We start from the raw sequence: 56,485 nt of genomic DNA, 5'->3' as shown, positions 1-56,485 counted from the left end.
ATTTTGATACAAAAGGCGCTTTAATAGCGCCTTTTGTTGTTTTAAGCACTCACTATTCTATTATCACAACCTTTAGCATGTGTTTCTAAAACGATTAACATAAAAAATGTTAAATTGCGTTTTTATAATGAGCAAAATTTAAAAGCTACAGTTTTTATTTAGCTTTGAATTGATTAACTTAAAATACTTCCAACCAAATGAAATCGCTTTCCATCAAAGATATAGCTGTAAAAGCAAACGTATCCATTACAACAGTTTCCTTCATTATTAACGGTAAAGCAAAGGAGAAATCGATAAGTGAAGCAGTAATCGAGAAAGTAGAAAAAATTATCGAAGAAAGCGGTTATAAGCCTAATCAGATAGCACGAAGTTTACGAACAGGTAATTCCAATATCATTGGTTTAATCATTGAGGATATCTCCAACTCTTTTTTTTCGAGAATAGCGAGGTTAATCGAAGATAAGGCTTACAAAAAAGGATATAAAATTATTTATTCCAGCACCGAAAATAGCGTAGATAAAGCGAAAGAATTAATCAATATGTTTAAATCGCGTAAGGTTGATGCTTACATTATTTCGCCGATTAAGGGAATAGAAGAAGATATCAAGATGCTTTTAGATGATGGTAACCCGGTTATTTTCTTTGACAGGAATTTGCCCGATATCAATACCAGTTACGTTGGGGCCGATCATTTTAATGCTTCCTACCAATCTATACAAAGTTTCATCGGCCAGGGCAAAAAAAATATCGCATTGGTTACCACCGATATTAATGTAGAACAGATTGTAGAACGTTATGATGGTTATAAAAAAGCACTGGAAGATAACGGGATCAAATACGACGAAAATCTGGTTTTAAAGATCCATTTTAACCAGAAAGAAAGTGAAACCATTGATCAGATTGAAACACTTCTACAAACTAAAAAAATCGATGCCGTTTTATTTGCAACAAACTATTTGGCGATAAGTGGTTTAAAAGTATTAAAAAAGATCAATAAGAAAATAGGAGATGATTTCGCCATTATCGCTTATGATGACCACGAAGCTTTCGAACTGCATACACCGGGTATTTCGACAGTTCAACAGCCATTGGAAGAAATTGCGGAAAATGTAATCAAAATCATTCTTAAACAATTGTCATCTAAAGCAAATCCCGAAAATCAACAGGTCATTATTCCTGCGAAACTCATCATTAGAGATTAATTATATTGTAACTTAAATGTTACAATAGGCTATTTTAATATGATTTTAATTTCTCTAATATTGGATTAGTAAAACGTTTTACTTTAATGCGGCTTTAGCGAACAAAAAACCACTTTAAACTAGAATTATCTTCTCCATTTACATTCGATTTTGAGAATGAAATATTTGGTGGATAAATCAAGTAAAACGATTTATTCAGTACAAAGAACCAAATATTAATTTATGAGAAACCTTTCCTTACTTGCACTATGTCTTTTTTTTAATTTAACAATTAAAGCACAAGACAAAGCACCAGCTTATCCATTAATTACACACGATGCTTATTTTAGTATTTGGTCTTTCGGAGATGGCCTTAATCAATCGGTTACCAAACACTGGACAGGGAAAGAACAGTCATTATTAGGCGTAATAAAAGTAGATGATCAATTTTATCGCTTTTTAGGTGAGGAAACCAAGACTTATAAAACCATACTTCCAGCTGCCGATGATTTAAAATATCAGGCAAATTATACTTTCGACAAGCCCGAAAAAGATTGGGAAAGCAGTAATTATAACGATGCATCGTGGAAAAAAGGTGATGCTCCATTTGGTGATGACCGTGCCGACAAAACAAAATGGAATTCTGATGACCTCTATTTTAGAAGAACTTTTGATGTGGCAGATGTATCAGCAACTAAAAAATATCTTAAACTCAATCACGACGACAATGTTCTGGTTTATTTAAACGGGAAATTGATTTACCGGAAAAATGGCTGGGTTTCTGATTATAGCTATTTACCCATCGAAGATGGCATATTGCAAAAAGGTAAAAATGTATTGGCCATCCATTGCAAAAATACGGCTGGGGGCAGACATTTGGATGCCGGAATTGTTGAAGAAGATGCACAGAATGTAAAAATAGCTTCTGCCACCCAAACCAATGTAAACATCGAAGCTACCACTACAAAATATACTTTTACAGCAGGGAATGTAGAATTGCAGGTAAGCTTTACTTCGCCTTTGTTGCTTAATGATATTAAATTAACTGCCAGACCGATCAGTTATATCAACTATGCAGTAAAATCAACTGATGGCAAATCGCATAAAGTTGACGTGTTCTTTGGGGCCTCATCAAATATTGCCGTAAATACGCCAAATCAATCGGTTTCTGCTTGGAAAACTTCAAAAAATAACCTTTCTATCCTAAAAACGGGTACTGTAGAGCAATCTATATTAAAAAAACGCGGTGATGATGTACGCATCGATTGGGGTTATTTATATGTGGCCGTTCCTGCTCAATTTAAAGCAACACAGTTTATAAGTTCACAGCATGAGAGTCTGAAAAGTTTTATGACGGCAAAATACCCTACCGAGGCACAGGTTTCAAACTCAAAAAGCTTAAATCTGAGTAGCGTGATCCCTTTTGGTTCGGTTTCTTCTGCTGCAGTTGAGAAATATATCATGATCGGTTACGACGATTTAAAATCGGTAGAATATTTTGGCGAAAAATTATCACCGGTTTGGAGACAATCTGGTTCGCAGCAATTCGAAGATCAATTGGCCGAAGCAAACACGCAATATCCTTCTTTAAAAAGTAAATGTGCAACTTTTGATGCTAAACTCTATAGTGATGCAGAAAAAGCAGGTGGCAAAGAATATGCAGCGATGTGTAAACTGGCCTACAGGCAGGCAATTGCCGCACATAAAATCGTATATGCACCTAATGGAGATATTCTGTTCTTATCCAAAGAAAACTTTAGTAACGGATCAATCAATACGGTTGATGTAACATACCCTTCAGCACCACAATTTTTAGTGTACAACCCAGAGTTACTCAAAGGAATGCTGAATGGTATTTTCTATTATTCGGAAAGCGGAAAATGGAAAAAACCTTTTGCTGCACATGATTTAGGAACCTATCCTTTGGCGAACGGACAAACCTATGGCGAGGATATGCCTGTAGAAGAAGCGGGTAACATGATCATCTTAACCGCTGCCATTACCAAAGCAGAAGGCAATGCAAAATATGCCGAAAAACATTGGGAAGTGATGTCTGTTTGGGCAAATTACCTGTTAAGAGAAGGTTTCGATCCAGCCAATCAATTGTGTACGGATGATTTTGCAGGTCATTTAGCACGTAATGCAAATTTATCGGTAAAAGCAATTGTAGCCTTGGGTGGTTATGCGCAAATGGCTCAGCTATTGGGTAAAACCGACCTGGCCACAAAATACAGAACCGCTGCTTTACAGATGGCGCAGAACTGGATGAAACTTGCCGATGACGGCGACCACTACGCATTAACTTTTAACGATAAAAATACCTGGAGCCAGAAATATAATCTGGTTTGGGATAAACTTTTAAAACTTGATCTTTTCCCCAAAGAGGTATACAAAAAAGAGATCGATTTCTATTTAACTAAACAAAAGGATTTCGGTTTACCATTAGATAGCCGTAAAACTTATACTAAATCAGATTGGATTATGTGGACTGCCACTTTAGCTGATAATGAAGCTGATTTTCAAAAGTTTATCCAACCGATTTATCGTTACGCTACTGAAACGGAAAGCAAGGTTCCTATAAGTGATTGGCACGAAACTACCAATGGTAAAATGGTAGGTTTCCAGGCCCGAAGTGTTGTTGGCGGTTACTTTATCAAAATGCTGGCCTATAAATGGAATATTAAATAATTCCTTTAAAGTAGAATCCTAAAGCATAAATAAGCCAGAATATATGATCTCCCTTAAATCCTGTACATTAATTTCGTTATCAATTGTTGCTTTTTCTTTGCACAACGATGTTTTTGCACAGGTAAAACCTAAAGAAAAAACTTCTTTTCAGGTTTCAGCACCCTGGAGTGCTGATTATGATGTAAGATCAGATATTGCAATGGTGTATGGCATAAACGATGGCAAGGTGAGTTTCGAAGAACGTGTGAAAGGCTATCGGGATAAAGGCTACGAAGTTCAGTTTATGACCGGTATTGCCTGGGGGCAGTACAAAGATTATTTCCTGGGGGAGTGGGACGGAAAAAACCATTTAGATGAAGGCCAGGTGATGCAAAATGGCGAAACCATCTGGCATGGTAATAATGTTCCTTATACTGTTCCATCGGCAAGTTACCTGGCTTATATGAAAACCCATGTAAAGCGGGCAATTGATGCAGGAGTAAGCGCAATTTACCTGGAAGAACCTGAATTTTGGGCAAGAGCTGGTTACAGTGAAGCTTTCAAAAAGGAATGGCAAAAATTTTATGGTTCTCCCTGGATGCCGCAACACGAATCGCCGGAAGCAACCTATCTGTCTTCAAAGTTAAAATATCAGCTTTATTTTAATGCCTTAAAAGAGGTTTTTAGCTATGTTAAAAGTTATAGCTTAAGTAAGGGCAAACGCGTTAAATGTTATGTGCCTACCCATTCGTTGCTCAATTATTCTTCCTGGCATATTGTGAGTCCGGAGGCCAGTTTGGCCAATCTTGATGGCATGGATGGATATATCGCTCAGGTATGGACAGGTACCTCGCGCGAACCGGTTTTCTACAATGGAAAAAGTAAAGAGCGGGTATTCGAAAATGCTTTTCTCGAATATGGATCGATGGTTTCGATGACAGCCCCAACGGGAAGAAAAATATTCTTTCTAACCGATCCGATAGAAGATAGGGCTAGATCATGGGATGATTATAAGGTAAACTATCAGGCCACATTTACTGCAGAGCTATTGTACCCTATGGTTGATAATTATGAGGTAATGCCCTGGCCAAACCGAATATATAAAGGCAAGTTTGTGGTAGAGGGGATGAAAGAAAAACAGCCGATTTCGCCCGATTATGCTACACAAATGCAGGTAATGGTGAATTCGCTTAACCAGATGCCACTGTCTAAAAATAAATTGAACGGTAGTCAGGGGATTGGGGTTTTGTTATCAAACTCTTTAATGTTCCAGAATTTTCCAACACATCAGGGCTACAGCGATCCTTATCTTTCCAATACCTATGGTTTAGCCATTCCATTATTGAAACATGGTATTCCGGTAGAAACCGTGCACATCGAAAATCTAGCCAATAAGAATACCTTGAAAGACATCAAGGTTTTAATCATGAGTTATTCGAACATGAAACCTTTATTGCCGGAATATCATGAGCTGCTCACAAAATGGGTTAAAAGCGGGGGAGTGCTTTTATATTTCGGAAGAGATAATGATCCCTTTCAGAACATTAAAGAGTGGTGGAATACAAAGGGAAATACATTTAAGGCTCCATCTGAACATCTTTTTGGCCTGTTGGGCATAAACCCAACAACGGCCGATTCGGCCTATAATGTGGGTAGCGGTAGAGTTTATATGGTGAGAAAGGATCCGAAAGAATTGATTATGAAAGCCAATGGCGATGCAGATTTTATCTCAACGCTTAAAACGGCTTACGAAGCCGATGCAAAAGCTGGGGAGCTGATTATCAAAAACAATTTTGTGTTAAACCGCGGAGCCTTCGTTATTGCCGCGGTGGTTGATGAAAGTCCGAGCAAAGAACCACTAACGCTCTTCGGAAGTTATATCGATCTTTTCAATCCCGAATTACCAATTTTAAATCAGAAAATAATTGAGCCAAAAACACAGGCTTATCTTTTCGATCTCAATAAAGTTGAGAATAAAAATAAACCACAGGTTTTAGCCGCAGCATCAAGAGTAACGAACGAGCTTATTGATAAAAATAGTTACAGCTTTATTGCCAGAAGCCCGGCCAATACCTATAACATCATGCGGATCTTATTGCCCGCAAAACCAGTAACAATTACTGCAAAAACCAGTGGTAAGGATTTATTGCTCACCAAAAATGAGTGGGATAATCGAACAAGAACATTGCTTTTGGGATTCGAAAATTATAGTGAAGGTGTAGCCGTAAACATCAGCTTAAAATAATAAACACACACAAACACAAAATGAAACTTAAATTAATCACATCAATTTTATTTTGCATTGCCGCCAAAGGGTTATTGGCGCAGCAGAAGGATTGGGTCCACTATGTTAACACCCTACAGGGAACCAATTCCAAACATGAACTTACAAGGGGGAATACTTACCCAACAATCGCATTGCCTTTCGGTATGCACACCTGGACACCTCAAACAGGTAGAAATGGTGATGGTTGGAAATATCAATATTTTAAAGATAAAATCAGAGGCTTTCAGCAGGCACATCAATGCAGTTCGTGGACAAGAGATTACGCGGTATTTTCTTTAATGCCTATGGTCGATGAACTGATTGTAGATGAAAATCAGCGTGAAGCAAAATTTAGCCATAAAGATGAGATTGCCAAGCCAAACTATTACAAAGTAACCTTCGAAAACGAAATTACCACAGAAATTTCGCCATCAGAACGCGGTGCTCACCTACGTTTCAGTTATCCAAAAGGTAAAAGAAGCTTTTTGGTTTTAGATGGCTATACCAGATTAAGCGGTATTCAGATCTTTCCTAAAGAAAACAAAATAACTGGCTGGGTAAACAATGGAGAAGGCTTTAAAAGAGGTTGGAAAAGTTATTTCGTAGTCCGGTTCGATCAACCGATCAAAGCTTACGGCACCTGGGAGAACAAACGCAATACGGTAAATAAAGATTCGATAGCCGCCGAAGGATTGGGAAAAGGTGCGTTTGTACAGTTCGAATCAGGATCGAAAGTCCAGGTTAAAACGGCTTCCTCTTACATCAGTTTAAAACAGGCCGAATTGAATTTAAACAGTGAATTGGGCAATGATAAAACATTAGAAGATACAAAAGCCAATGCCGCTGCGGTATGGAATAAATCGTTGGGTAAGGTAGAAGTGGAAGGTGATTCTAAAGCCGATATGGAAACTTTCTATTCGTGCTTTTTCAGGGCAAGTTTGTTCTCCAGAAAGTTTTACGAAATTAACGAAGCTGGAAAACCCTACTATTTTAGTCCTTATGATGGTAAGGTACATGATGGATACATGTTTACCGATACTGGTTTTTGGGATACTTTCCGCGCGCAGTTTCCATTAAATACATTGGTACAGCCCGAAATGCACGGCCGTTATATGCAGGCTATGCTCGATGCTTACGAACAATGTGGCTGGTTGCCTTCCTGGTCATTCCCGAGCGAAGCCGGAAGTATGATTGGTAACCATGCCATTTCATTATTGGCAGATGCCTGGGCAAAAGGAATCAAAACCTTCGATCCAAAAAAAGCCCTGGATGCGTATTACCATGAAGCAATGAACAAAGGACCATGGGGCCCGGCAAATGGTAGAGATGGGGTAACTGAGTATAACCAACTGGGCTATGTTCCATATCCAAAATATAGAGAAGCTACGGCTAAAACTTTAGAATATGCCTACGATGATTATTGCGCTTACCAATTGGCCAAAATGATCGGTGATAAACATTATATGGAGGTTTTCGAAAAACCGATGTACAATTATAAAAATGTTTACGATCCCGGAACGCGGTTTATGAGGGGTAAAAATGCGGAAGGCAAATGGTCGCCAAATTTCGACCCAACCGAGTGGGGCGGACCGTTTACCGAAGGTAATGCCTGGCACTGGCAATGGTCGGTTTTTCAGGATACCAAAGGCCTGATTAACCTGATGGGCGGAAATAACAATTTTATTGCCAAGCTTGATTCTGTTTTTACCGAGCCCAATAAAGTGAATGTAGGTTCGTATGGTGGGATGATCCACGAAATGACCGAAATGGTAATGGCCAATATGGGACAATATGCACACGGAAACCAACCCATACAGCACATGGTATATTTGTATAATTATGCCAACCAGCCATGGAAAGCGCAGTTTCATGCCCGTGAGGTGATGCATAAGTTATATGATGCCACTGAAAATGGTTATCCAGGTGATGAAGATCAGGGACAAACTTCTTCCTGGTATGTATTGAGTGCACTGGGCTTTTACAGCGTTACACCAGGTACCGGAGAGTATGTTATAGGTAGCCCGATGTTTAAAAAAACCACTATTAATTTAGAAAACGGTAAAAAATTCGTGATTGAGGCACCAGCAAATGATCAGAACCACGTTTATATTAAATCGGCTACGTTAAACGGTAAAAATTTCACTAAAAACTTTATAAACCATAGTGATTTGCTAAATGGTGGTGTATTAAAATTGGAGATGAATGTTAAACCTTCGTTAAATAGGGGAGTGTTAGCGGATGATAAACCATTTTCGCTCAGTAAATAGATATTGAATCGCTACTTTTGGCGAATTAATTCAAATGAACAAAGAAATAGATAACAGAAATATAGATATAGAATGGAAAAGCCTGTTGCATTAGGTGTAGATATTGGCGGCTCGCACATTACAGCCGCATTGGTGGATTTAGAAACAAGAACTTTGGTGAAGGATTCTATCAAGCGTAGCCCTGTGAACTCACAGGAGAATAAAGAAGTGATTTTATCAGCCTGGTGCGATATTATCAATAAAGCTTTTCAAAACATTAAAAATGGTTCGAGAAATGTTGGCATTGCCATGCCAGGCCCTTTTAATTATGATGCCGGAATTTCTTTGATTAAAGACCAGGATAAGTTTAAATCACTATATCAGGTGAATGTTAAAGAGGAGTTATCTAAACGTTTGGATATCCCTACGGAGAATATTCATTTTATAAATGATGCCGCTGGGTTTTTACAGGGAGAAGTTTTTGCGGGGGCTGCAAAAGGAAACACAAATGTATTGGGTTTAACTTTAGGAACAGGGCTTGGTTCTTCCCTTTGCTTAAATTATAAAGCTTTTGATGCTGACCTCTGGAACTCAGAATTTTTAGATGGAATTGCAGAAGATTACTTATCTACGCGCTGGTTCGTAAAACGTTTTAAGCAATTGAGCGGTAACGAAGTAGCTGGGGTTAAAGAACTGGTCGAAATTGTAGAAAGCAATCATTTTGCCACCATGGTTTTTATGGAGTTCGGCTATAACCTGGCCCAATTTCTAATCCCGATTATTAAAAAACATAAAATTGATACCGTGATTGTTGGGGGCAATATTGCACAATCGTTCAGTGCATTCGCTCCCGAACTCATTGCAACGCTTAAAGGCAATGGAATTGATACTGATATTAAAATTTCAGAATTAAAAGAACACGCTGCATTAATTGGTGCAGCCAGCTGCTGCGATTTAAGCTTAATCTAGCTATTTTCACAGTTGTTTAACAGTGTCTTATCATTTTCATTTAATAACTTAACTACAGAATTAAAATTTTTGCATTCTAATTCTGTAGTTAATTGTGTTTTTTTCTCCTTTTTTAAGGGATACTGTATTTTAATGGAATATTTTTATTCCTCTTTCTTTTGGTTGCCTCATTAAACAGACTTTTTAGGGATTTCTTGAATAAAAAAAATAAATAATTTTTGATTTATTAATAATATGCTTATTATTGTTTAATAAAACGTTTTAGTCTTCAGTTAATTAGACATTTTAGTTTAGTGTACTACAGGAGAAGTGTTGATCACCAGATCAGGGCTTTTTTTTAAAAAATAAAACTAAAACGTTTTAGTCTTGCTTAGAACTAACTATCTATTCATAAACAAATAAAATAAGAATCTCAATGAAGTAAAATTTACGTTTTAACAAATCCTCTTCCGTTTTAGACGGAAACTAAACCAAACTAAAACAACAATTTATGTACCTAAAAACTACTAAGCATACTTTAGCTAGTCTATTTTTATTCAAAATATCTTTTTTAAGAGATACTAAAGAGGCTAGTGTTGTTGTATCGCCCTGTCCAAAATAACATGGATATATTCAGTCTCCGATTTCAATTACAAAAACTATAGCGGATAAAAGCAGCAGCAGAAGAATTTTACAAATATGGATAGCAATCAGGAAACATTTCCTGGTACATATATTTTTCAGCTTCTTATGTCTGTTCTTTTAGTGTAGCAATTCCGATAGGCTTCGGCATCATAGATGGAGTTATTTTTTAAAAGAAATAATATTTATCGGATAAGTATTATGGTGTTTAACATATGTTAAAATACCATAATTTCATGATCAGGAATCAATCTCTTTAATGATTTACTAAAACGTTTTAGTGTATTATGATGAATGAGATCTGACCGCATAACAGTTAAACACTACTAACAATAATTATATGATTTAAATTTTAACTAAACTTTATGAATGTTTTAAAACTAACTAAACAAGTTTTTATCCTTTTTTTGTTTTCTGCTGTGTTAACCACTGGTTGTAAAAAAGATGCAAGGGTATACGACCTTTTACCTCCGGACCCTGAAATAGAGACGGATGTAACCTATCTGGGAACAATATCGGTTAACATTGAAAACTCTGGTGGTAAAAATGCTGCTGAAGGATCCACTAAGCTGGTGGATGGAGATCTTGGATCTAAATTTCTAATTAATCCTTACTCGAACACGCTTTATATGCAATTAACTTTCTCGAAAGCGCAAAGGATAGCTGCATACAAACTAACTTCTGGTAATGACGCATCGGGACGTGATCCGAAAAACTGGAAAGTCCAAGCATCAAATGATGGAACAACGTGGGTGGACCTTGACACCAGAACAGGTGAAGCATTTGCATCCCGAGGTTTAACCAAACGCTACGATTTTACCAATACTAAAGATTATAAAATTTATAGGCTTAGCGTTACAGCTAATAACGGCGACTCCTTATTTCAACTCGGTGAGTGGTCGGTAATCAGAGTACCATTGTAGATCCATTAAACTATACGTCAATTTACCCACTATCACCTTATTTAACGGAACAAGGTGCATTAATAACCCAAACTATGTTAAGAAATAAACCAATTAATATATCCGCCTTTTCAGGCATAAAGCTTTTTTGTTTAGGCTTGCTAATGGCATTAGGCATATATGCTAAAGCTCAGGAAGCAAGTATTCAGATCACCGGAACAATCAAAGATGAACTAAACATAACCGTTCCAGGTGTAAGTGTTACCAACTTAAGATCAAAAAAAGCAGTTGTTACTTCTCCTAGCGGGAAATTTGCCATAGAAGCAAGCCGTGGAGATACCATTGTTGCCCGTTTTGTGGGGTACAAAGATTATGTTACGGTAATTAAAACCATTATCGATTTAAACATTACCCTGCAGGCAGCCGAAAATAGTTTAAATGAGGTTGCCATTGTAGGTTACGGCCAGCAGAAAAAAATTAGTGTGGTAGGTGCCCAGTCTACCGTTAAAATGGAGGATTTAAAACTTCCCGTAGCTAATTTAAGTGCTTCTTTAGCCGGTCGGATAAGCGGTTTGGTAGGTGTTCAGCGCTCAGGCTTGCCTGGTGCAGATGGTGCCGACCTTTGGATTCGGGGTATATCCACTTTTAATGGCTCAGGCAATAACGCCGGTCCACTGGTTGTTGTTGATGGAGTTCAGGGCAGGGATATCAATAGTTTCGATCCTGAAGATATTTCTTCATTTACCATTTTAAAAGATGCGGCAGCAACTGCAGTATATGGTGTTGCAGGAGCAAATGGTGTAATCGTTATTCAAACTAAAAAAGGAATACCTGGAAAGCCGAATTTGATGTTTAACTATAACCAGGGGATTACTTCTTTTACCAAACGCCCTGAATTGGCAGATGGTGTAATGTACATGCTCTTGAGGAATGAAGCCAGATTAGCCAGTGGATTAGATAAAGATTATACCAATAACTATATCAATTCTACCATTTTAGGTGAAGATCCTAATTTGTATCCAAATGTAAACTGGATGGATGCGTTGTTTGCCAATACTGCAAGTAACAGAAGGGCTAATTTTAGTGCACGCGGTGGCTCCGAAAATGCTACATATTACATCTCAGGTGCATATTATGACGAGGAAAGTTTGTTGAGAACCGATGCTTTACAAAGCTACGATGCCAGTACAAAGTTTAAGCGATACAATTTCACGTCTAATGTATCGATGAACTGGACCACAACCACCAAATTCGAATTGGGAATTCAAGGTTATATTTCTAATACGAATTATCCAGGTGTAAGCCCGAATGATGCTTTTTCTAACGTGATGCAAACCAATCCGGTACTATATCCAACCATGTACCCTGGTAATTTTGTTCCTTCTGTAAACTCGCAGGGCGCACAGCCAAACCCATATGCACAGGTTACACAAACGGGTTACCAGAATATTTTTGGTAATCAGGTGATGTCTAACGCAAGAATCAATCAGGATTTGAAGTTTTTTTTACCGGGTTTATCAGCAAACGTATTGTACTCCTTTGACGTTTTTAATACCAACACGATCAAACGTACAAGGAATAGAAGTGGTTATCTGATTAACCGTGGAACACCTTATAATGATGACGGAACCATCAACCTGAACCTGATTTCTGAAGGATCGGATAATTTAAATTATGATAAATCCAATGATGGTAACAGGCAGTTTTATTTTGAAGGGTCGCTTAATTATGATCGTGATATAAGTGAAAAAAGCCATTTAACAGCCTTATTACTTTATAATCAAAGAGAACAGATCTACCCATTTGCAGATAACTTAACCAACTCATTACCTTATCGCAACCAGGGTATAGCAGGTAGGGCAACCTATTCATATGCAGATAAGTATTTCGGAGAGGTGAATTTTGGTTACAACGGATCAGAAAATTTTGCTCCCGGAAAGAAATATGGATTTTTTCCTTCCTTTGGTGTGGGATGGGTTGTATCGAATGAGCAATTTTTTGAGCCTGTTAAAGATGTTATCAACTTCTTCAAATTGCGCTATTCAAACGGATTAGTAGGCGATGGCGGTAACGCCGGCAGACGTTTTGGTTATTTAACCCTGGTTAACACGAGCGGCGACAATAGCTATACTTTCGGAAATGGTTCGAACAACCAGGGTTACGACGGTACATTTATCAGCAGCTATGGTACAGATGTTCAGTGGGCCGAATCGCATAAACAAGATTTGGGAATAGAATTCCAGGCTTTCAAATCCAAATTGAATTTAACTGTTGACTTATTCAACGAGAAAAGATCAGGGGTATTCTTGCAAAGAGAATCATTACCATCTATTGTTGGTTTAAGCAGCAACCCTTACGGTAACTTAGGTATAATAGAAAATAAAGGTATTGATGCTACTTTAGAGTTTAATCCAACGCGTTTGTCAGATAATATTTCATTGTCAATGCGTGGAACTTTTACCTACAATAGAGACAAAGTTCTCGAAAATGATCAGCCAACCCAGCCTTATGCTTATATGGAGCGCAGGGGTGTTAATTACTTGTCGAGATTTGGATATATTGCAGATGGTCTTTTTGCAAATCAAGATGAAATCAATAATAGCCCAAGTCAGGCTGCACTTGGTTCAGTACGCCCTGGTGATATTAAATACCGCGATTTGAATGGCGATAATAAAATTGATGCAAATGATGTAACGCGTATCGGTAATGGCGATGTACCTACCACAACTTATGGTTTTGGTTTCAATTTAACTTATAAAAACTTCTACATCGGTGCCTTTTTTCAAGGTGTTTCGGGAGCAGACAGGTTGCTAAATGGTGATGGAATTATTCCTTTTAACAATAGCACAGGTGCTGAGCGCAGTAACTTATTTGCAATTGCTGAAGATCGCTGGACAGTTGATAACCCAAATCCTGATGCTTTCTATCCTCGTTTAGCATACGGAAATACGGCAAATAAAAACAATTCTGTTGCATCTACTTTTTGGGTTAAGGATATTAGTTTCATCCGCTTAAAAACGGTAGATCTTGGTTATAATCTTCCTAAAGGAACACTTAAAAGTATAGGAATGAAAAATGCCCGGATTTACCTGCAAGGGGTAAACCTTTGGTACTGGAGTCCTTTTAAATTGTGGGATCCTGAACTAAATACTTCTAATGGTACTGCTTACCCGAACATAAGAACTGCAACCATAGGTTTACAGGCGAATTTCTAAGCAAAAACTAATGATAAAAAACAAGGAAATAAATAGAAATCCAATAATGAAAAAAACTATATATATCATGATGAGCTTGTTGTTATTAACAATGGGTTCATGTAAAAAATATTTGGATCAGGTTCCTGATGATGTGATCACTGTTGATGATATTTTTAAATCGAGAGCAAATACAGAACGCTTTTTAGCTAATATTTATCACTCACTGCCAAATGAGCTTGCTCAAAGGTATACAAGTACGGATAATTCCGGTACCTGGACAGCCTCGTCTGACGAAGCCAAATACAACTGGGATTTTAATTACAGTAACAATATGAATAAGAGTACATGGAGCAATACAGATGGGGCTGTAGCTGATCTATGGAATGGCTATTATGTGGCCATCCGGAATGCTACCTATTTCATCAAGAATATTGATTCGGCTAATCCGGTAGAAGTTCCGGCCGCTGTAAGATCTACTTACAAAGCTGAAGCAAAAGCACTTCGGGCATTATACTATTTCTATCTAATTAGAATGTACGGACCAGTGCCGATTCTGGGAGATGACCTTCTTGATATTAATGCGCCAATAGCTGATCTTCGCTTACCTAGAACACCAGTTGATCAGGGAATCGATTTCGTGGTAAGTGAATTGGATGCCGCTTATGCTGATTTGCCGTATACGCCAAATCTTGATCAGTATGGAAGAATTACCAAGGGTGTTTGTAAAGCTTACAAGGTAGAAGCTTTGATGTTAAAAGCTAGTCCCCTTTTTAATGGCAATATAAGTTATGCCGGTTTAACAAATGCTGATGGGACTAAATTATTCAGTCAAACCAACGATGTAGCGAAATGGGCTACAGCAGCTGCGGCAGCAAAAGCATTTATTGATGAATTTGTACCTACTTACTATGCTTTATATAAGGAAACTGATGCCGATCCATTTATTGCTGCTTACAAATCATGTAAAAATGTAATGCTTCAAGACTGGAACAAAGAATGGATTTTTGCCCGTTCTAACAGTGGCAATTATCTTCAGTACGACCGTACTCCAAAACACATTGGTGCTGCATCATCAGCGAGCGGTATACAAGGAGGCGGGGCTATTGGTGCTACTCAAAAAATTGTAGATGCTTATTTTATGGCAAATGGTCGTTCTATTGATGATGCTCAAAGCGGATATAACGCATCAGGATTTTCTAGTTTCAAAGCGCCTTTTGATATCGCAGAAAGAAGTACCTATAATCAGTGGACAAATAGAGAGCCTCGCTTTTATGTTGGCATTACCTATACCAACAGTTATTGGTTAAATCAGGTTTCGGGATCGGCTGCTTTAATAACAGATTTCACTTTAAACGGAAATTCAGGAAGATCTCAAAGTACTTCAGATGTATCTCCAACAGGTTATGGTATTCGTAAAAATGTTGCTGCTAATGGCAACGGAAGAGGGGCATTAATGCTTCGTTTGGCAAACATCTATTTGGATTATGCTGAAGCATTAAACGAATCTCAGCCAGGAAATGTGGCTATCCTAACCTATCTTAACCTAATCCGTGAGCGTGCTGGTGTACCTCAGTATGGTGCTGGTGCTAATGCTTTGCCTGTTCCTGCATCACAATTAGAAATGCAGACTGCAATACGTAAAGAACGCCAGATAGAATTGGCTTTTGAAAATGTGCGTTATTTCGATACGCGTCGTTGGAAAATTGCCGAAACTACTGATGCTGGTGCCGTTTACGGTTTGGATATGACTAAATCTGGTACAGAATTTTATAACAAAACACTTATTGAAACACGTGTTTTTAATAAGGTACGTGATTATCTTTATCCGATTCCTAACGCTGAAGTACTTAAAAACAACAACATGGTTCAGAACCTTGGTTGGTAATTTATTAACCACTCTCCTGTCGATTACCTTTGCGCATGTTTTTTTTAAAACATGCGCAATTGTTTTAAACTTATATACTTCCTATGAACAGAATTTTTAAGCTAAGTTTTTTAGGGCTTTTAAGCGGAGTTGTACTCTGTTGCGCCAAAAAAACGGAAACAGTTGATACTGGTAAAATTACCAAAAGCGATCCTGAACCGGTTAATGCCCCTCCATTACAATGGAAAGAGCACTGGTTCGAACACATACAAAATTTAAACCGCGTATATTATGACACGAGTGTTGTTGTTTATTATGATGATGCGGTAATTAACACAATAAACTGGCCCAAAACATATATGGCCAAAGCCTGGAATTATACCAAGAAAACTTACGGTAAATTTGGTTCCGATTCCCGTCTTTATGTCATTTATCATTCGTGTAAATATGGAGGTGGCCATCCCTCAACCTATATGGATGCAAGTCATGATTACAGAAATGTTACAGATTGCGGTTCTAATGATGCAAACGCATGGGTGTCAGGTACAGGAAACGATATCGACCTCTCTACACATGAAATCGGTCATATCGTAGAGGGTGCTGCAAAAGGTGTGCACAACTCTCCGGCATTTGGTATCTGGCACGACAGTAAGTGGATGGAAATATATCAGTATGATGTATATCTTGGCTTGGGCCGTAATGATGATGCTACTCGTTGGTACGATAAAATGATGGCTACTACAGATAATTTTCCAAAGGCAAATACCCAATGGTTTAAAAACTGGTTTTATCCAATCTATAATAACTATGGTAAAACTAAGGCCTTAAATGGTTTTTTTACTTTGTTGTCAAAAAACTTCCCTCAAAAAACATGGAGCAACGGTGTTACTTATTATCCCGAATATACCAGAGGAATGAATTTTGGAGAATTTATTCATTTTTGGAGTGGTGCCGCTGGTGCAAATCTAGAATCACTTGCATTAAGTGCCTTCGGTAGTAAGGATGAACAAGGTAACGATTGGGCTCCTCAGCTGATACAGGCAAAAAAGGATTTTCCAAATATTACCTACTAAATATTAATTTTACAGAAAGATTCAGATCACATGCTGGATCTTTATTTTTTTAATTACACACAAAAAAACATGATTAAGAAGTTTTTAATAATCGCGACCGTCACACTTTTAGGTTTGCATGCCTCTGCCCAAAACAGGGAGAGAGAATACAAAATTACCATCAACGATAAAGACAGCGCAACAAATGCCATTGTAGATGCTAAACTAAGAGCCGCTTTTTTTGAGGTTTATCCTGGGTTTGCCCAGGCTGATGGATACCGTACAAAAAGAAATGTGATATTGGATTTTGTAACGGATGAAACACCAACAATCAAAGCTAAAGCTGGAGAAATACAGGTAAACCGTGAATGGGTTAAAAATAAATCGCAAAAGAAAATCCAAAAAGAATTATTCAATGCACTTTCGAAAAACTGGGTTTCTTACAGCAAGGAAAAACACAAAGGTTATGAGCTTACCTTTATCAGCAAAGACCCGAATTTAGATCCAGCTGTAAGAAAAAATCTGATTGCCACTTATTTCGAAATTTACCCAACACTGGTAAAAACATTTAATGATAAATCAACACACGATGTATTGTTTGTGGTTGATACCGCTTATAAAGCAGTAGCCGAAGCCAGTGGAAACAGAATTCTTTTTAGTGCCGGTTATATGAAAGCACATCCAACTGATATTGATGTGGTGACGCACGAAACCATGCACATTGTTCAGGGTTATGGCTACAGCGCTGGTCCGGTGTGGCTAACCGAAGGTATTGCCGATTATGTTCGGTATAAATATGGGGTAGACAATGTGGGCTCGAAATGGAGCTTGCCTGCCTATAATGAAAAACAGAGTTATACCAATAGCTACAGGATTACGGCCCGCTTTTTTGCCTGGTTAGAGCAGAATGTAAAACCTGGTTTAATCGCTGCATTAGATCAACAACTAAGGGCACACGAGTATACCGAACAATCGTGGACTGCCTTAACCGGAAAAACATTAGATCAGCTTTGGGCCGATTATGGTAAGGAACCGTTAAAAGTAACCTTAAAATACAGCAGTAAAAAATAACTTCAGGAAATCAAGTTTAGGAGCTATTTTACAGAGAAGTCAAGTTTGCTTGGGCATATGCCTGTAAAACTTGACTTCTCTTTAGCATAACATATCCACGCATGTTTGTAAAAATAATCATCACTAAAGTAAAATTTTTGGGCATTTACTAAAACGTTTTACATATTATATTTATTTTGCACAACTAAACACGCTAACCAAAATAATAATAACACAGATAAATGAAAAAAATATCTATTCTTTCGATTTTTGTAATGCTTGTTTCCGCATTTTCATTGCAGTTAAAAGCACAGGAAATTACCAAAAAGAACGGTTACACCTTATCGTTCGAAAGTAATTTCAAGGAACTGGATCCACAATTGAAAAAACGTTTGATTAAAACTTTTTTCGAGGTTTATCCAAAACTGGCAAAAGAATACAATCCATCTACCATTAAAGTGGTCAAATTTTTTGTTGATACTGCTTATAATGGCGTTGCTGCAACTGCTGATGGAAAAGTAACTTTCAGTTCGATGTGGATGATTAAACATCCTGAAGATATTGATGTAGTTACCCACGAAGTAATGCACATTGTGCAGGATTATGGTCGGAGCGTTGGTCCGGGCTGGTTAACAGAAGGTATTGCAGATTATGCCCGCTATAAATTTGGCGTAGACAATGAAGGTGCTAAATGGTCGCTACCAGCACTAAAACCAGATCACAGTTATCAAAACAGCTATCGCATTACGGCTGCATTTTTTGCCTGGATGGAAAAAAATGTAAAACCGGGTACCATTAAAGCCGTTGATGCTTCTTTAAGAGACCATACCTACACCAAAAATATCTGGGAAAAATTAACGGGTAAAGATTTGGATGCACTTTGGGCAGATTACGTAAAAAATTCGCAAGTTTAGAAAACAATTACAAGCACATAAAAAAACACAAACACAACAAATGAAAAAACTATTCATCGCTTTATTGAGTGTTGCGGCGTCAACCAGCTTCGCGCAAACAATAGGCAAAATCACAGATCCTGTAGATTGGATAAACCCTTTAATGGGAACAGCCTCCAAACCAGATCTGTCAAATGGAAATACCTACCCGGCAATCGGATTGCCTTGGGGAATGAACATGTGGTCGCCACAAACCGGTAAAAACGGCGATGGATGGGCTTATGTTTACGATGCAGATAAAATCCGTGGTTTTAAACAAACTCACCAGCCATCACCATGGATGAACGATTACGGCGCTTTTTCTATTATGCCCGTTACCGGCAAATTAAAATTTACAGATGAAGACCGCGCAAGCTGGTTCAGCCATAAAGCAGAAGTTTCTAAACCTTATTATTATAGCGTTTATCTGGCAGATGCGAATGTAACTACCGAAATTACCCCAACAGAAAGAGCAGCTCAATTCAGGTTTACCTTCCCTAAAACAGATAGTTCTTATGTAGTGGTAGATGCTCAAAATAGAGGATCTTATATTAAAATCATTCCGGCAGAAAGAAAAATTATCGGTTATACAACCAAATATGCCCGTGGTCCGCTACCTAAAAACTTTAGAAACTATTTTGTAATCTATTTCAATAAGGATTTTAAACTAGCAAAAACCTGGGACGATAAAAAACTTAATGATAAAGATTTAGAATTAACGGTAGATCATGCTGGTGCAGTGATTGGTTTCGCTACACAAAAAGGCGAGCAAGTTATTGCAAAAGTGGCTTCTTCGTTTATCAGTTTTGAGCAGGCAGATTTAAATCTAAAAAGAGAGTTGGCAAACGATGGTTTCGATGCAACAAAAGCAAAAGGCAGAGCAACCTGGAACAAAACATTAAGTAAAATTGCGGTAGAAGGTGGTACCATCGATCAAACCCGTACTTTTTACTCTGCAATGTACCGCACTTTGTTCTTCCCAAACAAATTATATGAAATTGATGCACAAAACCAGATTGTTCACTGGAGCCCATATAACGGACAGGTGCTACCTGGTTATATGTTTGCCGGCACAGGTTTCTGGGATACTTTCAGGGCATTATATCCTTTCTTAAACCTGGTTTACCCATCGATCAACAAGGAAATGCAACAAGGCCTGATCAACGATTACAAAGAAGGTGGCTGGTTGCCTGAGTGGAGCAGCCCGGGTTATGCCAACATTATGGTGGGTAACAACTCTGCTTCAGTAGTTTCTGATGCCTATATTAAAGGTATGCGTGGTTACGACATCGAAACATTATGGCAAGCGGTAAAACATGGCGCTAACAACGAAGGCCCGATGGAAGCCGTTGGCCGCGATGGTGTTAAATATTACAACGATTTGGGTTATGTACCTTTTGATGTGAAAAAGAACGAAAATGCCGCTAAAACCTTAGAGTATTCTTATGATGACTTCACCATTTATCAATTGGGAAGAGCTTTAGGTAAACCGGCATCGGAAATCGATATTTACAAGAAAAGAGCCATGAACTACAAAAATCTTTTCGATCCGGCTTCTGGTTTAATGCGTGGTAAAAATCAGGATGGAACTTTCCAAAGCCCATTCAGTCCTTTTAAATGGGGCGGTGCATTTACCGAAGGTAACAGCTGGCACTATACCTGGTCGGTTTTCCAGGATGTTGATGGTTTAGCCAAATTAATGGGCGGCCATAGTAAATTTGTAACCAAATTGGATTCGGTTTTCTCTATGCCGCCAGTATTCGATGAGAGTGCTTATGGTGGTGTAATTCACGAAATCCGCGAAATGCAGATTGCAAATATGGGTCAATATGCACACGGTAATCAACCTATCCAACACATGATTTATTTGTACAACTATGGTGGTGCTCCCTATAAAACGCAATATTGGGTGAGAGAAACCATGAACAGAATGTACAAAGCCACGCCAGATGGTTATTGTGGTGATGAAGATAACGGTCAAACTTCTGCCTGGTATGTTTTCTCGGCAATGGGCTTCTATCCGGTAACACCAGCTGTAGATCAGTATGTTTTGGGTGCACCTTTGTTTAAAAAGGTAACCGTTACTTTAGAAAATGGTAAAACAGTGGTGATCAATGCAGCTGCGAATAGCGATAGTAACCGTTATGTACAATCGTTGCAAATGAATGGTAAACCATACTCTAAAAACTGGATCAGCCACAGCGGTTTGCAAAAAGGTGCGGTGTTAAACTTTAACATGACAGCAACCCCAAACAAAACCAGAGGTTCAAATCCAGCTGATTTCCCTTATTCATTATCAACAGAAAAATAGAAAAACAATATTCATCGGATGAAGTAATTTATCCGATGGATTTTTAAATGAATATTAGTCTTTAAGCAGACTAAAACTAACAAACCAAATATATGAACATCAACGTCTCGAAGACGGGTTTTACAGCCATAGTCTGGCTTTGCGGAACCCTGCTGGCATTTGGCCAGCGTATTGATCTCAAAGATCTTTCTGCCTTCAAAAATCCTTCAAATTCATGGTCATTGGCACAAAATGTGGTGGCCGATTTAAACTCCGAAAATGCTTTAAAAGTAAGCAAAGGTGAAGGAATATTAGTGAACCAATCTACAGCAAAAAAAGCGGGCGCCGATTTATACACGGCAAACGAATATGGCGACGTATCCGTTGAATTAGATTATTTAACTGCAAAAGGTTCAAATTCTGGTATTTATCTACAAGGTAATTACGAAATCCAGATTGATGATGCCTGGGGAATCAAAAATCCGAGTTCATCAAACAATGGTGGTATTTACCAACGTTGGGATGATAGTAAACCAGAGGCTGAAAAAGGATTTGGAGGTGTTGCTCCGCGCCAAAATGCAAGTAAAGCGCCAGGTTTATGGCAACACATTAAAATTATATTCCAGGCGCCAAAATTTGATGCCTCCGGAACGAAAACTCAAAATGCGAAAATTATCAGTATAGAATTAAATGGTGTATTGATACACGAGAATGTTGAACTTTTTGGTGTTACAAGAGGAGCTGCCGGAGCTGAAAAAGCAAAGGGGCCATTACGTTTACAGGGCGATCATGGTTCGGTAGCTTTTAGAAATATCGAAATTAAAGAGCTATCAGAAATTCCTAAGCCAAACCAGAACGGTGATGCAGATCCGATTTATATTGAAGCAGCCAGCAATAATATGATCAGGAGTTTTGTTGATGTGGCACCAAGGGTTCGTTCGGTACACGCCATTTCGGTAGGTGGACCAGAAAAAGTAGCATACAGCTACGATTTAGACAATGGAACCCTATTACAAGGTTGGCATGGCGATTTTATCGATGCAACACCAATGTGGGATGGCCGTGGAAACGGTACTTCACGTGCATTGGGTAGTGTTACCCGTTTCACCCAAAAACCAATCTTGGCCATTGCAAAGTTAGCAAACGATCAGGCTAAATGGGTTTCTGATACTGCTGGTACTGGTTTCAGAACCAAAGGTTATGTAATGGACAAACAAGACCGTCCGGAATTTAAGTACATTATCAATGGAACAAATGTTACGGATGCCGTTAAAATCATGGAAAATGGACAAGGTTTAACAAGAGAGATTGCTGTTGATAAAGCATCAAAAGATTTGTATTTCCTTTTGGCAACCGCTTCTAATATCGAAGAAGTGAGCAAAGGTTTATACCTGATTGATGATAAAGCTTACTACATCCAACTGGCTGATGGATCTGCGAAACCAGTGATCAGGGATGCTGATGGTAAGAAAGAAATTATCGTAGCTATTGGAAGTAAGTTAAATTATACCATTTTGTTTTAATTGGAATGACAATGAGAAATACATTTAAAAAATTAGCAATACTGGCATTAAGTTTTAGCTTTACTACAGTTTTTGCACAGGAAACACCGAAAGAAGAAGATTTTTTCAGAATAAATAAAGTACGCGTACCCGAAGGACCGATTTTAGAAGTTGGTGGTTTAATTACTTTGCCAAACGGCGATTTAGGCGTTTCTACCCGTAGGGGAGAAGTTTTTATTGTAGAAAACCCAACCAGTGCCAAGCCTTACTGGCGCCGGTTTGCCTATGGTTTGCATGAAATTTTGGGCATCGCCTATAAAAATGGAGCAATATATGTTGCGCAACGCGGCGAACTAACCAAATTGGTTGATAAAGACCAGGATGGCAAAGCCGATGTATACGAAACTGTTTATGCATGGCCTTTAAGCGGTCACTACCACGAATACAGTTTCGGTCCGAAATTAATGCCAGATGGTAGCTTTATGGTTACCGCAAACGTGGCCTTTGGCGATGAAGAATGGTGGCGCGCCGAAAGCCGTGTACCAATGCGTGGTTGGGCAATGAATATTACCGAAGACGGTAAAATGAGTCCTTATGCTGCGGGTTTCCGCTCGCCAGCTGGAATTGGAAGCATTGATGGCAAGTTTTATTATACCGAAAACCAAGGCGACTGGGTAGGTTCTGGTGGTTTATGGAAAGTAAACAAAGGTGACTTTATGGGACACCCGGCAAGTTTAAGATGGACTAATCTACCTAACTCTCCAGTTAAATTACAGTCAGATTTCTTCTATTCGAAAATGGATGAGCGCCGTATTAAAAATGAGCAAGGAAGATACATCAAACCAGAAAACAGGGTGAACGAAACATTCAAAACTTTATTCGAGATGAAAAAAGTGTTTCCTGAACTGCGTTTACCATCGGTTTGGTTGCCTTATGGAATTTTGGGTATCTCTTCTGCTGAGCCTGTTAAAATTCCTGCCAATACATTTGGTCCTTTTGCAGGTCAGATTTTGGTTGGCGATCAGGGAATGAGTATCATTTCGAGGATTTTTATGGAAACTGTAAAAGGTGAAGAACAAGGTGCTGCTTTCCTTTTCCGTAAAGGCTTCCGTTCTGGAGTATTAAGACTGGAGTGGGGCACTGACGGATCATTGTTTGTTGGAGAAACCAATCGTGGTTGGGGTTCTGCAGGTGATGCAAACGAAGGTTTGGAAAGATTGGTATACAACAATAAAACACCTTTCGAAATGAAAGCCGTAAGGGCAATGCCTGATGGTTTTGAAGTAGAGTTTACTATGCCTGTCGACCGTAAATCGGCCGAAGATTTAGCTTCGTACAATGTAGAGAGCTTTATTTATAAATATCATCCAGTTTATGGTTCGCCACCTGTAAATACCGAGAAATTGAAAATCTCTGGTGTTAAAGTTTCGGCAGATGGATTAAAAGCAAGAATTATCGTATCGAACCTCCGTCAATACTATATTCATACCTTAACATTAGATGGTCTGAGATCTCAGGATGGTTTTTACTCATTGGTTCATCCGGTGGCATATTATACGCTGAATCAGATTCCTGATGGAAATAAACTTTCTATGAGTGAAGTGAGCACGAAAAACTCTGCAGCTCCAGCAAACGTTCCTGCTAAAAAAACAACAGCCCCAAAAGCAACTACTGGCAAAGCACCAGAAGCCAAAGGAACAGCAGCAACAGTGGCTAAGCCTGCTTCAACTGCAACAGCAAAAGCACCTACTTTTAAAGAAGTAGAGGGTTTGCTTACCAAAAATACCTGTTTGGCCTGCCACAATCAGACTAAAAGACAAATCGGTCCGCCTTTCGCTGAAATTGCAAAACGTAAATATTCACCAGAAAAAATATTTCAGCTGATCCATAACCCACAACCTCAAAACTGGCCGGGTTACTCAACAGAAATGCCTCCAATGCCTCAGGTAACCAAAGCAGAAGCTTTAAAAATTGCAGGCTGGATAAATTCTTTAAGTAAATAATTTAAGATAGTTGTTACGGAACGGTTGGTAGAAATACCAACCGTTTTTTAATTTTACAAGAAAAACGATGATGAGAACTTTACTGTTAATAAGCCTGTTCTTATTAACCAGCTTTGCAGTGAATGCACAGCAAAATAAAATATCAGGTACGATCAGAGACGATCAAAATGCGGGTATTGCCAATGTAACGGTACAGGTTTTGAATACCAATTTATCTACCCTGAGCAAAGCAAACGGCGATTTTGAAATTACCAATGCTCCAAATGGAAAATTAACCATAAGATTTAGTGCCATTGGTTATGCTACCTTCATTAAAACCATCACCAATAATCAAAACCTTAATATTGTTTTAGCGGAAACCAATTCAAAATTGGATGAGGTAACCGTTTCTGCACAGAAAACGGAAGAGAATGTACAAAATGTGCCGGCAAGTGTTACAACGTTTTCTGCGGCTAAAATAAATGATTACCGTTTACAAAACACAAGAGATTTAGCTACCCTGGTTCCAAACTTATACAGCAGCAACCCAGGGGATGGCAGAAATGTGACTTCGATCCGGGGAATAGGAACTACTTCTTACGATCCTGCCGTTGCCACCTATATCGACGGTGTAAACCAATTCGGTTTAGATACCTACATTTCTTCTCTATTTGATGTAGAAAGGATTGAAGTGCTCCGCGGCCCACAAGGAACTTTGTATGGTCGCAATGCAATGGGCGGGGTAATCAATATCATCACCAAACAGCCGGGAAACAATACAAGCGGTTTTGCTGGTATTGATATTGGTAACTATGGTCAGCAGCGTTATAGCCTGGGTATTCGCACCGCCTTAATCAAGGATAAATTGTTTTTTGGTGCTGCTGGTTTATACAATAAACAAAATGGCTTTTATACCAATACATTTAATGATACAAAGTTTGATAAACTACATGGCTTTTTAGGGAATTACTATTTAAAGTTTTTGGCTTCATCAAAATTTGCAATCACCTTAAATGTGAAACACAATGAAAACAGAAATAATGGAACTTTTCCTTTAACGGGCTCAATAGATGAGGCCTTGGCAAATCCATTTCAATTGAATCAAAATTCGACCACAGAAATGGTCGATAATCTGTTCAATGCATCATTATCGGCAAATTATAGCGGAAACGATTTTAATTTTACTTCTCAAACGGCATATCAATCCAATTACCGGTATTATAAAAGTCCGATTGATGGTGATTTTTCTCCAGCTGATATCGTGTCTATCGTGAATAATTATGGTAAAGATTGGAACAAGGTCCGGGTGTATACACAAGAATTTAAATTCAGCTCACCAGCTTCACATGTTTCTAAATTGAAATGGGTGGCGGGTTTGTATGGTTTCTATCAAAAGAATCCGGTAAAACAAGGTTCTTATTTTGGAGCCGATGGAGCTGTTTATGGTGCAGAACCTTTTACCACCGCTGTAAATATCAATGATGGAAAGGGAGCAGGTTTTGCGGCTTTCGGACAGCTTTCTTATCAAATAACCGAGAAGCTAACTGCTACTGCCGGTTTGCGATATGATTACGAACACAAGAGATTATTGGCTTCTGGCGAATATTTAATCCCAACCCTCGATCCTATTGTTATACAAGGTGATACTTTGGCCAAAGCTAATTTTTATGCCATTTCGCCAAAGCTAAGTCTGGCTTATGCCATTGCAGATCATAACAATGTATACGCAACGTATAGCCGGGGTTACCGTGCCGGAGGCATTACCCAATTGGCTTCCGATCCTACAAGCAAACCACTCGATACTTACAAACCAGAGTACAGCAACAACTTTGAAATTGGATCAAAAAACACATTTTTCGATCAACGCCTGAGTGCGAATATTGCTGCATTTTATGTGAACATAACTGATGCCCAGATTCCGGTATTGATTTTACCCGATGCGTTAACCACAACCCGAAATGCAGGTAAACTGGTCAGTAAGGGTATAGAACTTGAACTTTCTGCCCGTCCTGTAAAAGGTTTAAGTATTGATTATAATTTTGGCTATACCGATGCGAGTTACAAAGCGTTGAATGTATCAAAAGGCGGGGAGACCGTTGATTTAACCGGGAACAAACAGATTTATACCCCTGAAACCACCTCGATGTTTGCTTTGCAGTATAGTTATGAGATTGATAAAAGGACTAAGTTAAATGCCATTGCCCGTGGAGAATGGTTGTTTACCGGAAATCAATTTTACGATTTAAGTAACCAGATCCAGCAAAAAGGCTATAGTGTTTACAATGCTAAATTGGGTTTCTCTGCTCAGAAATTCGATCTGTTTGTCTGGGGAAGAAATTTATCCAACAAAACCTATATAGATTATGCTTACGATTTTGGAGCCGCCCATTTGGGAAATCCAAAAACATATGGGATAAGTTTGGTTGGGAGGTTTTAGTAATGAATTGTTGTTATTTCGATCTTATGGCCATCAGATGGATTGATGCGAAATGGAGAAATCTACTCTTTAGCACATCACATTAAAAATATTTAGGATTTTACCTGAAAGATCCTTCGCTGCGCTACCATTGACGTTATTTTGTAATTATTTATTAATAAGCAACTTGCATTTTCTCCCAGCTAGGCCAAAGTACCTCATCCACGTTCAACTAAGACCCGGCCTAACAAATTTTTCGGGGCCCACTGACCAAGCCACTCTACTGGCTTCCAAAGAAAAATTTTCAGCCGGCATTTTTTGTTTCTTTTTGATGCCAAAAAGAAAGAGCCCTTCGGCGGCGGCGAGCCGAGGCAAGACGGAGCAGCTGGGCAAAAAAAATAATTTATACGTCAATCATATTGATTTTTATGCAATAAATTATCCCTCAGGATGACAAAACGAAGAAGAAAAATAAATGCAAAAGAAATGGGGATTCCACTAGTGCAGAATCCCCATCATCTAAATTAACGCTCTCATATACATAAACGTTATAAAACGGATTTATTGCATGAGCTTAAAATTTTTTTTCGTTTTTGGGATATTTATCATTTAAACCTATTTTTACTTTATGGCTACAATAGATCAAACCCAACAAGATGCTGAAAAACTGGCGGCTGCCCTGGCTGCAGTAAAGTTTGTAAAAGATGGCGATATTGTGGGCTTGGGTACAGGATCTACCACTACCTTTGCCATTAAAGAATTAGGCAAGCGCGTAAAAGACGGCCTAAAAATAACCGCTGCGGCAAGTTCTATCCGTACGGAAGAACTCGCCAAATCATTGGGTATCGGGATTCTTGATCTTGGAACTTTAAGTCAGATTGATATCAGTATCGATGGTGCAGACGAATTTACCGAAACCCTCGACTTGATTAAAGGTGGTGGAGGAGCATTATTTAGAGAGAAAATTATTGCTTCCCTAAGTAAAAATGCGATTATCATTACTGATGCTTCTAAAAAAGTAAAAAAACTGGGCGCTTTTACTGTTCCTATCGAAGTTATTCCCCTGGCTTATCAGTATGTGTCCGATCAAATCAATAAGCTCGGAGGTAAAGGAATATTACGATCAGTAGGTGGTAAGTCATATACTACCGATAACGGGAACCTGATTATCGATGCCGATTTTGGATTAATAAACGATCCAGCAAAACTATCTTCCGATCTCAATCAGATTAATGGTTTGTTGGCCCATGGCCTGTTTGTAAACACAACTTCGAAGGTTATCATGAGCGAGGGAACTGATATTATTGTTTTTGAATAGCATTAGTTCACTGGTTCATTAGTCATTAGTTCATTTGTACCCTCATTGCGTCGCAGCTCGCTATCTATTTAACCACAAGGGAAGTGTTTTTATGCCTTGGTGGTAACTGATTGTAATTATTTTACCGATACATTTCAACTAGCAAACGCTCCTATTCACCTTAATCTCCTAATGGTGAACAATATTTGCCATATTAAGGAAATTAAGCTCAATTCTGTCTTCTCAGTGTTTCCGTGGTAAAATCAAAAAATTCACCGATAAAATGCACATTTCTTAAATGCACTAAAATTTTTCACCGACGGTTTTGTTTCGCTCACCGATAAAACATCCCAACTAGGAGAAAAGCCATTCCCCAGCATTAGTTTCTGTGCTACATTTGAATCATAAAACAAAACGGTCATGGAAAATTTCATCAAAAAAAATCACGCAGATAAACAATTCGGTTTAGGTATTTTAATCATCGCAATCGGTTCGGTATTCTTGTTAAGAAACTCAGGAATCGATGTTCCTCATTGGATATTGAAATGGCATACTATTATGCTAGGCATAGGTTTGTGGATGGGTTACCGTAAAAATTTTGAAGGTAGTAGCTGGTTGGCTTTAACGATAATCGGTGGTTTATTTACCCTTAAAGCGATAAGCATTTTTGATTTCGATTTGTCGAGGATCAGTACAGCTTTGGTGTTAATCGGATTAGGATTGTATGTTATTTTAAAACCTAAAAAAGTTCAAAATTTTGATCAGTATTTTGAAAAGAAACCAGTTGATTTTACTGAGAAAGAAAGCTAAAATTCTAACTCCATCATATATCTTAAAAAGGGACATTTTTTTAACAGTGTCCCTTTTTTGTGCTTAATAGCATAGGGTACGGCGCTTGGAGTGCCATGCGCTTTGCCCTATGATAAAAAAAAGAAACGGGGATTCCGCCCTTAAGCAGTATCCCCGTCATCTAAATTAACGCTCTCACATACATAAACGCTGTAAATAGAATATATTGTGTGGAGTTTAACTTTTTTTTATTTTTTTTGCAGATCCGGTTAAACCTGTAATACGGGTACCGCTTTGTGGTATTTGTTACGGTATTCGATCGGAGTTAAACCTGTAATTTTTTTAAACACATCCCTGAACGATTTGGTATCCGTATAACCTACATCGAACATCACCTCGGTTATATTTTTTCTGCTCGATTCGAAACTCCGCTTGGCGGCTTCAATTTTAACCCTTTGAATATATTCGATCACCGTATTTTTGGTTGCGCTTTTAAACCTGCGTTCAAAACTCCTTCTTCCCAAAGCCAGCATATCTGCCAATTGATCTACCGTAATGCGATCCTGATAATTGCCATCAATAAATTCCTGCGCTTTTTTGATCTTTGCATCTTCATGCCCTTTTTGTCCCTGGAACATCATAAAAGCAAGTTGACTTTCGCGGTCGATATCAATAGCGAAATATTTTGCAGCTAAGATGGCGGTATCCCGATCCGTATGTTTCTCAACCAGGTATAAAAGTAAGTTCCAGTATGAATTGGCACCACCGCTCGAGTATAAACCCTGCGCATCAGTAATAATACTGCCATCAACCAGCTCCACATCGGGAAACATTTCTCTAAATTGATTGGCAAACAACCAATGCGTAGAGCATTTCCGGCCATCTAATAAACCTGTTGCCGCCAGTAAAAAAGCACCCATACAGAGTGAAGCCACTTCTGCGCCTTTTGCATGTTGTTTGATAATCCATGGTAACAGCTCCTGATTCGCTTCCATGGCATAACCGATATTGCCACTAATAGCGGGTACAAAAATAAGATCGGTATGATCAACCTCGTGGAGTAGCTTATCGGCGTGTACAGAGAAAAGGCTGTTGTTCAACCTTACCTCTTTGGTCATGCCAACAAGCTCAACTTTAAAAAGCGGAAGCTTGCCCGATGCCTGTAAAAATTCGTTAACAGCGGTAAATAGATAGCGGGGATCTGCAATGGCTTCTATCACGGCAGTCTCTGGAATTAAGATAGATACGTGTTTCATATCTCAAATATAGCAAGGCTATTTGTCGTAAACAACCCCTGCAATTGTCGTTTCTGCATATTTAGCGTATTAGCTTCTAACCGTATGTTTGTGTTGTTAATCGTTTATTGGGAAATCTTTAAAACGGTAATACCGGAAAATATGATGGAAGAGTATATTTTAAATGAGGATATCAAGGTGATGTATGTTACGGCCGAATCATTCCCTGACGGAGTTTTAGCCGCACATCAAAAATTACATACCATGTTCCCGGCAGATGAGAAGCGAAGGTATTTTGGCATAAGCATGCCGAACGAAGAGTGTACAATTATTTACAAGGCGGCGGTAGAAGAAATAGCGGATGGTGAAGCTGAAAAATTTGGTTTAGAAACTTTCAGGATAAAAAAGGGGGTGTTTATTAGTGCGCTGATCTTAGATTTTATGAGAGATGTTAGCGAGGTAGGCAAAACATTCGAAAAACTGCTAGAACATCCAAACCTCGATCCAAATGGGTACTGCCTTGAAATATATAATAACGAAACCGATGTGCGCTGTATGGTGGGCCTCAAAAAATAGAATAAATGACTAGTATAAATTCATATCTCACATTTAATGGCAACTGCAGGGAAGCAATGACTTTTTATCGGGATTGCCTGGGGGGAGAATTAACCCTCGAAACCATTGGTGAATCAGATCTTGCCGATAAAATGCCCAATAGTATGAAGAGAAGTATTGTGCATGCTGTTCTGGCAAAAGATGATCTGGTTATTATGGCAACCGATATGGTAGAGGAGCGAGGACTAATCAAAGGAAATTCGATTTCCATGATGCTGAACTGCAGTTCGGAAGAAGAAGCCCAATCCTTTTACCGTAAACTTTCATTCGGAGGAAAGGCATCATATCCGTTACAAGAAACATTTTGGGGTGCATTATTTGGCGATTTAACAGATCGCTTCGGGAATAATTGGTTAATTAATTACGATAAAAACTTATAAACATGAAAAATTTAAAAACCTGGTATTGGATTGCCACTATTATTTTCGCACTGATGATGATCATGGATGGTTTTGGTGGAGTAACACAACAGGAAGCTGGTAAAGAAGTGTTTAAACATCTTGGCTACCCGATGTATATGCTCATTATTGTTGGCATCGCAAAACTGCTTGGTGCAGTATCCATCCTGCAAAATAAATATGTAGCCATAAAAGAATGGGCATATGCTGGTTTTGCGATCAACTTTATTGGTGCTTTTGCCTCCAGGGCGCTTGTTGGTGATGGCATATCACTATTAATCCCACCAATTATTGGCTTGATTATTATGTTTATTCCATACATTTTGTGGAAGAGATTAAAGTCAAATGTTAAAATTAGTTAAAACTAAACGTAGACTTTAGTTAAGGGCTTTTGAGAACCAAATATTGTTAACTTTGGGTATTGTAAACAACCAAACACAATACATGAATTTTATGATTTTAAGATCCGCAAATGGATAAATCATGGAACTTCATTACCATAAAAAACAAAAACACGGATGAAAAAGAGCCTTTTATTCATAATCGCTTTATTATTTACTACCTCGGCATTTTCTCAAAATGTTATTCAGCTATTTAATGGTGCAAACGATTTTTTTAAGCTGTTGCAGGAAGAGAAATTTAAAGATGCCCATGCATTTTTTGATGATACTTTAAAAACTAAATTAACAGAAGAAAGCTTAAAAAAACTTTGGGGCGATATCGGAACCAAATATGGTAAAGTAGAATCCTTAGATGCTATTCAAAGCAAAGCCCAGGGAGAATTCTTTGCAGTTACCGTTGAAGGTAAATTTGCCAATGGTGATCAGAACTTTATTTTAGGCTTTAATAAACAACAAAAGATTGTCGGTATATTTCTTGCCCCTTCAAAAAAGGCCAACACTTACTTAAAACCGACTTATGTTGATACCAGTTTGTACAAAGAAAAGTCTGTGTACATTGGTCCGGCAGGAAAACAGCTCGCTGCCATTATTACCACACCTAAAAATGTCAAAAATTTTCCAATAGTTGTTTTTGTACATGGCTCCGGTCCTGGCGATATGGATGAAACGGTTGGTGCCAATAAACCGTTTAAAGATTTAGCTGGAGGTTTGGCATCTAAAGGGATTGGCTCAGTGCGCTACGTGAAAAGAACGCTGATCTATCCAAACGAATTTACCAATGCTTATACCGTAAAAGAAGAGGTATTGGACGATGCAAGCGCTGCTATTGCTGTTGCCAGAACTGCTGTTGGGGCAGATCCTAAAAATATTTATGTATTTGGCCATAGTTTAGGAGGAATGTTAGCGCCTAAAATAGCAACGCTTACACCCGACCTAGCAGGTATTATTTTGGCCGCTGCACCTGCAAGAAAACTGACAGATATCATTATTGACCAAAATAAGTATATGTTCGATCAGGCTAACGATACATCAGCGGTGTTAAAAAAACAACTTGCTGATGCCATTACGGAAATAGATAAAAGTAGGATCTCACAATTGGGAACCACTATTAAACCTGATTCTTCCATCCTCGGTTTGCCTGCAAAATATTGGACAGATTTAAATTCTTATAATCAGGTTGCAGTGGCGAAAAGCCTATCAAAACCACGGATTTATGTTTTGCAGGGTGGAAATGATTTCCAGGTGAGCAAAACGGATTTCGATCTTTGGAATGCAGCTTTGGAGAAAAAGAAAAATGTTCGACTTAAATTTTATCCCGATTTAAATCACTTGTTAAGTTCACAGACAGGAAAAGGAACCATGGCCCAATACCAGGCTGCGGTAAGTGTATCCGAGCCTTTGGTAAACGATATTGCACTTTGGATTAAAGGTAAATAACAGTATCTAAATAGTATTGTAAAATAAGAGCTCTGGTCGAAAACCAGGGCTTTTTTTATGGTTTGGGGTGGATGTTGCTAATGAATGTAAAAACAATTCAAAAAATATGCGGTTTAAATTTAAAGGATATCATTTTAACTATTAGTTATGGCGACGAAGAATAAAATCACTTTAAAAGGAATATGGGGTGTTCTAAAAGCGTCCTTTACGGGATTTAATAATCATAAGGTAACCAAGCTTAGTGGCTCCTTGGCATATTATACTGTGTTTTCTATGGCTCCGCTGTTGGTAGTGATTATTTCCTTATGTGGTATTTTTCTAGGAAGAGAGTTTGCTGAAGGAAAAGTTTACGCGCAATTAGAGGGCTTTTTAGGTAGAGAATCGGCAGTTTCTTTACAACAACTGATCAAAAATGCCTATTTAGACGGTAAAAGCACCATCGCCTTAATTATCGGTATTGTTACTCTATTGATTGGTGCAACTACCATCTTTGGCGATATCCAGGATTCTATCAATACCATTTGGGGTTTAAAACCAAAACCTAAACGGGGCTGGGTGAAGATGTTGCAAAACCGTTTTCTGTCGTTCTCGGTCATTATTAGTCTGGGTTTTGTATTACTGGTCTCCTTGGGTGTTACCGCTTTATTAGATGCCTTTAGTAATCGCCTACAGGCCCGGTTTGCAGAGGTATCTGTTGTTGTATTTTACATTGTCAATCAAATCGTTACGCTTGCTGTTATTTCATTAATATTTGGGGTGATATTTAAGGTATTGCCCGATGCGATTATTAAATGGCGTGATGTAATTGCGGGTGCAATAGTAACTGCCATACTATTTATGATCGGTAAATTTGCTATTTCAATTTACATTGGGCAAAGTAATGTTGGAGGTACCTATGGCGCAACAGGTTCGTTAATTGTAATACTACTATGGACTTATTATTCTTCTATTATTTTATATTTTGGTGCTGAATTTACCAAGGCTTATGCTGTAGCGTATGGATCGGAGATTTATCCTTCACATTATGCGGTTACCACTAAAGAAATCGAGGTAGAAACCGAGGGTAAATCTATTCAGGATAACCACCCAGAAATTAAAGAAGAAGTCAAAAAAGCTTAATTTATTCTCCCCAGGCTGTAACGATCAATCTTCTTTGTCCACCCCGGTTGCGGTGTTCGCATAAGTAAATGCCCTGCCAGGTACCAAGTGCTAATCTGCCATTTCTAATCGGAATGGTTACAGAGCTACCCAAAAGCGCTGATTTTATATGGGCAGGCATATCGTCTGATCCTTCATAATCGTGTTCGTAATCTAGATCATTTTCCTTAACAGTTTTATTAAAGAACATTTCAAAATCTAGCCGAACCGTAGGATCGGCATTTTCGTTAATGGTAAGCGAAGCAGAGGTGTGCTGTATAAAAACCTGACAAATACCAATGTTTATCTCATCCAATTGAGGTAATGCATCTTCAATCTCATCAGTAATGATATGGAAGCCTCTTCTGCGTTCTCTAAGTGCTAAAGCTTGTTGATATATTTTCATTGATTTTAGATCGTTTTTTGATGATCGAATTCAATATAAATTGCGCAGATACTGTCTGCTTAATTCATCTTAAATTTCCGAAACACTTTCTCGGAAATTGTGTGTTTTCTGATTCGTCAGACAGTGTCTGACTTTTTCAATTCAGATGGATCCGTCATGCTGAATTTATTTCAGCATCTTTCTTGTTATCAAGACCCTGATCCTGAAGTTTCGGGGCAGAATGACGATCGAAATAAACAAAATCTCATTTCAAATCATTCTATAATAATTTAATAATCAAATCCGGGTTATCATTTCAAAAACTCCACATTCCAGATTTTTTCTGCTTTTCGGCCGATTAGCCAAAAAGAGGCTGCTAGTACTGAAAAGAACAAAGCTTTATGCCAACTGTCCCAGAAATACTCGAAATAACGCGTATAAAGGTTGATAAATAGAAAAGTAATCCCGAATTCTCGGGCAATATCATCGTGGTATTTTAAGCCATATAAAGTGCTCAGCACACAAATAGCAGCAGAAATTAATGCCCAATAAAATAAGCTTAACTGTCTCACCGTGTACCACTCCTCTAAACTGGCAAAATTTCCGAATACCGATAAGCCCCAAAGTGATACAAACAAATAAACCATTCCTGCAATATAGGTGACCTGAAAGAAATTCTGTGTTTTAGGAAAAGCTTTCATGATAAACGATGCTGCAGTTAGTGCGGCACCAAAAACAACAAACCGCAAAGGGTAATTCATACCGAGAAAATAGTAGTTCCACCGGCTTAAATAGCCTGTTTCTGTGCCAAACCAGGCACCTAAGGATAGTAAGGCAAAAATCCAGATTAAGCGGGAATTGAAGATGTACCCCAAAGCCCCGTAGATGAAAACAGAGATCAGAATTAGGATCGAGAAATTTCCTGAACCATTATCCAATGCCTTTCCAAAATAGGCAACTGCATTTGCAGTAAGTAAAATTGCAGAGAAGACGATCGCCTCATTGCTAAACTTTAAATGCGCCAATTTCTTTTTCCGTCGGAAACCTAAGATATAAAGCCATGCTGCCAATCCGCCTGAAACGATGGCAATTACAATATTTGGCGTATTGTAAACCCGTTTTAGGTAGTTTAAAATCGAATTGTCAATCAGTAGTGAGCCAAGCGCGATAAAACCGCATGCCAATGCTACCCAAAAGGCATATTGCGCCAAACGTAGCCAGTCGAAATTTTTAGCCTCGTAACTTTTACGCAGTTTATTGCTAGTTTCATCATTGATTAGGCCATCACTCTGCCATTGCTCAATCATGTCATCAAGAAACTCACTTTTTTCTCTGTCGACTTTCATAGGTTAGGTTATATACGAAGATAGCTTTTTTAGTCTTTAGTCGAAAGTCCCTAGTCAGAAGTCCAAATTGACTAAAGACTGCCGACTAAAGACTCTGGACTATCTATATAACTTCCTTGATTTTCTTGTTATTGCCTACAATCCAGATTACATCTCCATTATCGAACACAAAGTCAGATGAAGGATTCAGTATTCGATCAGTGCCCCGTTCAATACCCACAATTAAAGCCTGTGCTTTTTCACGGATTCCTGCATTTCTGATGCTTAGTCCGTAAACAGGCGATTCGGTATGAACAACTACTTTCTGTAAGGTCATTTCTTTATTTGGGAAATTGCTTTCTTCAATTGTTTCTGGCGTATCAACTTCTAAAAGTACTTTAACAGCAGCCAATTGATCATCGGCGCCAACCACCAATAATTTATCATTCGGATAAAGTCGCTCGTCTCTTCCTGGGGTTGGGATGTTATTTCTTCCACGTTCAATCAGGGCAATGTTGACACCATATTTTTCCCGGATCATTAATTCGGTAAGTGTTTTTCCTACAACTTCCGATTCAGGAGAAACCGTTAGTTCTGTTAGGTGGGTATCCCATGGTAAAATATCAGGTTTTTGATTTTCGCGTGCATTCAAATTCAGCATGAAACGTCTTTCCAGTTTATCGTAAAAGGATTGCAGTTTCCTTGAGAAAATCACCATTCCTAAAATGATCAGTCCCAGCGCAATCACTGCCGCAATCCAGGTATCAAAAAACTCATACATTAAAAAACCTACAAAGAAAATCCCTAAAGCTATTCTGAAAAATTCGATCGCAATTAAGGGACCTCGCGTGTATTTTTTGTTTAACCACAGGTGAGAATAAGCCGTTCTTTGGATCCTCCGGATAGATAGTGCCCATAAAAATGGCGACATCAAAATGAACGAAACCACCACACTGATGATGATTGAAGTTAAACTATTGGCAATATTGCTTACAATAAATGGCTGAACATATCTGTAAGCCAGGAAAATGATCGCAATGATAATTACGGAATGGATAATGGTATTAAAGATATACGACTTTAATAAAACCTTCCAATCGCTTAGCGTGGTTATCCCTTCGGTACTCGAACTGTATCTTTCTATTCCATCTAACCATTTTTTTGGTAAAACACGGTTTAAATATTGATAAAAGGGTTCTGATAGCTTAATCAGATAAGGCGTGGTAAAAGTTGTGATTGCTGCTGCGGCTACTGCGATAGGGTAGAGGAAATCACTCGTTACTTTGAGGGTTAAGCCCAATGAGGCAATGATAAATGAAAACTCACCAATCTGCGCCAAACTCATACCCGATTGTACCGAGGTTTTTAAAGGCTGACCCGAAAGTAACGCACCTAAAATGGTAAAGATGATTTTACCTAAAATAATTACCAGCGTAGCCACTAAAATTGGAACCGCATATTTAACCAACATGGATGGATCGATGAGCATACCAACCGAAACAAAGAATACGGCTGCGAATAAATCTTTCACCGATTTGGTTAAGTGTTCGATTCTTTCCGCCTGAGTCGTTTCTGCTAAAATAGAACCCATAATAAAAGCACCCAGTGCAGGGGAGAAGCCAACTTTATCGGCCAATAATACCATTACCAAACATAAGGCTAGCGATACCACCAACATGGTTTCATCATTCATTAACTTCTTGGTTGCCTTAAGAAATGATGGAACCAGGAATATGCCGCCTAAAAACCAAAGCACTAAAAAGAAAGCCAGTTTTAAGATGGAGTACAGCATTTCTGTACCGGCCGACTGCTGACTTACCGCCAGGGTAGAGAAGAGCACCAATAACAAGATCGCCACCAGATCTTCAACAATTAATACCCCGAATACCAGGCCGGCAAATTTTTTATGTTTTAAGCCGAGCTCTTCGAAAGCCTTAATGGTGATCATGGTAGACGATATGGATAAGATACCACCTAAAAACAGGCTGTCCATATCTTTCCAGCCCATGGCTTTACCAACGAGATAACCGGCCAAAATGATAAATAATACTTTTACGATTGCCGTAATGGAGGCCGAACCGCCAACCTTAACCAGTTTTTTAAAACTAAATTCTAAACCCAGGCTGAATAATAGGAAAATTACGCCTATTTCGCCCCAGATATTAATGCTTTTTGTATCGGTTACTGATGGAAAAAAATCTAAATGTGAGCCAACCAACAGGCCAGCCAATATATAACCCAAAACGAGGGGCTGTTTAATGCGTTTAAATATAAGTGTGGTTATTCCTGCGGCGGCGAGGATTAATCCTAAATCGGCAATTAAATCGGGTAAATGCATCTAATAAAAATGGGTAAGGGTAATTAAATAATTTATTTCCTGGCATTTTTTTAATACCAGGCATTTTACTGAAAACTCCACATGAATGTGGTTCACAAATGAAATTACTTACCAAAAAACATGTTTTGGATAGAGCATTTTAAACAGGCACCAATAATTATATTTTAATCTTTTGATTACAAGTTTGGTATTGATCGTTTTGTATTTAAAAAACAGAAATAACAGAAAGGTGAACAGGAAGTAGGCACTCAAACATGTTTTCACTACAGTACTGTTAATGAAATCCTTTTGCAGGCTTTCATTGTCCTGATTGAGATTAGAATTGGGCTTATAGACTTTTTTGCCTGTAATGAAACTGATCTTTAAATTTTTAGATGGTACATCATTTCTTTTTTGCTGTGCTGAGAAGGCCGCAAAATTGATGGAAATAGAAAGAAAGAAGATGATGTAAAAAAGCCTCATTGCCGCTAATATAACGAAAATGAGGCTTTTTTGAAAGGAAAATCTGATTAAAATCAGCTTTAACTTTTAATTTTGATAGCTATTTGATGTCAGGTACACAGTATGTTATTCTAAAAAATATTGATTAAATTTGTATATACATTGAAAAATAAATCTAATGAAAGAAGTAACCATCAAATATAAAAGTAATAAAACACTTGAGGCACTTAAGGAATTGGGTAAATATTTAAATTTCTCTGTTTCTGATCATAAAATTAAAACGGTGACGGAAAAAGATGATAGCATTAATGGCATTCCAATTATTATCGGAGACCCCAAGGTCGATATTGGTGAATTACATGATGTTTTTACAGGAAAAGGTTTCGATGCTGAGGAACTGAGAAAAACCGCATGGCAAAGGAAAAAATAATTTGTGATACCGATGTATTGATAGATTATTTTGATAAAAATAAAAATCGGAACGCATCTGCAACAACGATAATAGAATCGGTTATAGGACTTGATAATGTGATCATCTCATCCATTACTAAAATGGAATTGTTATGTGGTGCTACCAATAAAATAGATCTTAGTATCATTAATAAAAAACTGAAAAAGGTTCAGTATTATATTGCTTAATGAAAGGATAAATTTAACTGCAATTGGTTTAATCCAAGACTTTAAACTAAGTCATGGCCTTGCAATAGCCGATTCGTTAATTGCTGCAACAGCGATAGAAACTAAGCTAAAGCTGTTTACTTATAATCTTAAAGATTTTAGATTCATTAATGATCTGATTTTATATCCTGAACAATAATTTAACCATTAAAATAAGCTAAAGTAGCTTCCTTATCCTTTTGCAATTGGACTGTTAAAGCTTCCAATCCGGTAAATTTTACATCATGACGGAGGAATTTCAAAAAGTTCATTTTGATATCCTGTCCGTAAATTTCCTGGTTGAAATCGAAAATATTGACTTCGATGTTCCTCGTCATGCCATTAATGGTTGGGCGTTGACCGATGTAGGCCATTCCCTTATAAGTCCGAAGTCCGGAGTCCGGAGTCTTGAGTCCATTTGTTGGGTCGAAATCTTCTTTAAATTCGGGACTCATATCTACGGTAACCGCATAAATGCCATCTCCTGGAATCAGTTTGTAAGTTTCTTCAACAAAGATATTGGCTGTTGGGAAGCCGATTGTTCTGCCGATTTTATCGCCTTTAATTACTCTTCCAAAGATAGAGAACGGATAACCCAGGTAATCGTTTGCCAAACCTACATCGCCAGCTAAAAGCGCCTGCCGGATTTTAGTTGAGCTTACCGCAACATCGTGGATATCCTGCTCCATAATTTCTTCTACACTAAAACCGTAGTGTAAACCCGCAGCTTTTAAATCGCTTAAATTACCAGAACGGTCCTTCCCAAAACGGTGATCGTAACCAATAATAATATGTTTGGTGCCGATGTTATTGACCAAAGTATTTTTGATATAATCTTCAGGTAGCTGGTTGGAAAAATCGCGGGTAAAAGGAGTAATAATTAAATGATCGACACCTAAACCTTTTAAAATATCGGCCTTTTCGTTAATGGTATTGATCATTTTCAGATCTTGGTTTTCAGGGTCAATAATCATCCGCGGGTGTGGGAAAAAAGTTAATATTACACTTTCTCCGTTATCGGCCTTCGCCTTTTCTACCAGTTGTTTAATGATTTTTTGATGTCCGAAATGTACACCGTCGAAAGTGCCAATGGTGACAATGGCATTGTCTAATTTTTTAAAATCCGAAAGGTTGTTGTATATCTTCAAGGGTAAAATCTATTTTATTGATCTGGGTTTTGCATGAGGGATGGAAGCGGTATCCCCCGATTTTTCATCGGGGATTTAGCGTACAGCCCGACCCTTTGCATAGCTTAGGGGCATGCCCAAATTTCTATTGTTTATTAATGTAAAGCATGGCGTTTCACTACCCCACCTTTTAAATCGGCAATTTGTTGTTGGATTACAAAAGCATCCGAGTCAATCTGCCGGATAGCCGTTTGTAATTTGCTCATTTCTAGTTTGGTAACAACAGTAAAAATAATATCAATATCTTTCTTTTCTCCGTAACCGCCTTCGCCTTTGTAAATGGTAACACCGCGTTTCATTTCGTTGATAATAAATCCCTTAATGGCATCCTGATGTTCTGAAATGATGGTAACGCCCGTATATTGTTCTATACCATTTACGATAAAATCGATCGTACTCGATGCCGATAAATACGTTAAAATGGCATAAAGTGCGGTTTCAATATTCAGGAAATATGCCGCGAAAGCAAAAATAATGATATTTAAAATCAAGATGATATTCCCGACGGTTAAGATGCTGTTTTTACTGATATAAAGCGCTAAAACCTCTGTGCCGTCGATTACACAGCCACCACGCATCGCCAATCCGATCCCTCCCCCTAAAAACAGACCGCCAAAAAATGCGATGAGCAATTTATCATGTGTAATGGGCTGAAAAGGCAGGAAAATTAGGGCCAGGGAAAGTGCAGCAATAGCGATAGCTGTTTTTATGGCAAAACCCTTACCAATTTGTCTGTAACCTAAAATAACAAATGGAATATTGATGATGGCAATAAGGTATGATAAATTCCATCCTGTTAACGTACTTAACAATAGTGAAATACCGGTAACACCTCCATCGATAAAATGGCTGGGCATTAAAAAGCTTTTTAAGCCAAAACATGCCGAAGTTACACCTGCAATAATTAAAAGAACTTCTTTTATAAACCGGGTGTGCCTGTTTTTGATATGGTTCATGCTTCTGCTTCAGTTTTAGCTTCTTCTTTCTTGCTGCGAATATAATTAACAAGTTCTAATACCTCAAACGCATCTTTAAGCAAAAAGTTTCCGCTTCGGGTACGGGTGAGTTTTGAAAGATAAGCGCCGCTGTTTAAATGTTTGCCAAAATCGGATATTAAGGAACGGATGTAGGTGCCTTTGCTGCAAACTATTCTGAAATCGATTTCTGGTAATTCGATCCGGGTAATTTCAAATTCGGGAACGCTTACAAAACGTTTACGCAACTCTACTTCTTCGCCCAGTCTTGCTTTTACATATAAACGTTCGCCATTTACCTTTACCGCGGAGTGTGCCGGTGGATACTGTTCTATATCGCCAATAAATGGTTTACAGGCTGCGTAAATTTCTTCTTCGGTAATGTTGTTGATATTGAAGGTTTGGTCTACCTCGGTCTCCATATCGAATGATGGGGTAGTGGCACCCAAAATCATGGTGCCGGTATATTCTTTCTCTTCAGCCTGGAAAGTGTCTATCTGTTTGGTCAATTTTCCTGTACAAACAATTAATAAGCCTGTAGCAAGGGGATCTAAAGTGCCGGCATGACCAACCTTTAGCTTTAAGGGTTTTAAAGAATTACGGATTTTGCCCACCACATCAAATGAAGTCCATTTGTAGGGTTTGTTGATCAATAGCAATTCGCCTTCAGCAAAATTGAAATCTTTAAATTTTGAATTTTCGGTACTCACAAATCTTTTTTGTGCAAAGATACAGATTCGATATGGTTTGCTTAAGTTTTTTTACCACAGATGAAAAGGATACACACAGATCATAATCATTTGTGAATCAGTGGTAAATATTTCTAAGGATTATATAATTTGTAAGTTATGGCCGCTTAACAACAGGATAATAATAATTAAACCTGCAGCAATTCTATACCATCCAAAAACTTTAAAGCCATGTTTATTCAAGTATCCGATAAAACTTTTAATGGCTAAAAGTGCCACTATAAAAGCAACTACATTACCGATAATCAAGAGATTGGTTTGATCGTGGGTAATGGTGTGGCCCTCTTTATAAAAATCGTAAAGTTTTTTTGCGGTTGCCGCAAACATGGTAGGTACAGCCAGGAAAAATGAAAATTCTGCAGCCACTTTTCTGCTTAATTTCTGACTCATGCCGCCAACGATAGTTGCGCCAGAACGTGAAACACCTGGTAACATGGCGATGCATTGAAAAAAGCCTATTTTTAAGGCCGTTAAATAACTTATATTTTCTTCCTCGTTGATGGTAGGCTTATTAAACCATTTATCAACAAATAACAAGATAATTCCCCCAACGAATAGCGAAATACCAACAGCCATTGGGCTTTCCAATAACTCATCAATTTTTTTGCTCAAAAGCAAGCCAAATACTGCAGCTGGAATAAAAGCTACCAGTAACTTAATATAGAAGTTTATCGATTTAAAAAATCTTTTAAAATAAAGTACAACTACCGAAAGTATTGCGCCCAATTGGATTACAATGGTAAAAAGTTTTACAAATGGCTCTGATGCAATGCCCATAAACGATGAGGCAATAATCATATGACCGGTGCTTGATACAGGCAAAAATTCAGTTAATCCTTCAACAATAGCAAGGACAATGGCTTCAAAAGAGTTCATATTGTTTGTTTAATGGGTTATTCCCATTGTAATTTTACTTTATAGTTTTTTAATTTTTTATCCCTTGAGATTAAGGTTAAATCTTCTGAAATGGCCTGCGACACAATAATCCGGTCAAAAGGGTCATTGTTAAAGAATTCGAGTCTTAATAAGGTCGTAAGATGAGTTTCGTTAATTGCGATTATTTCGATCTGATTACGCTCCGCGAATCGGAAGAGTTCATCAAAACTAATTTGTAAATTGAGCTTTCCAATTTGTTTTTTTATCGCAATTTCCCAGAGCGATGCAATACTTAAGAAACAGGACTGGCTGATGTCTGATACTTTTTTTTTCACAGAAGCAGGCAGCTGATCGTCTCCGGCTACAAACCACAAAAAAGTATGGGTATCTAATAAGTATGCCATTAAATGTAATCAGCAAACATTTCTAGTGGCTCGTCGAAATCGTTGGATAATTTGATTTTCCCTTTTGCATATCCGAACTCACGGGATTTTAACTTTGGCTTATTTTTGTGCTTTGTTTTTAGGAACTCAACAAAATCTGCAACTTCCTGCCTAAGGTTTAGGGGAAGAGAATTTATTTCGATCTGCAAATTTGTTGTTGTCATAATATAAAGTTAAAAAAACACGCGTGTTATTACAAGCAATTATTTTTTTAAGATCGCATAAATGCCAAAAGCAAAACCAGCCAACACCACTATCGGCGCCAATAAAGTTCTTCTAAAGTCGTAAATGTCACCAGTGGTACCCATCATCAGGATAAAGCCAACCGCAACAATTGCTACGCTGATCAATAATAACTGGTAGTTTTTTTTGGTAAAAACCAATTCGCTTTTAACGTCCTTTACAATCGGACCTGTTTTTTTTTCTGCCATTATCTATAAAGATGATAAGATTTTAAACGTAAATATCTGCTTACTGCAAACCATGTACTAATACCTGTTATAAAAATACCAACAATTAATAGGCCTATAAACACGAAGCCAAATTCCTGGTAGTTATTTAAGATAATAATTTCTGGTACCTCTTTGCGGGCGTAAATTAACGTTGCCAATAAAATAATGATGGCAATAAATGCAGCAATTAAGCCGTGCAAAGCAGCATACAATAAGAAAGGACGTCGGATAAAATTTTTCGTTGCACCAACCAATTGCATACTTTTAATTAAAAAGCGCTGTGAGTATATGGCTAATCGTATCGTATTGTTTATCAGTGCGATAGAAATAATTAATAGCAATGCAGCAAAGGCTAAAATAATTAAACCAATGGTACTGATATTTTTATTCACCATATCAATTAAAGAACTTTGGTACACTACCTCTTTAACCACTGGGTTTTTAGAGATACTGGCTTTTAGCGCATCAATACTTTTATTGTTCGCATATTCTGCTTTTAAGTACACATCGAAGGTAGAAGTTAGTGGATTGTATCCTAAAAAGTTAACAAAATCTTCGCCTAAATCCTGTGTTAAATTTCTGGCTGCAAGTTCTTTATTTACATATTGCGTTTGTTTTACCGCTGGGTTTGTATTCAGCTCTTTCTGGAAAGCCAAAACATCGGCTTCTTTCGCGCCTTCATCAACAATAATGTTTAAAACAATGTTTTCTTTAACGTAGTTAGACAGGTTTTTGGCATGTACAAGTACCAACCCAAGCAGCCCCAGCATTAATAAAACCAACGCAATACTAATTATAGTAGAGATATAAACGGTTTTGGTTTTCTTAGATGCATCACTTACTTCGAATTCTTCCATGTATTTCATTTTTGTTTCTGCGAAAATATAAATTATACCTGATAAACACCAATTAATGATTGCTAAATGAATATAAACGCATCTGTTTAGCTTTTAGTTTGAGTATTAATTCTTTAATGAAATTCTCTTTTTCTAAAAACACGGTACGAAATTTGTTTAAACGGCGTTAATTATGGATATCTTAAAACTAAATTTAACTATGAAAAGACAAGTTACTATTTTGAGCCTGTTTCTACTTATCGCCTCTACAATTGTTTCGTGTAAGAAAGATGAAACTTCTTTAAAAGCCCAGATGATGGGTAAATGGACTTTAAATAGGATTGTAACTACCGGTTATACCGCTGATGATACAGCAGGAGATCCTAAAAAAGTTAATGGTGATGTTACATATGGCACTACCAGCGATTATGTTGACTTTAAATCTAATAACGACGACCCGGTAGAACTAAGTTTATCAGGAAACAGGACCCTTGGCACTTATGTAATCATTTATTCTGATCAGTTCAGTATGGATATCAATGATGGATTGAACTATTGTAAAATAAACAGTATTACTGCAAATAAACTGGAATTTACTGCTAAAATTGATAAAACAAACGTGGTTAAAGTATATACTTTATCAAGATAAGATTTTAATCCCCCGATTATTTGCTTGCGCCATTGATCATTAGCATCAATGGCGCATTTTTTTGTGGTGGTGTATTAGCTGTGGTGTCGGTTGTTCCCAACTGACACTAAAAACATATCATCAACAGATATTCGTTGTTTTAATACTTAGATAGTCAGATGGTAACATCTGACTCCACATGGAATGAGCAGAGATAAAAAATTACCAGTAAATCATTTTTGACGGAACAAATTCACATATAATGATTTCTGTATCTAATTCGATAAAAACAATTGTGTAATTTTTCTTGAAAGATATGCATTTATAACCCATGAGTGTTCTTTGGGGCTCTTTACAAGTTCTGTATCTTTTTCTGTGGTCTCCTAATTTTTCAATAAAATCATAGACATCATCTGTAAATTTTTCAGCAGTAGCTTGAAAACCTTCAGACTCTAAATACCAGGAAACTTCTGCAATACTTTCAGCAACAGTTTGCTTAATTACTATTTTTCTGCTGACCATTTCCTGATTAACTTTTTACTATGGGCTCGCGCTTCATTAATAGAAAATATTTTTTCAGGATGATGTTTTAAAGCTGCATTTTTTTGTAGCTCTTGGTAACTTTCTTCTGGGATGAGTACGTATTTCTTATTTTCGATAGTAAGATGTGTCATAACACTCATTTTTTAATACACGAAGATAATAAATAATAAAGAAACACTTTAACCTGATTTTGGTTTCATGGTTAAAACAAGAAATTTTAGCCCTAACTTCTTCTGATTCTGCATTTCCGTTGGCAAAATATTATCATGAATCTGCTTTTTTAAGCCCCTTAATTTCCGTATTTTCGCACCTTTAAAAATTTAAAACTTGCAATGGATTACCAATTCAAAGAAATAGAACAAAAGTGGCAGAAATTCTGGGCAGATCATCAAACATTTAAAGCCGAAAGTAATTCTGAAAAACCAAAATATTATGTGTTAGATATGTTTCCTTATCCATCGGGAGCAGGTTTGCACGTTGGTCACCCACTGGGTTACATTGCATCTGATATTTTTTCGAGATACAAACGCCTTAAAGGCTTTAACGTATTGCATCCAATGGGATACGATTCGTTCGGTTTACCAGCAGAACAATACGCCATTCAAACCGGACAGCACCCGGCCATTACCACCGAGGCAAATATTGCAACCTACCGCCGTCAGTTGGATCAGATTGGTTTTTCTTTCGATTGGAGCAGGGAAGTACGTACCAGTGAACCATCTTATTACAAGTGGACGCAGTGGATTTTTATGCAATTGTTTAACTCCTGGTATAATATCGAAAACGATAGGGCTGAAGACATCACCACCTTGATCGAAAAATTTAATGCTTCTGGCACAGCTGATGTTAAAGCCGTTTGTGATGAAGATACCAAAGCATTTATGCCGAGCGATTGGGCAACTTTTACCGATGAGGAAAAACAGATCGAATTGTTAAAATACCGCTTAACCTATCTTCGGGAGAGTACCGTAAACTGGTGCCCGGCATTGGGAACGGTTTTAGCCAATGACGAAGTTAAGGATGGTTTTTCTGAGCGTGGTGGTTTCCCAGTTGAGCAGAAAAAAATGATGCAGTGGAGCATGCGGATTACCGCGTATTCTGACCGTCTTTTGCAAGGTTTAGATACCATCGATTGGCCAGAGCCGATTAAAGAAATGCAACGCAACTGGATCGGGAAAAGTGTAGGTGCATCTGTTAAATTTGCAGTTGACAATTCACAGTTGGCAGTGGAAGAAACTGAAAACTCAAATCTGAAAACTGAAAAATATATAGAAGTATTCACCACGCGTGTAGATACCATTTTTGGTGTCTCTTACCTGGTATTGGCACCAGAGCACGAGTGGGTTGCAGAATTGACTACGCCTGAGCAAAAACAGGATATTGCAAACTACATCGCTCAAACTAAAAAGAAATCAGAATTAGACCGCATGGCTGATACCAAAACAGTATCAGGCGCTTTTACAGGAACCTATGTAATTAACCCGGTAAGCGGCGAGCGTGTTCAGTTGTGGATTGCCGATTATGTGTTAGCTGGTTACGGAACAGGTGCGGTTATGGGTGTGCCAAGTGGCGATCAGCGCGACTGGTTATTTGCCACACACTTCAACTTGCCGATTATCCAGATTTTAGACGGTCAAAAGGATATTGATATTCAGGCCGATCCAACGAAAGAAGGAAAATACATTAACTCCGGTTTCATTAACGGAATGGAATATAAGGAAGCCGTTTCTTTCTTGAACAACTGGTTAGAAGTAGAAAAAGTAGGAAAAGCAAAAGTAAACTTCCGTCAGCGCGATGCGATTTTTGGTCGCCAGCGTTATTGGGGTGAGCCGATTCCGGTTTACTTTAAAGATGGATTACCGTATTTGGTAAAAGAAGAGGAATTGCCATTATTGCTTCCTGAAATTGATAAATATTTACCAACCGAAACAGGCGAACCACCTTTGGCCAGGGCCGAAAACTGGGTGCCAAAAGATGGTGGTCATTACGAATTGAGCACCATGCCGGGTTGGGCAGGCAGCAGTTGGTACTGGTACCGTTATATGGATGCCAATAATAACAACGATTTTGCTTCAAAAGAAGCTGTTGATTACTGGAAAGATGTGGATTTATATATCGGTGGTTCTGAGCATGCTACAGGTCACTTATTATATAGCCGTTTCTGGAATAAATTTTTGAAAGATTTGGGTTATACTAAAGAAGAAGAGCCTTTCAAAAAACTGATTAACCAGGGCATGATCCAGGGTAGAAGTAATTTCGTGTACAGAATTAATGATGCTGAGGGTAAGCCAACAAATACCTATGTTTCTGCTGGATTGAGAAAAGAATATAAAACATCGGCATTACATGTTGACGTAAACATTGTAGAAAACGAAATTCTTGACATCAATAAATTTAAAGCCTGGAGAGAAGAATATGCCAATGCAGAATTTATTCTGGAAGGTGGAAAATATATTTGTGGCGTTGAAGTAGAGAAAATGTCGAAATCAAAATTCAATGTGGTTAATCCAGATGATTTGATTGAGCGTTATGGTGCCGATACTTTGCGGATGTACGAAATGTTCTTAGGTCCTTTAGAACAAAGTAAACCCTGGAATACAAATGGTATCGAAGGTGTATTTAAGTTCTTGCGTAAGTTCTGGCGTTTGTTCCACAACGAAGAATGGGTGTTCCATGTAAACGATGCGGTACCTACGAAAGCGGAATTAAAATCACTGCACAAAATCATTAAAAAAATACACGATGATATCGAACGTTTCTCGTTTAATACTTCTGTATCGAGCTTTATGATAGCGGTAAACGAGTTGACCGATCTGAAGTGTAAAAACCGTCAGATTTTGGAAGATATGGTGATTATTTTATCTCCATATGCACCGCACATCTGCGAAGAGCTTTGGGTATTATTGGGTAATGAGGCTGGAACTTTATCGTATACAGCTTTCCCAACATTTAAACCAGAATACCTGGTGGAAGATGAGTTTGCTTATCCGGTTTCAATCAATGGTAAAATGAAAATGAACCTGAATTTAAGTTTAACCTTAACGCAGCCAGAAGTAGAAAGTATTTTATTTGCTGATGAGCAATTCCAGAAGTTCTTGGATGGAAAACCGACCAAAAAGATCATTTTCGTGAAAGGAAAGATCATTAATGTGGTGGTTTAGTGAGGTGGAAGGTAGAGGGTAAGAAGGTTGAAGGCTTCCTTTCTTTTGCCTTCGAAGAGGTAGGAGGCTGAAGGCTATAGGGTAGAGGGTTTCTTTGAGCTTGCCTTAATTTTAAATAGAAAAACCCGGATTACGTTTCGTAACCCGGGTTTTTTGTTGAAGCTTAGGTTTTCGGATCTTACGCCTTAAACCCTCCGCCTTCCAGCCCTCTACCTCAAAGCCTATCTTTCTCCTCTTTTTCTGTTTCCGCCAAATCTTCTGTTGTTGCTGGCGTTGCGTGGTTTACCACTCATGTTACCATCACCACTTTTTTTGGCACCGCCACCACCTTTTGATTGAGCCTGTGGCTTGCGTTTAACCTGGTTTTTGGCCAACATACTTTCCCAGCTTAATGGGTAAGGATGATCATCAACCACTGGAAGTGTAATTTTTATCAGTTTCTGAATGTCCAGTAAGTATTCGTTTTCTTCTGCATCACAGAAAGAAATGGCAATACCGTTAGCACCAGCACGACCAGTACGGCCAATCCTGTGTACATACGATTCAGGTATATTCGGCAGTTCGAAATTGAATACATGAGATAACTGATCGATATCGATACCACGGGCAGCAATATCAGTAGCCACCAAAACGCGGATTTTCCGGTCTTTAAAGTCGGTTAATGCACGTTGTCTGGCGTTTTGTGATTTATTTCCATGAATGGCTGCAGCTTTAATGCCTGCATGTGCTAAATCCTTAACAATACGGTCGGCACCATGTTTGGTACGCGTAAAAACCAGTGCCGTTTGAATATCCCTATCTTCTAAAAGATGGATCAGTAATTTCTTTTTATCAGGTTTGTCAACAAAATACACCGATTGAACAATCGTTTCGGCAGTAGAAGAAATAGGAGTAACTTCTACTTTTGTTGGGTTGGATAAAATGGTATTGGCTAATTTTTGGATTTCATCAGGCATGGTCGCCGAGAAAAATAATGTCTGGCGTTTTGTTGGCAATTTAGCCACCACTCTTTTCACATCGTGGATAAAACCCATGTCCAGCATACGGTCGGCTTCATCTAACACAAATAACTCGATGGTGTTTAAGTTGATGAAACCCTGGTTCATTAAATCTAATAAACGGCCGGGTGTTGCTACTAAAATATCAACGCCTTTTTTTAAAGCTTCTACTTGTGAATGTTGATTTACCCCACCAAAAATTACCAAGTGGCGTAAGTTTAAATTACGGCCATAAGCTTTAAAACTTTCTTCAATCTGAATGGCAAGTTCGCGTGTTGGCGTTAAAATTAAAGCCTTTATGTTTTTTGTAGCTTTGGTATTGACGTGTTTTTCGTGCAATAACTGCAACATTGGAATGGCAAAGGCAGCGGTTTTTCCGGTTCCGGTTTGTGCGCAGCCTAATAAATCTTTGCCTTGTAGTATTGTTGGGATGGATTGCTCCTGTATCGGTGTAGGTTGTGTATAACCTTCGGTCTCAAGGGCCTTTAAAATGGGCTCAATGAGGTTTAATTCTTTGAATAACATGTATTTTTCTGTGTAATATTTATCGAAGAAGCTAGAACAATCATTTGTTGAAGGACTAACTTGCGGAGAGAATATGCCATTCAGAATGGCAAGCCCTTATTCCTGCTTCAGCGGCAAAGGTACGAATTAAATGTGGAAAATTTAAATGTATGCATATGGTGTTTTGCTATGTTTCGTATTTGAACATTCAATCCGGATGATTATCCGCTCAAATCTTAAATATTAGGCCTTATAGATTATATGTATATCTAATCGTTATTTTTTGTATATTTATTTTATGTTAAAAGTATTTAGCATAATTATTTGTATGTATATTTTGTTAATTCCCTTATGTAAATCTTAAATATATTACTCACAATCTAACCAATTATTAAACCTATGAGAAAAAAACTACACTACTTTACAAGAAGTTCATTCTTGTGTATTTACCCCTGATTTAAGTAGGAGTAAATCTTTCAACTATTAATTATTTTTTAAAAAGAATGCTGTAAATAATATGGCTATGTGCCACGCCTTTGGTCTTTTTTTTGATTAACACGATTACAAATCACTAACTATCATTATTAACTTATGAAACAAAAACTATCTTTCTTCAGGAGGAGCTATGTTCTCTTGTGCCTGAGTATGCTATTCGCAATCAAGGCAAGTGCCCAGTCTAAAGTAACAGGGAAAGTTACTGCGAGTGATGATAAACTCCCCATAGTTGGCGCCACTATAAAAATCAAAAATGGAGCTGGCGGTACCACTACAGATGCCAGCGGATTATTTTCAATTGCGGCCAAGCCTACAGATGTATTGGTTATTTCTTTTATTGGATACGGATCAAAAGAAGTTACTGTAGGTAATCAGAATAATATCTCTGTCGTTTTACTCGCTGAAGACAACAAATTATCAGAAGTGGTGGTAACGGGTTACTCCAGTCAGCGGAAAAAAGATTTAACAGGTGCAGTAGCTGTTGTGAATATAGGGCTGTTAAAAGGCCAGCCCGCTGCCAGCGCTGTAGAGGCTTTGCAGGGTAAGGCTACGGGGGTACAGATTATAAACGACGGCGCACCGGGTTCTACACCACAGATCCGGATCCGTGGTACTAGTACCATCAATAATAATGAACCACTTTATGTAATTGATGGGGTGCCTTTTGAAGGTAAACTCTCGTGGCTTAACCAAAATGATATTGAAAGTATGCAGGTATTGAAGGATGCATCTTCAGCCTCTATTTACGGATCGCGGGCAAATAATGGAGTAGTGATTGTCACCACCAAAAAAGGAGTGACCGGTGCACCGAAAATTACACTCGATTCATATTATGGTACACAGGCCCCGCGTAAAGGTAGCTTCCCTGAGATGATGAATCCACAACAATATGCTCAATATGTGTTCGATGGTTATAAAAATGCAGGAAAAACAGTAGCTGCAGGTAAAAATTACGGCTCAGGGCCAACACCCGTATTGCCCGATTATCTGGTTGCCGGTTCAAAATTAGGGCAGGATGTTACTGCTGCAGATGCCGACCCTTCTAAATATAACTATAGCCGCGATCCCAACCTTTTTTATCAGATTACAAAGGCAAATAAGGCAGGTACCAACTGGTTTGACGAGATTACTGATGCAGCACCGATCCAGAATTATCAGATCAGCGCTACGGGCGGAGGCGAAAATGCAACCTATGCGTTTACGGGCGGATACCTGAACCAAAAAGGAACCATTCAGTATACCGGTTTTAAAAGATATAACTTTAGGTCTAATACTACTATTTCTGCTTTTAACAAACATGTTCGTTTTGGCGAAAATGCACAATACAGCTATTCGGAAGGTTATGGTTTTGGTGTTAATCCAAATGTTCCGGGAAGTTATCAGGATCAGGGCAGTTCATTAGGCTGGGCTTACCGTATCCCTACCATTATTCCGGTTTATGATATTGCCGGTAATTTTGCAGGTAGCCGCGGTAGCCAGTTAGGCAATGCGGAAAATCCACTTGCTTTCCTTTACCGCGCCAAGGATAATAAAAACAAAAGTAATTTCTTTTTCGGAAATGTTTTTGGTGAGGGTGATATCCTCCCAGGGCTTGTATTAAAAACCAATTTTGGTTTGCGCTATGAAAATTTTAACGGTTTATCGATGCGTTATCCAAATTTAGAATTTTCTGAGGGGAACAACTCCAATAACCTAAACGAATACCAGGGTTATAATACCGAATGGACCTGGACCAATACCTTAAACTATAGTAAGGTTTTTAACGAGTTGCACCGGGTAAATGTGCTCGTTGGTACAGAAGCCATCAGATCAAGATCCCGCCAGTTAAATGCAGGCCGGAATGATTTCTTCATTTTGGGCAATCAGGATTATTATTATTTAAGCACAGGCTCATCTAATATCAGCAATACCAGTACCGGATCTATTGGCTCGCTCTTCTCTTTATTCGGGAAAGTAGATTATTCTTATCACGACCGTTATCTGGCAAGTATTACGATCAGACGTGACGGTTCTTCAAACTTTGGCCCTTCAAATAAGTATGGTAATTATCCGGCAGCAAGTGCAGCGTGGCGATTATCTGAAGAAGAGTTTATGAAAAGTATTAAATGGGTAAGTGATTTAAAACTTCGTGTAGGATATGGCCAAACGGGAAACCAGCGGATCCCTGCGTACAATTACCTGAACAGATACCAAAGTTCAATTATTAACTCTGCCTATGCTGTTGGTGGTGGTAATGGTTTAACCACAGGGGTATGGCAAAACAATTACGCAAATCCAGATATAAAATGGGAATCTTTAAAATCATTAAATATTGGACTTGATTTTACTTTGTTGGGTGGTGCTATTGACGGATCGGTTGATTGGTACAATAAGAAAACTACCGACATGCTTTATAATCTGCCTTTGCCTTCCAGTGTTGTAGGATTAGGCAACTCACCATTTGTAAATATCGGGGATATGAGCAATAAAGGAATCGAATTTAATGTAGCCTATCATTATGGTATAAAAGACGATAGTCCACTTAAATTTGATATTGGACTGAATTTCTCTAAAAACAAAAATGAAATTGTGGCCTTAGCTCCCGGTATTTTTAACCAGATTTACGGTAATTACAGAAGTTTACAGACGAGTGCATTGCAAGTGGGTGCACCCTTTGGTTCGTTTTTCGGTTATAAAACCGCTGGGATTTACCAGAGCGCTGCAGATATTCAGAACAATCCATCTTATGCAGGTGCAAGGGTTGGTGGTCTGCGTTATCAGGATATTAATGGCGATGGCATAATCGATCCGAAAGACCGGACCATTATCGGAAATCCCAATCCCGATTTTACAGCTGGGATAAACCTAAATGCATCTTACAAGAACTTTGATATTTCTGCATTTATTTATGGCGTTCAGGGGAACGATATTTTTCAGGCCACACGTTACTTCACAGACTTCCCTTCTTTTGATGGTGCCAAAAGCACCAGGTTGCTGAACGCCTGGAGTCCATCGAACCCGACGAGCTTAATACCTTCGGCTTATGCAGGTGCTTCCGATTTAGAGTTTGCATCGTCAAGTTATTATATTCAGGATGGAAGTTTTTTAAGGTTAAAGAATATACAGCTAGGTTACTCTATCCCAACTACTAAAGTGTTCGGTTCCAATTCGCCTATTAACAAATTGAGGGTATACGCGAGTGCAACCAATTTATTTACAATAACAAAATATACTGGCATGGATCCAGAGGTAACCCAGATTACTGATGGTTTTACAGCTCCAGGGGTAGATCAGGGTGTTTACCCTTCTCCACGTCAGTTTTTAATTGGTATTAATGTTGGATTTTAATTAAATAGAAACAAAGATGAAACATATAAAATATATCCTGCTCTCCTTACTGATCTGTATTACATTTTCCTGCAAGAAGGAATTTTTGAATCTTCAGCCTCAGGGTGAGCTTACAGAATCGCAATTAACCACACAAGATGGGGTGGAAGGACTACTGGTAGGTGCTTATGGACTTTTAAATGGCAACGTTAATGGTACCTATGGTAACTATGGAGCTGCGCCAAGTCAATGGCTGTTTGGAGAAGTAGCTTCTGACAATGCCCATAAGGGAAGTAGTGTTGGCGATCAGCCTCCTATGAATGCCATCGAACAGCATTCGCCAACAAGCACAAATGATAACTTGTCCAACCTGTGGGACAGGTGTTTTGAGGGCATCCAACGCTGTAACAATACGCTTAAAATACTGGCTAATTTACAGTCAGGTAATGGTTCGGCTAAATTTAGCGATGCCCGTGCCAAAGAGATACAGGGTGAGGCGCGTTTGTTGCGTGCACATTATTATTTCTTTTTGGTAAGGGTATTTAAAGCCGTTCCTTATATTACCGAAGCCACAAGTGGTACTTTTGTGCCTAACGATAAAGACATTTACCCGAACATAGTTGATGATCTTCAGTTTGCTGTAGCCAACCTAAGTACAAACAAGCCTAAAGGTCAAAAGGGAAGGGTTGATAAATATGCTGCACAGGCTTATTTAGGCAAAGTATTTTTGTATCAGAAAAAGTATCCTGAAGCTTATGATTTGCTAAACGCCGTAATTTTAGCCAAAGCAGATCTGACTACCATGCCTTATGCCGATAACTTCGACATTACCAAAGAAGATGGACCTGAAACCATTATGTCTGTTCAACATTCGGTTGGTACAGATGGTACCGGCGGTGATAATGGTAATGTTGGTGATATCCTGAATTTTCCTTATGGCAATACACCGATCAATTGTTGTGGATTTTTCCAGCCTACTATTGATTTAGCCAATTCATTTAAAGTAGATATCGCGGGTTTACCACTATTGGATGGTAGCTATCGCAACAATCCTTACAAATCGGATTTTGGATTGACGGGAGCAGCTAAGGATAATTACGTAGTGGATAAAACATTACCATTAGACCCGCGGATAGAATCTACTATAGGCAGACGTGGTGTTCCTTATCGCGATTGGGGGATAATGGCCGGAGATACCTGGATCCGTGATGCTTCTAATGGAGGTCCATTTGTTGCTGTTAAAAATACGATAGAGTCTGCACAGATTTCGAGTGGAACCGCACCGGGTACCACCAATGTAACCGGACTCAATGTAAACCTGATCCGTTTGGGTGATGTTTATTTGATGGCCGCAGAGTGTGCGGTAGAAAAGGGTGATCTTCCGAGGGCTTTAACACTCGTAAATGCGGTTAGATTACGGGCAGCAAAAATTACCCCACAACAGATAAATGGTGCACCTGCTGCGGCATATAAAGTAAATACCTATACCTCATTCCCGAACGATACCTATGCCAGAAACGCGGTACGTTTCGAACGTAGGTTGGAGTTGGCCATGGAAGGACACCGGTTTTTTGACCTTGTACGCTGGGGCATAGCCAAACAAACCCTAGAAAGCTATTTTTCTTTCGAAGGTGGGTATTTCGACTATTTAAAAGGGCTTACCATAGAAAGCAGAGATGAATATTTTCCTTTACCGCAAGATCAGATTGATAGAAGTAAGGGTACGCTCAAACAAAGTCCG

The 56,485-nt window shown here is 38.3% G+C and carries 45 protein-coding genes; 29 read left to right on the top strand and 16 right to left on the bottom strand.

Annotated elements, in window-relative coordinates:
- Nucleotides 1-197: 197 nt before the first annotated feature.
- The 17 genes from R2S57_RS24130 to R2S57_RS24050 all read left to right on the top strand — a co-directional run bounded on the left by R2S57_RS24130 (nt 198) and on the right by R2S57_RS24050 (nt 29,244).
- Nucleotides 198-1,202 (top strand): LacI family DNA-binding transcriptional regulator, encoded by a 1,005-nt coding sequence (locus tag R2S57_RS24130; protein ID WP_316847484.1) that lies wholly within the window; start codon nt 198-200, stop codon nt 1,200-1,202.
- Between the two features lie 222 nt (nt 1,203-1,424).
- Nucleotides 1,425-3,869, top strand: a complete 2,445-nt coding sequence (locus tag R2S57_RS24125; protein ID WP_316847483.1) for a glutaminase domain-containing protein — start codon at nt 1,425-1,427, stop codon at nt 3,867-3,869.
- Between the two features lie 43 nt (nt 3,870-3,912).
- Nucleotides 3,913-6,093 (top strand): hypothetical protein, encoded by a 2,181-nt coding sequence (locus tag R2S57_RS24120; RefSeq protein WP_316847482.1) that lies wholly within the window; start codon nt 3,913-3,915, stop codon nt 6,091-6,093.
- Nucleotides 6,094-6,113: 20 nt separating this feature from the next.
- Nucleotides 6,114-8,381 carry a GH92 family glycosyl hydrolase gene (locus R2S57_RS24115; RefSeq protein ID WP_316847481.1) on the top strand — a complete coding sequence of 756 codons (2,268 nt, stop codon included), beginning with the start codon at nt 6,114-6,116 and terminating at the stop codon, nt 8,379-8,381.
- A gap of 72 nt (nt 8,382-8,453) precedes the next feature.
- Nucleotides 8,454-9,329: an ROK family protein gene (locus R2S57_RS24110; RefSeq protein ID WP_316847480.1), complete on the top strand. Its 876-nt coding sequence runs from the start codon at nt 8,454-8,456 to the stop codon at nt 9,327-9,329.
- Between the two features lie 986 nt (nt 9,330-10,315).
- On the top strand, nt 10,316-10,873 hold the full coding sequence (locus R2S57_RS24105) for a discoidin domain-containing protein (RefSeq protein ID WP_316847479.1): 558 nt from the start codon (nt 10,316-10,318) through the stop codon (nt 10,871-10,873).
- A gap of 143 nt (nt 10,874-11,016) precedes the next feature.
- Entirely contained in the window at nt 11,017-14,067 is a 3,051-nt protein-coding gene (locus tag R2S57_RS24100) for a TonB-dependent receptor (RefSeq protein ID WP_316847478.1), read from the top strand.
- 46 nt (nt 14,068-14,113) lie between these two features.
- Nucleotides 14,114-15,934: a RagB/SusD family nutrient uptake outer membrane protein gene (locus R2S57_RS24095; protein ID WP_316847477.1), complete on the top strand. Its 1,821-nt coding sequence runs from the start codon at nt 14,114-14,116 to the stop codon at nt 15,932-15,934.
- Between the two features lie 83 nt (nt 15,935-16,017).
- Nucleotides 16,018-16,986 carry a hypothetical protein gene (locus R2S57_RS24090; RefSeq protein WP_316847476.1) on the top strand — a complete coding sequence of 323 codons (969 nt, stop codon included), beginning with the start codon at nt 16,018-16,020 and terminating at the stop codon, nt 16,984-16,986.
- A 69-nt stretch (nt 16,987-17,055) separates the two neighbouring features.
- The gene (locus R2S57_RS24085; RefSeq protein WP_316847475.1) at nt 17,056-18,036 is read left to right on the top strand and encodes a basic secretory protein-like protein; all 981 of its coding nucleotides are present in this window, start codon (nt 17,056-17,058) and stop codon (nt 18,034-18,036) included.
- 221 nt (nt 18,037-18,257) lie between these two features.
- The gene (locus tag R2S57_RS24080) at nt 18,258-18,929 is read left to right on the top strand and encodes a basic secretory protein-like protein (protein ID WP_316847474.1); all 672 of its coding nucleotides are present in this window, start codon (nt 18,258-18,260) and stop codon (nt 18,927-18,929) included.
- A 40-nt stretch (nt 18,930-18,969) separates the two neighbouring features.
- A complete protein-coding gene (locus R2S57_RS24075) occupies nt 18,970-21,258 on the top strand; it encodes a GH92 family glycosyl hydrolase (RefSeq protein ID WP_316847473.1) in 2,289 nt (762 codons plus the stop codon).
- Between the two features lie 92 nt (nt 21,259-21,350).
- Entirely contained in the window at nt 21,351-22,760 is a 1,410-nt protein-coding gene (locus R2S57_RS24070; RefSeq protein ID WP_316847472.1) for a DUF1080 domain-containing protein, read from the top strand.
- An 11-nt stretch (nt 22,761-22,771) separates the two neighbouring features.
- Nucleotides 22,772-24,742, top strand: coding sequence for a hypothetical protein (locus R2S57_RS24065; RefSeq protein ID WP_316847471.1), 1,971 nt, complete (start codon nt 22,772-22,774; stop codon nt 24,740-24,742).
- 67 nt (nt 24,743-24,809) lie between these two features.
- Nucleotides 24,810-27,158, top strand: coding sequence for a TonB-dependent receptor (locus tag R2S57_RS24060; protein ID WP_316847470.1), 2,349 nt, complete (start codon nt 24,810-24,812; stop codon nt 27,156-27,158).
- 607 nt (nt 27,159-27,765) lie between these two features.
- Complete coding sequence (rpiA, locus tag R2S57_RS24055; protein WP_316847469.1) at nt 27,766-28,455, top strand: ribose-5-phosphate isomerase RpiA; 690 nt, start codon at nt 27,766-27,768, stop codon at nt 28,453-28,455.
- Between the two features lie 399 nt (nt 28,456-28,854).
- Nucleotides 28,855-29,244 carry a LiaF transmembrane domain-containing protein gene (locus R2S57_RS24050; protein ID WP_316847468.1) on the top strand — a complete coding sequence of 130 codons (390 nt, stop codon included), beginning with the start codon at nt 28,855-28,857 and terminating at the stop codon, nt 29,242-29,244.
- A 248-nt stretch (nt 29,245-29,492) separates the two neighbouring features.
- Here R2S57_RS24050 and R2S57_RS24045 read toward each other — a convergent pair whose 3' ends face one another.
- Nucleotides 29,493-30,479, bottom strand: coding sequence for a GlxA family transcriptional regulator (locus R2S57_RS24045; RefSeq protein WP_316847467.1), 987 nt, complete (start codon nt 30,477-30,479; stop codon nt 29,493-29,495).
- A gap of 90 nt (nt 30,480-30,569) precedes the next feature.
- Between R2S57_RS24045 and R2S57_RS24040 the strand changes: the two genes are divergently transcribed.
- The 5 genes from R2S57_RS24040 (at nt 30,570) to R2S57_RS24020 (ending at nt 34,428) form a co-directional block, all read left to right on the top strand.
- Nucleotides 30,570-31,034 carry a transcriptional regulator gene (locus tag R2S57_RS24040; protein ID WP_316847466.1) on the top strand — a complete coding sequence of 155 codons (465 nt, stop codon included), beginning with the start codon at nt 30,570-30,572 and terminating at the stop codon, nt 31,032-31,034.
- 5 nt (nt 31,035-31,039) lie between these two features.
- A complete protein-coding gene (locus R2S57_RS24035) occupies nt 31,040-31,453 on the top strand; it encodes a VOC family protein (protein ID WP_316847465.1) in 414 nt (137 codons plus the stop codon).
- A gap of 2 nt (nt 31,454-31,455) precedes the next feature.
- Nucleotides 31,456-31,833, top strand: coding sequence for a DoxX family protein (locus tag R2S57_RS24030; RefSeq protein ID WP_316847464.1), 378 nt, complete (start codon nt 31,456-31,458; stop codon nt 31,831-31,833).
- 156 nt (nt 31,834-31,989) lie between these two features.
- On the top strand, nt 31,990-33,309 hold the full coding sequence (locus tag R2S57_RS24025) for a DUF3887 domain-containing protein (RefSeq protein WP_316847463.1): 1,320 nt from the start codon (nt 31,990-31,992) through the stop codon (nt 33,307-33,309).
- Between the two features lie 147 nt (nt 33,310-33,456).
- Entirely contained in the window at nt 33,457-34,428 is a 972-nt protein-coding gene (locus R2S57_RS24020; RefSeq protein ID WP_316847462.1) for a YihY/virulence factor BrkB family protein, read from the top strand.
- A gap of 1 nt (nt 34,429) precedes the next feature.
- Here the strand turns inward: R2S57_RS24020 and R2S57_RS24015 are convergent, their stop codons facing one another.
- The 4 genes from R2S57_RS24015 to R2S57_RS24000 all read right to left on the bottom strand — a co-directional run bounded on the left by R2S57_RS24015 (nt 34,430) and on the right by R2S57_RS24000 (nt 38,956).
- Entirely contained in the window at nt 34,430-34,852 is a 423-nt protein-coding gene (locus R2S57_RS24015; RefSeq protein ID WP_316847461.1) for a secondary thiamine-phosphate synthase enzyme YjbQ, read from the bottom strand.
- A gap of 290 nt (nt 34,853-35,142) precedes the next feature.
- On the bottom strand, nt 35,143-36,177 hold the full coding sequence (locus R2S57_RS24010) for a DUF2157 domain-containing protein (protein ID WP_316847460.1): 1,035 nt from the start codon (nt 36,175-36,177) through the stop codon (nt 35,143-35,145).
- Nucleotides 36,178-36,280: 103 nt separating this feature from the next.
- Nucleotides 36,281-38,494, bottom strand: a complete 2,214-nt coding sequence (locus R2S57_RS24005; RefSeq protein ID WP_316847459.1) for a cation:proton antiporter — start codon at nt 38,492-38,494, stop codon at nt 36,281-36,283.
- Between the two features lie 108 nt (nt 38,495-38,602).
- Nucleotides 38,603-38,956, bottom strand: coding sequence for a hypothetical protein (locus R2S57_RS24000; RefSeq protein WP_316847458.1), 354 nt, complete (start codon nt 38,954-38,956; stop codon nt 38,603-38,605).
- 157 nt (nt 38,957-39,113) lie between these two features.
- Here R2S57_RS24000 and R2S57_RS23995 point away from each other — a divergent pair, with 157 nt between their 5' ends.
- From R2S57_RS23995 to R2S57_RS30600, 3 genes are read left to right on the top strand one after another with little or no spacing between them, the layout of a single operon-like run.
- Nucleotides 39,114-39,365 (top strand): hypothetical protein, encoded by a 252-nt coding sequence (locus R2S57_RS23995; RefSeq protein WP_316847457.1) that lies wholly within the window; start codon nt 39,114-39,116, stop codon nt 39,363-39,365.
- Nucleotides 39,347-39,574 carry a PIN domain-containing protein gene (locus R2S57_RS23990; RefSeq protein WP_316847456.1) on the top strand — a complete coding sequence of 76 codons (228 nt, stop codon included), beginning with the start codon at nt 39,347-39,349 and terminating at the stop codon, nt 39,572-39,574. The genes R2S57_RS23995 and R2S57_RS23990 overlap by 19 nt, the downstream gene beginning before the upstream one ends.
- Complete coding sequence (locus tag R2S57_RS30600) at nt 39,567-39,752, top strand: PIN domain-containing protein (protein WP_410479108.1); 186 nt, start codon at nt 39,567-39,569, stop codon at nt 39,750-39,752. The genes R2S57_RS23990 and R2S57_RS30600 overlap by 8 nt, the downstream gene beginning before the upstream one ends.
- Before the next feature lies 1 nt (nt 39,753).
- Here R2S57_RS30600 and R2S57_RS23985 read toward each other — a convergent pair whose 3' ends face one another.
- From R2S57_RS23985 to R2S57_RS23950, 8 genes are all read right to left on the bottom strand, one after another.
- A complete protein-coding gene (locus R2S57_RS23985) occupies nt 39,754-40,740 on the bottom strand; it encodes a bifunctional riboflavin kinase/FAD synthetase (protein ID WP_316847455.1) in 987 nt (328 codons plus the stop codon).
- Between the two features lie 134 nt (nt 40,741-40,874).
- Nucleotides 40,875-41,735: a YitT family protein gene (locus R2S57_RS23980; protein ID WP_316847454.1), complete on the bottom strand. Its 861-nt coding sequence runs from the start codon at nt 41,733-41,735 to the stop codon at nt 40,875-40,877.
- The gene (gene truB, locus R2S57_RS23975; RefSeq protein ID WP_316847453.1) at nt 41,732-42,463 is read right to left on the bottom strand and encodes a tRNA pseudouridine(55) synthase TruB; all 732 of its coding nucleotides are present in this window, start codon (nt 42,461-42,463) and stop codon (nt 41,732-41,734) included. The genes R2S57_RS23980 and truB overlap by 4 nt, the downstream gene beginning before the upstream one ends.
- A gap of 120 nt (nt 42,464-42,583) precedes the next feature.
- Complete coding sequence (locus tag R2S57_RS23970) at nt 42,584-43,378, bottom strand: undecaprenyl-diphosphate phosphatase (protein WP_316847452.1); 795 nt, start codon at nt 43,376-43,378, stop codon at nt 42,584-42,586.
- 17 nt (nt 43,379-43,395) lie between these two features.
- Entirely contained in the window at nt 43,396-43,782 is a 387-nt protein-coding gene (locus R2S57_RS23965; protein WP_316847451.1) for a type II toxin-antitoxin system VapC family toxin, read from the bottom strand.
- The gene (locus tag R2S57_RS23960) at nt 43,782-43,985 is read right to left on the bottom strand and encodes a DUF2281 domain-containing protein (RefSeq protein ID WP_316847450.1); all 204 of its coding nucleotides are present in this window, start codon (nt 43,983-43,985) and stop codon (nt 43,782-43,784) included. Before R2S57_RS23960 ends, R2S57_RS23965 begins: the two co-directional genes overlap by 1 nt.
- 39 nt (nt 43,986-44,024) lie before the next feature.
- Nucleotides 44,025-44,252, bottom strand: coding sequence for a DUF3098 domain-containing protein (locus tag R2S57_RS23955; protein ID WP_316847449.1), 228 nt, complete (start codon nt 44,250-44,252; stop codon nt 44,025-44,027).
- Nucleotides 44,252-45,130: a cell division protein FtsX gene (locus tag R2S57_RS23950; protein WP_316847448.1), complete on the bottom strand. Its 879-nt coding sequence runs from the start codon at nt 45,128-45,130 to the stop codon at nt 44,252-44,254. Before R2S57_RS23950 ends, R2S57_RS23955 begins: the two co-directional genes overlap by 1 nt.
- Nucleotides 45,131-45,329: 199 nt before the next feature.
- Between R2S57_RS23950 and R2S57_RS23945 the strand changes: the two genes are divergently transcribed.
- Entirely contained in the window at nt 45,330-45,758 is a 429-nt protein-coding gene (locus R2S57_RS23945) for a hypothetical protein (protein ID WP_316847447.1), read from the top strand.
- 201 nt (nt 45,759-45,959) lie between these two features.
- Here the strand turns inward: R2S57_RS23945 and R2S57_RS23940 are convergent, their stop codons facing one another.
- Together R2S57_RS23940 and R2S57_RS23935 are read right to left on the bottom strand one after the other, a co-directional pair.
- Nucleotides 45,960-46,259, bottom strand: a complete 300-nt coding sequence (locus R2S57_RS23940) for a type II toxin-antitoxin system RelE/ParE family toxin (protein ID WP_316847446.1) — start codon at nt 46,257-46,259, stop codon at nt 45,960-45,962.
- A complete protein-coding gene (locus R2S57_RS23935; RefSeq protein ID WP_316847445.1) occupies nt 46,241-46,411 on the bottom strand; it encodes a hypothetical protein in 171 nt (56 codons plus the stop codon). Before R2S57_RS23935 ends, R2S57_RS23940 begins: the two co-directional genes overlap by 19 nt.
- Before the next feature lie 201 nt (nt 46,412-46,612).
- Between R2S57_RS23935 and leuS the strand changes: the two genes are divergently transcribed.
- A complete protein-coding gene (gene leuS, locus R2S57_RS23930; protein WP_316847444.1) occupies nt 46,613-49,441 on the top strand; it encodes a leucine--tRNA ligase in 2,829 nt (942 codons plus the stop codon).
- 221 nt (nt 49,442-49,662) lie between these two features.
- Here leuS and R2S57_RS23925 read toward each other — a convergent pair whose 3' ends face one another.
- Nucleotides 49,663-50,964, bottom strand: a complete 1,302-nt coding sequence (locus R2S57_RS23925; protein ID WP_316847443.1) for a DEAD/DEAH box helicase — start codon at nt 50,962-50,964, stop codon at nt 49,663-49,665.
- Nucleotides 50,965-51,534: 570 nt separating this feature from the next.
- On the opposite strand from R2S57_RS23925, the gene R2S57_RS23920 reads away from it, so the two are divergent.
- Together R2S57_RS23920 and R2S57_RS23915 are read left to right on the top strand one after the other, a co-directional pair.
- Nucleotides 51,535-54,765 (top strand): TonB-dependent receptor, encoded by a 3,231-nt coding sequence (locus R2S57_RS23920; RefSeq protein ID WP_316847442.1) that lies wholly within the window; start codon nt 51,535-51,537, stop codon nt 54,763-54,765.
- Between the two features lie 16 nt (nt 54,766-54,781).
- On the top strand, nt 54,782-56,485 hold a 1,704-nt coding region (locus tag R2S57_RS23915), incomplete at its 3' end, for a RagB/SusD family nutrient uptake outer membrane protein (RefSeq protein WP_316847441.1).

This window comes from Pedobacter psychrodurus (assembly GCF_032678585.1).
In the GTDB taxonomy this organism is placed as follows: domain Bacteria; phylum Bacteroidota; class Bacteroidia; order Sphingobacteriales; family Sphingobacteriaceae; genus Pedobacter; species Pedobacter psychrodurus_A.
Note: the sequence above shows the minus strand (reverse complement) of the source record. Positions and strands in the feature narration are given on the sequence as shown.

Excerpts from the sequence above, each read along its gene's own strand:
- R2S57_RS24045 (WP_316847467.1), bottom strand. The coding sequence starts at position 30,479 with ATGAAACACGTATCTATCTTAATTCCAGAGACTGCCGTGATAGAAGCC.
- R2S57_RS23920 (WP_316847442.1), top strand. The coding sequence starts at position 51,535 with ATGAAACAAAAACTATCTTTCTTCAGGAGGAGCTATGTTCTCTTGTGC.
- R2S57_RS24020 (WP_316847462.1), top strand. The coding sequence starts at position 33,457 with ATGGCGACGAAGAATAAAATCACTTTAAAAGGAATATGGGGTGTTCTA.
- R2S57_RS24025 (WP_316847463.1), top strand. The coding sequence starts at position 31,990 with ATGAAAAAGAGCCTTTTATTCATAATCGCTTTATTATTTACTACCTCG.
- R2S57_RS23955 (WP_316847449.1), bottom strand. The coding sequence starts at position 44,252 with ATGGCAGAAAAAAAAACAGGTCCGATTGTAAAGGACGTTAAAAGCGAA.
- R2S57_RS24115 (WP_316847481.1), top strand. The coding sequence starts at position 6,114 with ATGAAACTTAAATTAATCACATCAATTTTATTTTGCATTGCCGCCAAA.
- R2S57_RS23980 (WP_316847454.1), bottom strand. The coding sequence starts at position 41,735 with ATGAACCATATCAAAAACAGGCACACCCGGTTTATAAAAGAAGTTCTT.
- R2S57_RS24090 (WP_316847476.1), top strand. The coding sequence starts at position 16,018 with ATGAACAGAATTTTTAAGCTAAGTTTTTTAGGGCTTTTAAGCGGAGTT.
- R2S57_RS24120 (WP_316847482.1), top strand. The coding sequence starts at position 3,913 with ATGATCTCCCTTAAATCCTGTACATTAATTTCGTTATCAATTGTTGCT.
- R2S57_RS24100 (WP_316847478.1), top strand. The coding sequence starts at position 11,017 with ATGGCATTAGGCATATATGCTAAAGCTCAGGAAGCAAGTATTCAGATC.
- R2S57_RS23945 (WP_316847447.1), top strand. The coding sequence starts at position 45,330 with ATGAAAAGACAAGTTACTATTTTGAGCCTGTTTCTACTTATCGCCTCT.
- R2S57_RS24000 (WP_316847458.1), bottom strand. The coding sequence starts at position 38,956 with ATGAGGCTTTTTTACATCATCTTCTTTCTTTCTATTTCCATCAATTTT.
- R2S57_RS23925 (WP_316847443.1), bottom strand. The coding sequence starts at position 50,964 with ATGTTATTCAAAGAATTAAACCTCATTGAGCCCATTTTAAAGGCCCTT.
- R2S57_RS23960 (WP_316847450.1), bottom strand. The coding sequence starts at position 43,985 with ATGACAACAACAAATTTGCAGATCGAAATAAATTCTCTTCCCCTAAAC.
- R2S57_RS24130 (WP_316847484.1), top strand. The coding sequence starts at position 198 with ATGAAATCGCTTTCCATCAAAGATATAGCTGTAAAAGCAAACGTATCC.
- R2S57_RS23990 (WP_316847456.1), top strand. The coding sequence starts at position 39,347 with ATGGCAAAGGAAAAAATAATTTGTGATACCGATGTATTGATAGATTAT.
- R2S57_RS24070 (WP_316847472.1), top strand. The coding sequence starts at position 21,351 with ATGAACATCAACGTCTCGAAGACGGGTTTTACAGCCATAGTCTGGCTT.
- R2S57_RS24085 (WP_316847475.1), top strand. The coding sequence starts at position 17,056 with ATGATTAAGAAGTTTTTAATAATCGCGACCGTCACACTTTTAGGTTTG.
- R2S57_RS24060 (WP_316847470.1), top strand. The coding sequence starts at position 24,810 with ATGATGAGAACTTTACTGTTAATAAGCCTGTTCTTATTAACCAGCTTT.
- R2S57_RS23940 (WP_316847446.1), bottom strand. The coding sequence starts at position 46,259 with ATGGTCAGCAGAAAAATAGTAATTAAGCAAACTGTTGCTGAAAGTATT.
- leuS (WP_316847444.1), top strand. The coding sequence starts at position 46,613 with ATGGATTACCAATTCAAAGAAATAGAACAAAAGTGGCAGAAATTCTGG.
- R2S57_RS23950 (WP_316847448.1), bottom strand. The coding sequence starts at position 45,130 with ATGGAAGAATTCGAAGTAAGTGATGCATCTAAGAAAACCAAAACCGTT.
- R2S57_RS23995 (WP_316847457.1), top strand. The coding sequence starts at position 39,114 with ATGAAAGAAGTAACCATCAAATATAAAAGTAATAAAACACTTGAGGCA.
- R2S57_RS24030 (WP_316847464.1), top strand. The coding sequence starts at position 31,456 with ATGAAAAATTTAAAAACCTGGTATTGGATTGCCACTATTATTTTCGCA.
- R2S57_RS24080 (WP_316847474.1), top strand. The coding sequence starts at position 18,258 with ATGAAAAAAATATCTATTCTTTCGATTTTTGTAATGCTTGTTTCCGCA.
- R2S57_RS23970 (WP_316847452.1), bottom strand. The coding sequence starts at position 43,378 with ATGAACTCTTTTGAAGCCATTGTCCTTGCTATTGTTGAAGGATTAACT.
- R2S57_RS23965 (WP_316847451.1), bottom strand. The coding sequence starts at position 43,782 with ATGGCATACTTATTAGATACCCATACTTTTTTGTGGTTTGTAGCCGGA.
- R2S57_RS24095 (WP_316847477.1), top strand. The coding sequence starts at position 14,114 with ATGAAAAAAACTATATATATCATGATGAGCTTGTTGTTATTAACAATG.
- R2S57_RS24075 (WP_316847473.1), top strand. The coding sequence starts at position 18,970 with ATGAAAAAACTATTCATCGCTTTATTGAGTGTTGCGGCGTCAACCAGC.
- R2S57_RS24125 (WP_316847483.1), top strand. The coding sequence starts at position 1,425 with ATGAGAAACCTTTCCTTACTTGCACTATGTCTTTTTTTTAATTTAACA.
- R2S57_RS24050 (WP_316847468.1), top strand. The coding sequence starts at position 28,855 with ATGGAAAATTTCATCAAAAAAAATCACGCAGATAAACAATTCGGTTTA.
- R2S57_RS23935 (WP_316847445.1), bottom strand. The coding sequence starts at position 46,411 with ATGACACATCTTACTATCGAAAATAAGAAATACGTACTCATCCCAGAA.
- R2S57_RS24035 (WP_316847465.1), top strand. The coding sequence starts at position 31,040 with ATGACTAGTATAAATTCATATCTCACATTTAATGGCAACTGCAGGGAA.
- R2S57_RS24005 (WP_316847459.1), bottom strand. The coding sequence starts at position 38,494 with ATGCATTTACCCGATTTAATTGCCGATTTAGGATTAATCCTCGCCGCC.
- R2S57_RS24110 (WP_316847480.1), top strand. The coding sequence starts at position 8,454 with ATGGAAAAGCCTGTTGCATTAGGTGTAGATATTGGCGGCTCGCACATT.
- R2S57_RS24015 (WP_316847461.1), bottom strand. The coding sequence starts at position 34,852 with ATGAAAATATATCAACAAGCTTTAGCACTTAGAGAACGCAGAAGAGGC.
- R2S57_RS24105 (WP_316847479.1), top strand. The coding sequence starts at position 10,316 with ATGAATGTTTTAAAACTAACTAAACAAGTTTTTATCCTTTTTTTGTTT.
- rpiA (WP_316847469.1), top strand. The coding sequence starts at position 27,766 with ATGGCTACAATAGATCAAACCCAACAAGATGCTGAAAAACTGGCGGCT.
- R2S57_RS24065 (WP_316847471.1), top strand. The coding sequence starts at position 22,772 with ATGAGAAATACATTTAAAAAATTAGCAATACTGGCATTAAGTTTTAGC.
- R2S57_RS24010 (WP_316847460.1), bottom strand. The coding sequence starts at position 36,177 with ATGAAAGTCGACAGAGAAAAAAGTGAGTTTCTTGATGACATGATTGAG.